The organism is Rhodococcus sp. AZ1, from assembly GCF_054979605.1.
Genome location: NZ_JBUEQF010000001.1, coordinates 225,054 through 282,724, shown reverse-complemented (window position 1 = coordinate 282,724; position 57,671 = coordinate 225,054). Strand labels below are relative to the sequence as shown.

17 protein-coding genes (2 of these 17 cut by a window edge) are annotated in these 57,671 nt (G+C 71.1%); 9 read left to right on the top strand and 8 right to left on the bottom strand.

All coding sequences use genetic code 11. From position 1 onward, the window contains the following. Positions 1–1,033, bottom strand: the 5' portion of a protein-coding gene (locus tag ACY48E_RS01245) for an alpha/beta hydrolase (RefSeq protein WP_462870227.1). 14 nt of this gene lie to the left of the window's left edge; 1,033 of the gene's 1,047 nt are visible here — the first part of the coding sequence; the start codon lies at positions 1,031–1,033; its stop codon lies off the left edge, out of view. 171 nt (positions 1,034–1,204) lie between these two features. Here ACY48E_RS01245 and ACY48E_RS01240 point away from each other — a divergent pair, with 171 nt between their 5' ends. From ACY48E_RS01240 to ACY48E_RS01210, 7 genes are all read left to right on the top strand, one after another. Continuing rightward, positions 1,205–2,224: an ATP-binding cassette domain-containing protein gene (locus ACY48E_RS01240; protein ID WP_462870226.1), complete on the top strand. Its 1,020-nt coding sequence runs from the start codon at positions 1,205–1,207 to the stop codon at positions 2,222–2,224. Next, entirely contained in the window at positions 2,221–3,066 is an 846-nt protein-coding gene (locus tag ACY48E_RS01235; RefSeq protein WP_462870225.1) for an ABC transporter permease, read from the top strand. The genes ACY48E_RS01240 and ACY48E_RS01235 overlap by 4 nt, the downstream gene beginning before the upstream one ends. Positions 3,067–3,632: 566 nt before the next feature. After that, on the top strand, positions 3,633–4,493 hold the full coding sequence (locus ACY48E_RS01230; protein ID WP_462870496.1) for an ABC transporter permease: 861 nt from the start codon (positions 3,633–3,635) through the stop codon (positions 4,491–4,493). 123 nt (positions 4,494–4,616) lie between these two features. Further along, positions 4,617–4,934: a chorismate mutase gene (locus tag ACY48E_RS01225; RefSeq protein ID WP_462870224.1), complete on the top strand. Its 318-nt coding sequence runs from the start codon at positions 4,617–4,619 to the stop codon at positions 4,932–4,934. Further along, complete coding sequence (pabB, locus tag ACY48E_RS01220) at positions 4,931–7,090, top strand: aminodeoxychorismate synthase component I (RefSeq protein ID WP_462870223.1); 2,160 nt, start codon at positions 4,931–4,933, stop codon at positions 7,088–7,090. Before ACY48E_RS01225 ends, pabB begins: the two co-directional genes overlap by 4 nt. Further along, positions 7,087–8,001, top strand: a complete 915-nt coding sequence (locus ACY48E_RS01215; protein WP_462870222.1) for a prephenate dehydrogenase/arogenate dehydrogenase family protein — start codon at positions 7,087–7,089, stop codon at positions 7,999–8,001. The genes pabB and ACY48E_RS01215 overlap by 4 nt, the downstream gene beginning before the upstream one ends. Further along, positions 7,998–8,927 carry a diiron oxygenase gene (locus tag ACY48E_RS01210; protein WP_462870221.1) on the top strand — a complete coding sequence of 310 codons (930 nt, stop codon included), beginning with the start codon at positions 7,998–8,000 and terminating at the stop codon, positions 8,925–8,927. Before ACY48E_RS01215 ends, ACY48E_RS01210 begins: the two co-directional genes overlap by 4 nt. 28 nt (positions 8,928–8,955) lie before the next feature. Here ACY48E_RS01210 and ACY48E_RS01205 read toward each other — a convergent pair whose 3' ends face one another. Further along, a complete protein-coding gene (locus ACY48E_RS01205) occupies positions 8,956–16,089 on the bottom strand; it encodes an amino acid adenylation domain-containing protein (RefSeq protein ID WP_462870220.1) in 7,134 nt (2,377 codons plus the stop codon). Positions 16,090–16,469: 380 nt separating this feature from the next. Here ACY48E_RS01205 and ACY48E_RS01200 point away from each other — a divergent pair, with 380 nt between their 5' ends. Both ACY48E_RS01200 and ACY48E_RS01195 read left to right on the top strand, forming a co-directional pair. After that, positions 16,470–17,372 (top strand): glycosyltransferase family 2 protein, encoded by a 903-nt coding sequence (locus ACY48E_RS01200; protein ID WP_462870219.1) that lies wholly within the window; start codon positions 16,470–16,472, stop codon positions 17,370–17,372. A 118-nt stretch (positions 17,373–17,490) separates the two neighbouring features. Then, positions 17,491–18,360 carry a glycosyltransferase family 2 protein gene (locus ACY48E_RS01195; protein ID WP_462870218.1) on the top strand — a complete coding sequence of 290 codons (870 nt, stop codon included), beginning with the start codon at positions 17,491–17,493 and terminating at the stop codon, positions 18,358–18,360. Between the two features lie 30 nt (positions 18,361–18,390). Here ACY48E_RS01195 and ACY48E_RS01190 read toward each other — a convergent pair whose 3' ends face one another. The 6 genes from ACY48E_RS01190 to exaC all read right to left on the bottom strand — a co-directional run. After that, entirely contained in the window at positions 18,391–52,866 is a 34,476-nt protein-coding gene (locus tag ACY48E_RS01190) for a non-ribosomal peptide synthase/polyketide synthase (RefSeq protein WP_462870217.1), read from the bottom strand. 503 nt (positions 52,867–53,369) lie between these two features. Further along, positions 53,370–54,107, bottom strand: coding sequence for an ethanolamine ammonia-lyase subunit EutC (eutC, locus tag ACY48E_RS01185; RefSeq protein ID WP_462870216.1), 738 nt, complete (start codon positions 54,105–54,107; stop codon positions 53,370–53,372). Further along, entirely contained in the window at positions 54,104–55,516 is a 1,413-nt protein-coding gene (locus ACY48E_RS01180) for an ethanolamine ammonia-lyase subunit EutB (RefSeq protein WP_462870215.1), read from the bottom strand. Before ACY48E_RS01180 ends, eutC begins: the two co-directional genes overlap by 4 nt. Positions 55,517–55,580: 64 nt before the next feature. Then, complete coding sequence (locus ACY48E_RS01175; protein WP_462870214.1) at positions 55,581–56,432, bottom strand: type IV toxin-antitoxin system AbiEi family antitoxin domain-containing protein; 852 nt, start codon at positions 56,430–56,432, stop codon at positions 55,581–55,583. A gap of 109 nt (positions 56,433–56,541) precedes the next feature. After that, on the bottom strand, positions 56,542–57,057 hold the full coding sequence (locus ACY48E_RS01170; RefSeq protein ID WP_462870213.1) for a DUF779 domain-containing protein: 516 nt from the start codon (positions 57,055–57,057) through the stop codon (positions 56,542–56,544). Further along, positions 57,057–57,671: the end of an acetaldehyde dehydrogenase ExaC gene (exaC, locus tag ACY48E_RS01165; protein ID WP_462870212.1), read on the bottom strand. 909 nt of this gene lie beyond the right edge of the window; the window shows 615 of its 1,524 coding nt (coding positions 910–1,524); its start codon lies off the right edge, out of view; the stop codon is at positions 57,057–57,059. Before exaC ends, ACY48E_RS01170 begins: the two co-directional genes overlap by 1 nt.

Genomic DNA, 57,671 nt, shown 5'->3' with positions numbered 1-57,671 from the left:
ACGGCCCGATCACGCGCCACGAGTCACGCAGATCGTCCTCCCAGTACTGCCACGAGTGGGTGCCCGTCTGACGGAAGTTCACCGTGGCCGGGATGGACAGATCGTGCAGACGGCCGGCGAAATCGCGGGTGCAGGAGTTGACGATGGCCTCGATCGCGCCACCGATGACCACGCGGTCCACCAGGCCGGTGCCGTTGCCCTGCAGGCGCGGCGAGTTGGGGTTGTCGTCGTAGCCGGGCAGGCCCGAGCCGGTGGAGAGGTAGATCGCGGTGCCGCGCAGCTTCTCCGCCTGCAGGTAGGCGTCGTTGTAGGCCCACAGCGGATCGTCCGGCTCGCCCCACATGTTCACGGTCTTGCCGCCACCGCGCGCCTCGACGACGGCGCGCACGTACTCCTGGCCGAAGGGATCCGCGGTGCGTGCGCACCCGCTGTAGGACGCCACGGAGGAGAACAGGCCCGGATTGTGCGCGGCCAGGGTCAGCACCGACGACCCCGACATCGACACCCCACCAATGGATCGGACACCGTTGGAGCCGAGGGACTTCTCGATCAGCGGCGGCAATTCCTTGGTCAGGAACGTTTCCCACTGGTTGCGACCGAGAACCGGGTCGTCGGCCTTCCAGTCGGTGTAGTAGCTGAACGCGCCACCCACCGGGATCACGACGTCGACGTTCTTGTCGCCGAAGAACTGCTCGGTGTTGGTCTGATCGAGCCAGTTGCTGGCGTAGTCCTCACCGCCGCTGGCACCGTTGAGCAGGTAGAACACCGGCCGCGGCACCGAGGTGTCCGGGGCGCGAAGGATCTCGAGCTCGATGTCGCGATCCATCGCCGCCGAGCGCACCGTGACGGTGAACCGGCGCGGATCGACCTGCGCGACCGAGACGATGCTGGACTTGCCGCCGTTCGGCGCACCGACCACGGCGGGGGCGGACACCGTCGGGGCCGCCGATGCCGCGGTGGGCACCGCGAGCGACACGCCCAGGACGAGGCCGGTGATCAGGGCTACCCCACGCAGGGAAGACTTACCGCGCATACGCACAGGGATATGGTCCGTTTCTCACAGGGAGCCCGACACTCCGTTGGCCGGGCCCGTCGGCGCGAGCTCACCCTAGCGGTCGCAGGGCCTGCGCCGCCATCGATCGAGGCGATCCGCAGCCACCTCGGCTCCCCGTCCCTCGGTACCGGCCGTGACATACTCGATTCCATGCCACCGCGCGAAATGGCCGTTCACGTCGACGGAATCCGGAAATCGTTCGGATCCGTCGAGGCCCTTCGCGGGGTGAGCTTCTCCGTACCCGTGGGAACCGTTCTCGGCGTTCTCGGTCCCAATGGCGCGGGCAAGACCACCACCGTCAACGTGCTCTCCACCCTGTTGACCCCGGACAGCGGCACCGCCATGGTCGCGGGCTTCGACGTGGTGCGCAACGCCCGCGAGGTGCGGCGCCGCATCATGATGACGGGCCAGTACGCCGCGCTCGATCAGGGGCTCTCCGGCAAGGAGAACCTCGAACTCTTCGGCCGACTGATGGGCCTGAGCCGCAAATCGGCGCGCGCGAGGGCGCAGGAGTTGCTCACCCAGTTCGACCTCGAGGCCGCCGCGGATCGCAAGGTGGCCGGCTACTCCGGCGGTATGCGGCGGCGCATCGACATCGCCTGCGGCCTGGTGACCCGACCGGACGTGGTGTTCCTGGACGAGCCCACCACCGGCCTGGACCCCCGCAGTCGGCAGGGTGTGTGGTCGCTGGTGGACGGGCTCAAGGCCGCGGGGATCACGATCCTGCTCACCACCCAGTACCTCGAGGAAGCAGACCTGCTCAGCGACAACATCGTGGTCATCGACAAGGGCACGGTGATCGCCGAGGGCACGGCCGACCAACTCAAGTCCCGCACCGGCGCCAGCTTCTGCGAGGTGGTTCCCGTCCACGTCGCAGACCTGCCGCGGGTGCACGAGATCCTCGCGGGCATCGCCGGGAGCGCGTCGGCCGTCGTCGAGGCCGGCTCGGACGGGCTCTCCGTGCCCGCCCCCGACGGCCCGGCCACCCTCACCGAGGTGATCAGGCGCGTGGACATGGCCGGCATCGCCCTCGCCGACGTGGGCCTGCGCCGCCCATCGCTCGACGACGTGTTCCTCTCCCTCACCGGCCAGCAGCCCAACCCGGACACCGAGGCGACCGACGACGGACGGCATCAGATCGCACCGGCAACCACCGGGCCCACTCCGTGAGCACGGCCAGCCCCGCCCGCAACGCCGCGGGTGAGCGCGCGATCAGCTCGGCTGTTCCCGGTGTCAGCGGCCGTCACCGGCGACTCGAGGTGTCCTCCTTCGGACAGTGGGTGGCGCTCTCGGGTCGGGTGATCAAGTCCCAGATCCGCATGCACGAGCTCACCATCGCCGTCATCGCCCCGGCGATCTTCGCTCTCGGGTTCTACCTACCGCTGCGCTTCGTCATGCGGCTGCAGGGGATCGACTACGGGCAGTTCGTCATGCCGATCATCGTGCTGCAGGCCATGGCGTTCACGGCCATCTCCGCGGCCGGTCGCGGCGCGTACGAGGAACTGCACGGCATCAACTCCCGCTTCAAGACCATGCCCATCGGCCCGGCGGTACCCCTGATGGCCCGCATGTCCGGGGCGACGACGCGATCGGTGATCTCGCTCGCCGCCGCCGTCGGCTACGGCCACCTCATCGGGTTCGGCTTCTCGGACAATCTGGCCGCCACCGGGATGTTCCTGCTGATCGCACTGCTGGTGGGCACGGCGTTCGCCTTCGCCGGTGATGCGTTCGGTGTGCTCTCACGCAGCCCCGAGGCCACCTCGCAGGCGCTGACCCTGCCCCAGCTGATCCTGGGCATGCTCTCCACCGGGTTCGTCCCCGAGTCGGGATTCCCGGAGTGGGTACGCCCGTTCGCCCGCAACCAGCCGATCTCGCAGTTCGCCGCCGCCATGCGGGACATGGCCGAGGGCAACATCAACTCCCCCGCTCTGCTGCCCGCCATGCTGTGGGTGGGGGCGTTCGTGGTGATCTTCGCGCCGCTGTCGATCTGGGCGAACGTGAGGCGACCCTGATGAGCAACGAGACCGATCACAACCGCGCAGACCCGCCGCGGGCGCGCCCGTTCGACCCCGAGCCCACGGCTCCGCACACCGTGTTCACCCGGCGACCGCCCACCCCGGCCCCGCAGCCGCGCCGGCAACCGCCGCCACCGAACCACCCCGACGAGCAGGACGACGTCGTCTTCGGACCCGGCCGCCCGCCGCACGCCCGGGTGCGGCCCTACCGACACGAGAAGTCCGCGCACCCGGTCGCCGACGCCGTCACCGACGTCTTCGCCGCCATCCCGCCGCTGCTCCCCGGCACCCCGCGACGGCGACGGCCCGGTGCGCCCCCCGAGGCCCGCATCCCCATCGCCCCACCGGGAACCACCCGTCGACGCGGCACGTGGTCCGCGCCCCACCCGGTGTACGACCCGGTACCGATCGCGCCACCGCGACCGCAGCGGCGGCCCGTCGTCGCACCGCCCGTGGGTGCACCGCCCGTCGTCCGGCCTGTGGGCGCACCGATCCCGGGCACACCGCCACTCGTCCGGCCGCCGGTCGAGCCGCCGCGACCGGAGCTGCCGACGCCCGGCCCGCTGCCTGCCAGCGGGTGGACCCCGCGGCAGACCGACACCTCGCTCGGCACCAGCTTCCCGACGCCGAACCGTTCGCAGTCGGAGATCAGCGCCGTCACCTTCGTTCGGCACAGCGTGATCCAGGCACGACGACTGATGATGAACTGGGGACGCGACCCGCTGACGATGTTCCAGTCGACCGTCTACCCCGCGCTGACGCTGCTGATGTTCTCGGTGGTGCTCGGCAAATCGATCAGCGGCGCCACCGGGCAGCCCGCGGTGTACGGCCAGGTGCCGATGATCACACTCGTCGGCGCCATCTTCGGCTCGCTCGCCAGCGGGGTCTCCCTCAAGGGTGAGGCCACCAGCGGGCTCCTCACCCGGTTCTGGGTCATGCCCACCCATCGCGCGTCAGGACTGGCCGGGCGGTTGATCGCCGAGAGCGTGCGCGTGGTGGTCACCAGTGCCTTCATTGCCCTGGTGGGGCTGGCCATCGGGTTCCGATTCGAGCAGGGGTGGCTGGCAGCCCTCGCGTTCTTCGGCGTCCCGCTGCTGCTCGGGACGGGTTTCGCCACGTTCGTCACCGCACTGGCGGTGTCGGCCCCCAAGCTGCCGCTGGTGGAACTGCTCTCACTCGTGTGCACCCTGCTGATGTTCTTCAACTCCGGTTTCGTGCCCACGCGGGCCTACCCGCCGTGGCTGCAGGGGTTCGTGGAGAACCAGCCCATGTCGACCGCGATCGACACCATGAAGGCCCTCGCCGTGGGTGGCGACGTGCAGCAACCGCTCCTGCACACCACCTACTGGGCCGTAGGAATGATCGTCTTGTTCGCGTACCCCGCCATCCGCGGATACCGTAAGGCGGCAATGAGTCGGGACTGAGGTTGATCACATCCGCGCAAAACCTGCGTTTTCCCGGTATTTTTGGATACCGTGGGAAACGAATCCGAGGGCGCGAGCGATACACCACCGACAGCACAGACAACCGAGCGAGGTGGCGCGCACGTGAATACCCCGGATATCCGGTTGCACGGCCTGCGCGCCGAGCTCGATGCCATCGACACCACGTTGCGTCAGACGCTTCTCGCACGCATGTCGGTGTGTCACCGCATCGGCGAGGTCAAGCGCGAGCACGGCATCGATGTCATGCAACCCGGACGCGTCCAGGAGGTCATCGCCGGGGCGCGCGCGTACGCCCTGGCCCACGGTCTCTCGCCCGACTACCTCGCGGCGCTGTACGAGCTGATCATCGACGAGACGTGCAAGGTGGAGAACGAGCTCGTCGCGCGCGGTGGGAACTCCGTCGGAGCTGGTGGCACGTGACCCGCACGCTGCTCATCGACAACTACGACTCGTTCACCTACAACCTGTTCGAGTTGTTGACGGCCGTGAACGGTCGTAGCCCGATCGTGGTGCGCAACGACGTCGCATGGGACTCGCTGCCCCTCGACGAGGTGGACAACATCGTCATCTCACCCGGCCCCGGGCGCCCGGACCGCCCGGGTGACTTCGGGGTCTGTGAACGCATCCTCGCCGAGTCGACCCTGCCGATCCTCGGCGTCTGCCTGGGCCATCAGGGCTTGTCGGCGAGCCACGGAGCTCGCGTGGTGCGCGCCCCCGAGCCGATGCACGGACGCATCAGCGCCATCGAGCACACCGGCACCGACCTCTTCGAGGGTCTGCCGTCGCCGCTGTCGGTGGTGCGCTACCACTCGCTGGCGGTGGTGGACCTGCCGGACGATCTCGAGGCAACCGCCTGGACCGACGACGGCGTACTGATGGCGGTGCGGCACCGCACACTTCCGCGCTGGGGGGTGCAGTTCCACCCCGAGTCGATCGGCTCCGACGGTGGGCACCGGCTGCTCGCGAACTTCCGCGACGCCACCGCCGCCCCGGCGCGCGCCGTCCCTCCGGCACCGACACCGCCGCCGACCCCGCCCGCTCGCTACACCGTCGAGCACCTGGTTCTCGATCGTGACCTCGACCCCACCGCGGTCTACGAGAGCATGGCGGCTCGATCGACGGCCGGGGCGGCCGGACGATTCTGGATCGACGGCAGCGCGCGTACCGATCCGGCGTCGCGCTTCTCGGTGATCGGCGACTGCACCGGCCCGCGCGCGCAGTACGTCACCTACGACGTGAGCACCGGCACCGTCCGCATACGCGACGCCCACGGGGAACGGTCGATTCGGACGCCGTTCTTCGACTACCTCGACCGGGCTCTGCGCGAGGCGAGCGTGACCGCGGACGAGCAGCCGCTCCCCTTCGACTTCCGTCTCGGGTTCGTGGGCTACCTCGGCTACGAGCTCAAGGCCGAAACCGGTGGCGCGGCAGCACATTCCTCCCCCGACCCCGACGCAGCGCTGGTGTTCGCCGATCGGGCCGTCGTGCTCGACCACGCCGGCGGGCAGGCGTACGCGCTGTGCCTGACCGAGGCCGACGGCGAGGCCGACCTCGTGGCCCACCAGTGGCTCACCGAGATCATCGCGATGCTGAGCGATCTGCCCAGCGCGGTTCCCGACTCCGGTGGACGGCCCGCAGCCATCTCCACCCGACCGTGCGAGAGCACGCTCGAGATGCGGCACTCGCACGATCAGTACGTGGCCCGCATCGAGGACAGCCTCGAGCTGATCCGGGCCGGGGAGACCTACGAGGTGTGCCTGACCAACGCCATCTCCGTGCAGGCGCGCATCGATCCGCTCGCGACGTTCGATCGCCTGCGCACCATCAGCCCCGTGCCCTACGCGGCGCTGCTCGAGTTCGACGACGTCTCGGTGGTGAGCACCTCTCCCGAGCGCTTCCTGCGGATCTTCGCCGACGGCGGCGTCGAGTCCAAGCCCATCAAGGGCACGCGCCCGCGCGGGCAGTCCGCGGACGCCGACCTGCAGATGCGCTCGAGCCTGATCACCAGCGAGAAGGACCGCGCCGAGAATCTGATGATCGTGGACCTGGTGCGCAACGACCTCTCACGCGTGTGCACGCCGGGATCGGTGCACGTGCCCACCCTGTTCGGCATCGAGACCTACGCCAGCGTGCACCAGATGGTCTCGACCGTGCGCGGCGACCTCGCGCCGGGAGCCGGAGCGGTGGACTGCATTCGCGCCACCTTCCCCGGCGGATCGATGACCGGGGCGCCGAAGATCCGCACGATGGAGATCATCGACCGACTCGAGGGTGGTGCGCGCGGGCTGTACTCGGGCAGCATCGGCTACCTCTCGCTCAACGGGGCCGCCGACCTGTCGATCGTGATCCGAACACTGGTCGTGGAGGACGACCGCGTGCGCTTCGGGACCGGAGGCGCCATCACCGCTCTCTCGGACCCCGAGGAGGAGTTCCAGGAGACCCTGGTGAAGGCCTCGACGCTGCAGCGGGTCCTCGAACTCGCACCCGCACCGGTCACCTCGCACCGACCCGCAGCGCGCGCGACATCCCTGCACACGGGCACTCGACGCCCGCCCGTCGCCGGGTCACGACGGTGACGCCGCGCTCCACGGTGGTGGTCGGTGGCCGTGGAGCAGTGGGGAGCATGTACGCGCGGGCATTCGCCGATCTCGGCCACCCCGTGCGCACACTCGACCTCTCCACCGGGGACGACGTGCGCGACCCCGACTCGGACGCCCTGGTCGCCGTCGCGCGCGCGGACGTGGTGGTCCTGGCCGTTCCCGAGGTGGTGGCCCTCGAAGCCCTGGGAACGGTGGCCGAGGTGATGGGCGAGGACGCCGTGCTGGTGGAGACGCTGTCGGTGAAGACGGCCGTCGCCGCAGCGCTCGAGGTGGTCGGTGGACGATTTGCCGCCGTCGGTGTGAACCCGATGTTCGCGCCGTCGCTGGGGATGGCCGGGCGCGTGACCGCGCTCGTTCCTCATCGACCGGGGCCGGCGACCACGGTGGTCACCGACATGCTCACCGCCCACGGATCACGTGTGGTCACGGTGAGCGCAGCCGAGCACGACCGCACCGTCGCCATCACTCAGGCCCTCACCCACGCCGCGGTGCTGGCCTTCGGGCTGGCGGCGGTGGAACTCGGTGTCGATCCGGTGATGGCCGCCGCCCTCGGGCCGCCACCGCATGCGACGCTCTCCGCGCTGCTGGCCAGGGTCAGCACCGGTACCCCGGCGGTCTACCACGACGTCCAACACGGCAACCCCCTGGCGCGGCCGGCTCGAGCCGCACTGTCCGAAGCACTGCGTACGATCGAGGATGCGGCCGATTCCGAGAGCGCCTTCGCCGAGGTGATGGTCCGCGCCGGGCAGGCACTCGGCACCGACACGCAGCGTTACCTTGCGCACTGCATTGCACTGTTCGGCGTCCCGATGCCCGGCAGCACCGAATCGCTGAGGGGGGCGGAGCAGGCAGGTCGGGGGACACAGGACGGAGATTCGACGGCATGACCCTCATCGACGCTGCTCCCGGTCTGACCCCGCGTACCCCGGTGGAGAGTGCCGTCGTGGACCGTCTTGCCCGCAACTGGACGCGTCGGGCGACGGTGAAGAAGGCCGACGCACCGTGGCAGGAGTTGTTCGACCACAGCAAGCACGACTACCCCGACGACCTGATCCCGTTCTCGACGCACCCGGTGTACGCGGGCCTCGACGACGACGCCAAGCACCGCATCCGCGCGCTCGCGTGGATCGCGTTCAACAAGAACGTGATGGACGTCGAGCAGCACGTGGTCAACCCCGGTTTCGCGCTGCTCGCGCAGGACGTGTTCGCCACCGGTCTCGGCGACTCCCTCGCCGTCGCCGTCACCCAGGCGATGGTCGACGAGCAGTACCACACGCTCATGCACCTCGAGGCGAGCGCGCTCACCCGCCGCGAGCGCGGTATCACCGTCCGCGAGGCCGACCTCCCGGCTCCGGCCACGGTGCGCGCACTGCGCGAGCGGCTGGGCAGCACCAGCGACGAGCGGGAAGCAGCGCTGGCGCAGTTGGCCTACACCGCCGTCGCGGAGATCTCGATCACCGGCTATCTGTCGCTGATCGAGGACGGCCCCTCCGTCCAACCCGTCAACCGCGCCACCGTGGCACTGCACGAGCGCGACGAGCACTGCCACGCCTCGATCGCCGCGGAGATGGCGGTGGTGGTGTACGGCGGCCTCTCGGCGGACGAGCGGGCGTTCTTCCAGAGCATGCTCGACGAGGCGATGGACGCGTTCTCGAGCAACGACATGACCACGTGGTCGGCCATCCTCACCCTCGAGGGCGTGGAAGGGTGGGAGGGCATGCTCGCCGACGTCGCCGCCGACACCGCACGCGAACCACTGGTCCAGGACTACTCGGGAATCGAGAAACTGCGCGACGCCCTCTCTGCGGCCTGAGGTCAGCCGGCGACCCGGCGGTTCACAATCAGCCGGCGACCCGGCGGTGGGTGATGCTGACCGCCGCCTCGGTGGGGCCGTAGAGGTTGTGTACCTGCACGTGCGGCGCGACCGCGCGCAGGGTCCGAACCAGCGACGCGGGCAGCGCCTCCCCGATGCACAGCACGCGCTGCACCCCGGCCAGAGCACTGCGGGCACCGCTGAACGCCAGGAACGCGGCGAGCAGCGACGGCACGAACGTCACCGTGCTCACCTTCTGCTCGATCAGCACCGTCGCGAGAATCGCCGGATCACGCTCGGTGTCGGGCGGACCGATCACCAGGCGCGCCCCGGCCACCATCGGCCACCACAGCTCCCACACCGACAGGTCGAACGATGCCGACGTGCGCCACAGCACCGCGTCGTCGTCGCCGAGAGGCATCTCGTCCTGCAACCAGCGCAACTGGTTGGCCACCGCCGCGTGCGAGAGCACCACGCCCTTGGGTCGACCCGTCGAACCGGAGGTGAAGATGACGTAGACCGGCGAATCACCGGTCACCACACCCGCGCCCGTCGGCACCGACGTGGCGGCGCCCCGGATGGCGGCCCGTCGCTCGGCCGGTGCGGTGGGATCGACCGGCAGGTACGCCGCACCGGCCAGCACCACCGCCTGCAGTTCGACCAGCATGTCCAAAGACCGCGGCTTCTCCACGGGGACAACGGTTTCGGGCCCGACGCCCGCAGCGATCAACTCGTCGGCTCGGCGCCGGACCCTCGAGCCGAGTTCGCGGTAGGTCAGACGGGCGCCCTCGGCGTCGACGGCAAAGCGGTCGGCGTACTCGACGTACGAGCGCGTCAGGAGCTGGGCGACGGTGAGCGGGGCCAACTCACGCCGCACGCCCATACCCGGCAGCGCACGAACGTCGTCGGCGGTCATCAGCGGCACGTCGCCCACCGGCCGGTCTGGCTCGCGCACCAGGCCGGCCAGCAGAACCCCGAGCGCCCTGGCCATCGCGGTGGCGGTGGCCTCGGTGAACAGATCGGTGGCGAAGGTCAGTCGCGCCCCCAGGCCGGTGGCCGCGCCGTGATCGTCGAGGATCTCGGCCACCGTCAGATGCAGGTCGTACTGCGACGAACCGGGGTCGGTGTCGATCGGTTCGAGCCGCACCCCCGCGACGTCCAGGACGGGCCGCTCGATGTTCTGGAAGGAGAGCATCACCTGGAAGATCGGGTGGTGCGCGGGCGAGCGGGCGGGGGCGAGCGCGTCGACCACCTGCTCGAAGGCGGTGTCGGAGTGGGAGAACGCGTCCAGATCCGCGGCCCGCACCGCACGCAGCAGCTCCCGGAACGAGCGGGCCGGATCCACCACGGTGCGCAGGGCCAGGGTGCCGACGAACATGCCCACCAGATCGTCGAGTTCCGGTTCGCCGCGCCCGGCGATGGGGGTGCCGACGACGATGTCGCGGGTGGCGCTCCACCGGGCGAGGAACGCCGCGAAGGCTGCGTGGACCACCATGAACGGCGTCGACCCGGTCTCGGCGGCAAGCGCCTGGAATTGCGCGTACACCGAGTTGTCGACGGGAACGTCGGTGGCCCGGGCGCGCAGGCTCGCTGTCGGCGGGCGCCGGTGATCGGTGGGCAGAACCGGTGCGTCCGGGACGCCGGCCAACGTCCGCAGCCAGAAGTCCCGATGCCGCGCTGCCGCCGACTCGGGATCGTCGACGTCGCCGAGTCGGTTGCGCTGCCACACCGCGAAGTCCGCGTACTGCACCGGCAGCGGTGAGAACGACGGAGCGGTCCCGCTGCTGCGGGCCGCGTAGGCCACGACGAGGTCTCGCACCAGCGGGCGCAACGAGGCACCGTCGGATGCCACGTGGTGGGTCACCAGCGCGAACACCCACGTCGGGGCCTCGCGTGTGGGCTCGCCGCCGCCGATCCGCCACAGCGCCGCGGTGATCGGCGGGGCCGCCGTGACGTCGAAACGCGTGGTCACCAGGTCGAGCACGCGACCGAACATCTCGGGGCTGTCGGGGCTGTCGGTGGGAGTCAGGTCGGTGGGAGTCAGATCGATGGGAGTCAGGTCGAGCGACACCGCCGACGCCGGGAGTACCTCCTGGTACGGGCCCGAATCGGAATCGGGGTAGCGGGTGCGCAGAATCTCGTGGCGAGCGATCACGTCGCCGACGGCGGCGTCGAGCGCGGCCACGTTCAAGTCTCCGGTGATGCGCACCACCAGCGGGATGTTGTAGGCCGTCGGTGACGCGGTGGCACGGGCGGAGGCGTCGAACCGGTTGGCGAACCACATGCGTGTCTGGGCGTACGACAGCGGGATGCGGTCCGGTCGAACCACGCTGCGCAGATCGGGCCCGGCGGCGTCGTCGGCCGTGGAGTCGAGGAGCTCGGCCAGGCGCGCCGCGGTGGAGTTGTCGAACACCGCCCGCACCCCGACGTGGCGGCCGGTCACCCGCGATACCCGCGCAGCGACGCGCGTCGCGATCAGCGAGTTGCCGCCCACCTCGAAGAAGTCGTCCTCGACTCCGATCGACTGGTTGCCGAGGATGTCGGTGAACACCGCCAGCACGGCCCGCTCGGTCTCCGTGGCAGCCGGACGGGAGGTACCCGCGGCCTCGAACACCGGATCGGGCAGCGCTGCCCGGTCGATCTTCCCGTTCGGGGTGAGCGGGAATCGACTCATCGCGATGAGCGCCGACGGCACCAGGTGCGTGGGCAGCAGCGCACTGAGGTGGGCCCGCAACGCCACCGACGCCACCGCGGACGACGCGCAGTAGTACGTCACCAGCACGGTCGCACCGGCGGGGCCGGGGCGAGCGAGCGTGATCGACTCGGTGACCGAGCGGTGTCGAAGCAGAGCGGCATCGACCTCGGCGGGCTCGACTCGGATGCCGCGGATCTTCGTCTGCGCATCGACGCGACCGACGTAGAGCAGCGTCGAGGTGCTCGAGTCCGGCGCCACCATCGCGCGCACCAGATCGCCCGTGCGGTACATCCGGGTGCCCGGCTCGCCGACGGGGCACGCGACGAACCGCTCCGACGTCAGGGCGTGCCGGTGCAGGTAGCCGCGGGCGAGTCCGCGCCCGTAGAGGTACAGCTCACCGATCGACCCCGCGGGTACCGGATGCAGCCGGGCATCGAGCACCAGGCATCCCATGCCCGGGATGGCCCGACCGATGTCGACGCTCGCACCCACGGCCAAGGGCTCGCTCAGGTGCGAGGCCACGGTGGCCTCGGTGGGGCCGTAGGCATTGACCAGGTTCACCCGCGGGGCCCACAGATCGCGCAGCGTGGGCGGTAGAGGTTCGCCGCCGACGGCGATCATCTGCGGTGTCGGCAGCTGCTCGGCGTCCATGCTGCCCACCACGCCCGGGGTGGTGGACATGTGGGTGACGCCGTATCGGTGCAGGTAGGCCGCCATCTCCGCACCGCCGACGATCTCCGGGGGAACCACCACCAGTTCGGCGCCGGGGAGGTGGGCGATGAGCAGGTCCATCACGAACGGGTCGAAGCTGGGCGAGGCGGTCTGAGCGGGTCGGGACCGTGCCTCGGTGGCGAACCGGGCGCGGGTGGCGGCCCCGAGACCCTCGATGCCCGCGTGGGTGACCACCACTCCCTTCGGCATCCCCGTCGACCCCGAGGTGTAGACCATGTACGCCGCCGCGGTGACCGGCACCGCCTCGGCGCGCACCGCGGCGGTGGTGTCCACCGGCCGCTCCCACTCGTCGTCGATCTCGATCCACGTCACCGTGTCGGGTAGCTCGCCGATACGCTCGCGCGCCGCCAGGCCGATGCGGGCCCCCGAGTCCGCCAGCATGTACTGCAGGCGAGCGGTGGGATAGCCGGTGTCGAGCGGGACGTAGGCCGCACCCGTCAGCGCGACCGCCCATACCGCCAGCACCATGTCCAGCGACCGCGGGAACGAGATCGCCACGAACGTTCCCGGACCGGCCCCCGCACCGCGGAGCACGTCGGCCAGCCGCGCCGCGCGGTGGCCGAGTTCGCGATAGGTGAGCGTGCGTTCGCCCAGGCGCACCGCCGTCGCATCCGGGTAGCGATGCACCGACGTCGCCAGCACGGCGCCCAGGGTGACGGGTCCGTCGGTGAACGAGCCCGGCGGCGGCAGGTCGGGTCCGCGCAACGCATCGAGCAGTCGACGGCGTTGCTCACCGCCGAGCACGTCGAGATCGCGCACCGGGGTGGTGTCGGCGCCGAGAACGGCCGAGAGGGTCGAGACCACCAGGTCGGCGAACGCGGCCGCCGTGGACTGCTCGAACAGGCGCACCGAGTACACCACCGACAGGTCGATCCCGGCGGGCACGCCGTCGTCGTCCACCCGGGCCTGTGCGCCGAGCAGCAGATCATCCTTGCCCGTCGCGATGTGTGGCTCGAGCACCGTGGCGGTGAGCCCGGCCAGGTCGAGGGTGATCTCCGACCGCGCGGGGCGATAGGCGAACCCGATCCGATACAGCGACGCCCCCGGCCTGCCGACGCGGTCGAGAACCCGGTCGTAGGGCACGTCCGCGGTGTCGTACGCCATCAGCGCGACGCGCCGCACGTGCTCCACCAACTCGCGCACGGTGTCGCTCTCGCCGATCCGCATCCGCAGGGCCAGGGTGCCGACGAACGTGCCGATGGCCGAGTCCAGCGCCGGGTCGGTGCGCCCCGCCGTCGCCACACCGATGGCGAAATCGCTGACGCCGGTCCATCGCGCCACGGCGAGCGCGTAGGCCGCGAGCAGGATCATGTGCTCGCTGACCTCGTGGCGGGCGGCCATCCGGTCCACCGCGCGGTGAAGTTCGGGGCCGAGGTGGCAGGCGATCTCGGCGACCGCGGAGGTATCGCGTGCCGTGTGGTCGACGGGAAGCTCGAGCAGCGGGGGCAGACCGTCGAGTTGCTCGGCCCACCGATCGAGCTGACCTGCGGCCGCGGGCGAGGGCGCTCCCGGTTCTCCGAGAAGCTCGTGCTGCCAGAGTGCGTAGTCGGCGTACTGCGTCGCCGAGGACGACCACTGGGGGCGCTCCCCGCGACGCCGCGCGGCGTGGGCGGTGGCGAGATCGGCCGCCAACGGGATCAGCGACTCGCCGTCCATCACCAGGTGATGCACACACACCACCAGGACGTGATCCTCGGCGGACGAACGCACCAGGGCGGCACGCACCGGTGGCGCGGCCCTGACGTCGAAGGGTTGCGACGCGAGTCGAGTCAGCACCTCGACCTCCTCCTGCGGGGAGGAGGCCGCGATCACGGGCAGCGGCACCGGCAGCGCCGAGGCCACCGGCAGGATCTGCTGGTGAGGTCCGTCGTCGCTGTCGGGGAACGCGGTGCGCAGCACCTCGTGGCGTTCGACCACGTCGTCGATCGCCGCGGACAGCGCCGCCACGTCCAACTCCCCCCGCAACCGTAGGACCAGCGGGACGTTGTAGGCCGACGAGGTGGGCTCGAGCTGCGCGAGTACCCACAGCCGCAGTTGTGCGGGGGCCAAGGGGAGCACGGGCGGGCGCGTGCGCGCAGCCACCGCGGCCAACGACGCACCGCCGCCGGAGCTGCCGCCGCCGTCGGCCTCCTCGCGAACCTGATCGAGACGCCGAGCCAGAGCGCGTGGGGTGGGGGCGTCGAAGATGTCGGCCACCCGCAGACCCGACTGCACACTGCCCGGATCGGCGTTGATGGCGGCGTTGAGCCGGGCGATCACCTTGGCCGCCGAGAGTGAGGATCCGCCAAGGTCGAACCATGATTGATCGGCGCCAACGGTGGCAGTGCCGAGCAGATCGACGTACACCGAGCGCACCAGTTCCAGCGTCGACGACTGCTCACCAGGTGCACCCTCCGGCGCGGGCGACTGCCCGCCGAGCGTGGGCACCGGCAGCCGATCGGCATCGACCAGACCGTCGGCGCCGAGAGGCAGTTCGTCGACCACCACGACGGCGTCGGGTACGGCGTAATCGGGGAGCACGGCAGCCAACTCGTCGCGCGGTGCGCCCTCGCTGACCGCCCCCCCGCTCACGTAGGCCACCAGCATCGTGCCCGCATCGGGGTCGTCGACCGCGACCACGTGGGCCTCGGAGTAGGGCGACTGCTCGCGCACGGTGGCGGCAATGTCGAGGGTGTTCACTCGCACGCCTCGGCGGGTGTGGTCCGCGCCCGAGTCGCGCAGGCCGGTGATCGCCCCGGAGGTGTCGGCCACCCCGATCCATCCCGTGTCCACGGTGGCCGGGCCCGTCTCGCCGTCGGGGCTGTCGGGGCCGTCGGGGCTGTCGGCGGGTCGGTCGATGCGCAGATGCACGGCGCCGAGGACCCCCGAGGGCACCGCCCGGCCGCGGGCGTCGAGAAGCACGGCGTCCTCGACCTCGAGCGCACCGAACACCAACGGCGAGAGCCGCGGCACCGCCACGGTGACATCCGCGGCCGCGGGCTCGCGCAGGAGCTGGGCGCGTCTGTGTTCGGTGGTGATCACCGAGGTGGCCCCCGCGGCGACGGCGTCGGCGAGGTTCGGTGCGATCACCAGGGGCCGACCATCGAGGAGCGTGGCCCAGAACTCCGGCGCCGACAGCAGGCGGTGGTGGGCGTGGCGCCACCACACCCCACCCTCGGGCGCGAGCATGCGCGCAGTGGCCGCGCATCCGGAGAGCACGTCGGTGGGTTCCGGGTGCGGGAGAAGGGTGCCGCCGACACGGACACCGCACCCGCTGAGCAACGCCGCCACCAGGTCGACGGCCAGATCGAACGACTCCGGCCCGGTGATCTCGAGGACGTCGTCGGCGGTGCGGTCGCGCGCCCTCTCGGCTGCAGCGCGGCCGACATCGGCGAGGGTGTGGGTGGCGTCGGGGGTGACCACGGCGGGGCGGGCGGGGAACTCGGCACACAGCGCCGCCCACCGCCCGGAGACGGTGTCGGCAACGGCGGCGCGGGCTGCGGCTCGAACTTCGGCGGCCAGATCAGCGCCGTGGGCCGCCAGGGCCGCCGGGGCCAGCGTGGCGACCGCGGCGAGAGCGGCGGCGTCCGGGTCTGCGCGCAGGGTGGGAACGGCCGCGCCGAGCCCCGACGCCGACGCGGCCAGGGCGGCGAAGGTGACCGCCCGGCCGACCGGGGACGACCGCAGCAGGATCGGGTGGTGGGGGCGGTGACGACCGCACCAGCTGACCAGCTCGGCCATCGTCGGTGAGCTCACGTCCCCCTGTCCCTCCTGAGTACAGCCCCGCCGCAGCACGTGCGACTGTCGGTGCCACGTGCGTCGATGACGTTACCCGGTGTCACATCTCATGAATCCCTGTCACATCTCACGGGCCTCTGTCACACCCCGCCCGTTCTGTCGGCACGGCGCTGTCGGTTGTTCGAATGCACAATCGCAGCTCTGGCGACGCACAGCTGATCAGTTCCCGTACAACGCCGGAATTCGACCCGGAAAGCAAACCGCAGAGCTGCAGTTGTCAGCGATAAACATCACATAACCAGTACATTTCGTCGAATGTTCATCTCCGGTCGAGAACAGAGGCGTGCTAGGTACTTCCCAGTGGAAATGAGTTCGAATCCGGTGTTTACTTACCAACCATGACCTCAACCTTGTCCGTGGTCGTGCCTGCGCACAACGAGGCCGCTCACATTCGGGAATGCGTCGAGCGCCTGCTCGATCAGGTCGAGGATCTGCACGAGATCATCGTCGTCGACAACAACTGCACCGACGACACCGTCGACATCGTTCGGGACGTGGCCGCCGGCGATCGCCGAGTCCGCGTCATCACCGAGCCGCGCCCGGGTGTCGCCCACGCCCGCAACGCCGGTTTCGCCGCGGCCAGGGGATCACTGGTCGCCAGGGTCGACGCGGATACACGGGTGTGCACCACCTGGGCGCGCGCCATCCTCGACTTCTTCGACCGCACGGGAACCCGGTACGCCGGGGGCAGCGGACTGTGCCACCTGCACGACCTGCCGTTCCAGCAGCCGTTCCGCGTCATGCACCGCGCGGCGGATACTCGGCTCGCCGCGCGGGTCGATGCCGATCGGTCGGTGTCCGCCCCGGAGTTGATCGGGCTGAACATGGTGATCCGCAGGGATGTCTGGCGCGCGATCGAGCCACATCTGAGCACACGGGCCGATGTGCACGAGGACACCGATCTGTCTCTGTGCATCGGCGAGCACGGGGCAACCCTGGCCATCGTCCCGGGGATGACCGCCGAGACCTCCGGTCGGCGCTACCTCAGCGGTGCAGGCGATTTCCTGCGGTATTGCGCGGCGGGTGCGCGCACGTACTGGCTGCACGGCCGACGCGTCGCGGCCACCGCCACGCTGGCGACCTCCGTCACCGCACTGAGCTTCTACGCCGTGATGTGGGTGCCGTTCCGGGCGTGGAATCCGTCGACCGCGCGATTCGAGCCGAGCCGAGTGCTCTCCTGCCCGGGCCGTGACACCGGACGGGTGAGCTTCACCGCCGCCCGATCCGCCGTCAGCGCCTGAACGTCTCACCGCCGCTGTCGTTCGATCGGTGGGTTTCGTACCGCACCACCAGGCCGTCACGAACCGACCAGGCAGAACGAGGTGCTCGCCGATCACCGCAGATCCCTACAATGCCGTCATGCCACTTCCCACCCTGTCCCTGGTCGTTCCCGCGTACAACGAGGAAGCGACCATCGGGGCCCTGCTCGAATCGATCCGCGACCAGCAGGAGCAGTTCGTCGAGATCCTGGTGGTGAACAACAACTCGACCGACGGAACGGCGCGGGTCCTGGCAGAGCTGGCACCGGGGTTCCCCGCCCTGCGGGTGATCGACGAACCGTCGCCCGGAGTGATCTGCGCGCGCAACGCCGGGTTCGACCAGGCGGTCGGTGATCTGATCGGCAGGCTCGACGCCGACGCTCGGGCCAAGCCGGGATGGGCGCTGGCAGTGCGCACCTTCTTCGCCACCGCGGACGAGTCCATCGGCGCGGCCAGCGGCCTGTTCGATCAGTACGACATGCCCATGCAGTGGTTGCACAAGGCCATCCTGCAGTCGGGTCTGCGCGGCGGCGGCGACGGTCCGCGGGAGATACCGGCTCTCTTCGGCGCCAACATGGTGATCCGGCGATCGGTGTGGAAGGACATCCGCCCGAATCTGCTCGACACCAACGGCATCCTCGACGACCTCGACATCACCCTGTGCGTCACCGACGCCGGCCGCAAGAACGTGCTGGTCGAGGGCATGGAGATCAGCGCATCCGGCCGTCGCATGCTCAGCAGCATCAGCAATTACCGAACCTTCACCGAGTACCTCCCCGCCACCTTCGACGCCCGCGGGCGTACCGAGGAGGCCGCCCGAGCGCGCCGGGGTATCACCCTCATGCGGGCCCTGCACGTGGTGCTGTACGTACCGGTCCGCGCCTGGGACCCCACCGCGCACCGCTACTCGGTGCGTCGACTCTTCGGCCACCACACCGAACGGGTGCTCCCCTACTCGTCCACCAGCTGATCGGGACCGCCTGAGCGGCGCCCGCCCCGATCAGGACCTGCGTACCGCCGCCAGAACCGACAGTGCCCGCAGCCACAGCTCGGTGAGGACGGCGACTTCCTCGTCGGTGACGATCTCCGGCACGTAGGACAGGAACGCGGTGATGCGGGACCCGCGCTCGTCCGTCTCGGCCATCGACTGGATGTCGAGTTCGGCCTGCGCGGGCATGCGGTTGCCGCCCGGGTCGGTGATCTCCGGAGTCTGGAAATCCGGGAGCCACGGTGCACCGCGCAGTTCCACCGGAACCGTCGTCTCGGACACGCGTCCGATGTAGTTGAACACCACCTGCGGCTCACCGAACTCGCGCAGCACGGCCGCGGACTCGGGGTGCACGTAGCGCAGCAACCCGTAGCCGATACCCCGATCGGGGGTGGCCGCCATCGCCGACCGCACCCGCGCCACGATCTCGTCGGCGGCACCGTCGACACCGGTCAGGGCATGGTCGAGGTCGATTCCGGCCAGGTCGATCCGTGCCGGATACATGGTGGTGAACCAGCCCACCGTGGTCGCCAGGTCCGACCCGGCCACCGCCGACTCCTCACGTCCGTGACCTTCGAGAGTGAGCAGCGCCGACGGCGCGTCGACGCCACGATCGCGTCGCCACGTCGCCAGCGCCAGCGACAACGCGCCCACCAGCAGGTCCGTCGTGCTCGCCGCATCGTCGGACGAGGGAGCCAGGAGCACCTCGGACACCTCCGCGGGAACCCGCACGATCGCGCGCTGACGGCGATCGGCGGTGTCGACGGCGGTATCGAGGCGCCGACGACCCAGCGGCGGATCCGCCGGGGCCAGCACCGAACGCCAGTGGTCGAGTTCGGCCACCCGCTGCGGCGCCGCGCTCTCGAGGCCCAGCGCCCACGCCCGCCACGATGTGGCCTCGGCGGCCACCGTGGGCTGCTCACCGGCAGCGACCTGCGCGCCCGCGGTGGCCAGATCGGTGACGAGGATGCGCCACGACACCGAATCGACCACCAGGTGGTGGGGCATGAGCAGCAGACGACCCGGTGTATCGGCCGACCGGGGGTCGAACCACAGCACCTCGAGCATCGGCCCGGCCACGGGATCGATCCGGTCCATCGCGGCGCGGAACTGCGCCCGCACCATCTCGTCGTACGCGTCCGTGCCCGGCAGTGTGTGCTCGTCGAGCTCGATGCGCTGCACCAGCGGCTCGATCTCGAACGCGTCGGCCGCGGGGATCTCGAGGGCCGCCGCGCCGTCGCCCAGCAGCAGCGACGAGCGCAGCACGTCGTGGGTGTCGATCACGCTGCGCAGCACCGCGAGCAGATCAGCACGGGCCAGTCCGGCCGGCAGCACCAGCATCATCGGCATGACGAAGCCCGAGTAGTCACCGCCCCGCTCGATCATCTTGCGAGCAACCGGCGACAGCGGAGCACCGCCCACCGCATCGGGAGTGGCCCGGGCGCCCGTGCGGAGGTCGGCCGGGCCGGCACCCGCCCGCTCGTCCACTGCGGCGGCGAGCGCCGCCACGGTGCGCCGCTCGAACACCTCCCGCGCGGTGAAGTCCAGGCCCGCTGCGCGGGCGCGGGCGACCAGCTGCATCGAGACGATGCTGTCGCCGCCGAGCTCGAAGAACGAATCGTCCGCACCCACCCGATCGACACCGAGAACTTCGGCGATCACCGCGGCGACGGCGATCTCGGTGGGCGTCCTCGGCTCACGGTACGACGACGCCGTCGACGGGTCCGGCACCGGCAGCGCGCGACGATCGATCTTGCCGCTCGGGGTGGCCGGGAACTCGTCGAGGATCAGCACCGCCTCCGGCACCATGTATGCGGGCAGCGCCCGACGGGCCGCGGCGATCAGGTCGGCCGGATCCAACACCACACCCGGACGCGGGACGACGTAGCCGAACAGGCGCCCACCGGACTCGCGCGCACCCCGCTCGGCCGCCCCGGAGCCGTGCACCGCTGCCGCCGCGTTGGACACACCCGCAGCGGTGGCCAGCACCGCCTCGATCTCCTCGAGCTCGATGCGCAGACCCCGCAACTTCACCTGGAAGTCCACGCGGCCGACGAACTCGAGTTCGCCGTCCGCGGTCCAGCGCACGAGGTCGCCCGTGCGGTACATGCGCTCACCGGCGTCGCCGTAGGGATCGGGCACGAAGCGTTCGGCGGTCAGATCCGCGCGCCCGGCGTACCCGCGCGCCAGCTGGTCGCCGGCGAGGTACAGCTCGCCCGCGGCGCCGATCGACACCGGCCGCAGCCGGGCATCGAGCACCCGGGCGCGGGTGTTCCACACCGGGGACCCGATGGGAACGGTGGGATCGCGGCGGGCGATCACACCCGCGGCGTCGCGCACGTCGTACGAGGTGGCGTCGACGGTGACCTCGGTGGGTCCATAGAGATTGACCACGCGAGCTCCGGCGACGTCGCCGAGCCGCTGGGCGACGGCCGGGGAGAGCGCCTCACCACCGGAGAACACCACGCGCAACGAGCGCAGCTCGCCCTCCGCGGCGGCATCGGCGAACAGCGTGAGCACCGACGGCACGAACTGCGCCACGGTCACCGAGTGCTCGGCCACGGTGCGCGCCAGGTACACCGGGTCGCGGTGGCCGTCGGGGGACGCCACGACCGTCCGCGCGCCGACCGTCGACGGGGCGAACAACTCCCACACCGAGGCGTCGAAGGTGACCGGGGTCTTGAGCAACACCACGTCGTCCGCGTCGATCCCGAAGGTCTCCGTGATCCACATCAGCTGGTTCACCAGCGAGCGACGTGTGATCTCGACACCCTTGGGCACCCCGGTCGATCCCGAGGTGAACAGCACGTACGCCAGGTGGTCGCCGTGCGGCGCGCCGAGCAGGTCGGCGTCGGTGAGCGGGGCGTCGGAGATCTGCGGGTCGGCGAGCGCGGGCAGGGTCGCCGCGTCGATGACCAGCGCCGGGCGCGCGGCCTCGATCACCGCGCGGGTGCGCTCGGCCGGGTTGTCCGGATCCAGTGGCACGTACGCCCCGCCCGCGGCGGAGACCGCCAGCACGGTCAGCAGCAGATCCACCGACCTCGCCAGAGAGACCCCGACACGCACGTCCGGTCCCACGCCGCGACCGATCAGCACCCGCGCCGCGCGCGCGACACGGGCCGCGAGGTCGGCGTAGGTGAGCGCGATCTCGGTGCCGTCGTCGGCGTGGCCGAGCACCGCGACGGCGTCCGGTGTGCGAGCGCACTGCGCCCGGATCAGGTCCCACACGCCGGTGTCGGGAACGGTGCGGCCGGTGTCGCTCCACTGGTGCAGCACCGCGCGACGCTCGTCGTCGGGCAGCAGATCGAGATCGCCGACGGTGGTCGAGGTGCGCAGAGCGAGGGCCTCGAGGATGCGGGTGAACCGCGCCGCGAGCACCGCCACCTGGTCGGCGTCGAAGACCGAGGGCAGGTACTCGAGGGTCACCTTCAACGACGAGTCGATCTGGGCGAGCACCGTCATCGGGTAGTGCGAGGCATCGGAGACGGCGGCACCGGCGAACCGCATGCCGTCGATGTCGGTGGTCTCGTCGATCCCGGCGCTCTCGACGGGGTAGGACTCGAACACCGTCAGGGTGTCGAACAGCCCACCGATGCCGGCGACCTGCTGGATGCGCGGCAGACCGAGGTAGTGGTGCTCGATCAGATCGGCCTGCTCGGACTGGATGCGCTCGAGCAACGTCAGCAGCGACTCGGACGGATCGAGGCGCACCCGCACCGGGATGGTGGTGATGAACAGCCCGAGCATCGACTCGATACCGCCGATCTCCGGCGGGCGACCGGAGACGGTGGCGCCGAAGACGATGTCGTCGGAGGCGACGGTGTGCGAGAGCAGGATGCCCCACGCGGCCTGCACGATCGTGTTCATCGTGACCCCGCGATCACGGGCCACGTGCGCCAGGGCGTCACCCACCCGGTCGGTGATCAGCACGTCGACCGTGTGCGGCACGAGATCGGCCTCGGCGGCGTCACCGGCCGACGCCGCCACCGGCGCGGGAGCCAGCACGGTCGGCTCGTCGAGCCCGCTGAGGGCGTGCGCCCACGCCAACCGCGCGGAGTCGACATCGCGGGTGGACAGCCACGTCAGGAAGTCCTTGTACGGGCGCACACGCGGCAGCACCGAGCCGTCCCCGCGCGCGGCGTAGAGCATGATCAGGTCCTTGAGCATCAGCGGCATGGACCAGCCGTCGAGCAGGATGTGATGGTTGCTCACCGCGAACACGTACGACGACGGACCGGTGACGATCATCAGGAACCGCATCAGCGGCGGGGTGTCCATCGCGAAGCGCGCCGTGCGGTGATCGAGAAGCAGCGCCGCGACCTTCTCCTCGCGTTCGGCGTCGCCGAGGTGCGTCAGGTCGACGGTGCGGAAGTCGACGTCCGGGTTCTCCACCACCACCTGCACGGCCAGGCCGGTGGGATCGGTGACGAAGCCGGTGCGCAGGTGCGCGTGCCGATCCACGAGGGCGCGGGCGGCGGCGCGCATCCGCGCGATGTCGACCACCCCGCGCAACTGCAACGCCACCTGCGCGGTGTACACGTCGGCGGACGGCCCGCCGTCACCGTCGGCGCCCTGCAGGGTGTTCGCGAGCACCGAGTGGAAGAGCATGCCTTCCTGCAGCGGCGCGAGCGACCACACGTCCGACAGGGTCGGGTACAGACCCGTCAGGCGGTCCAGGCCGGCCTGGGTGAGCGGCACCAGCGGGACGTCCGACGGAGTGAGCCCGCCGGCATCCGGTTCGGCCGCGTGCGCGGCCAGGGTGCCCGCCGCATCGACGAAGGCCTGTGCGATCGCGCGCGCATCGGCCGCCGGCAGCACGTCGCCGGCGTGGGCGAACGAGAGTGTGAGCACTTCACCGGAGTCCGAGCCGATCGTCGCGGCGTTGATCGAGAGCACGGCGGGGGCAACCATCCCGGGATCGGACGCCCCACCCAGGCTCCCGCCGTCGGCGACGGGTTGCCAGCCGAACTCGGCGAACTCGGCGGCGTTCTCCGACCCGGCGGTGCGGCCGAGATAGTTGAACCCGATCTCGGGGCTGCGCAGCCCGGCGAGCACCGGCGCGGACTCCCGGTCGAGGTACCGCAGGATGCCGTAGCCGATCCCGCGGTCGGGAACCGCCCGCAGCTGCTCCTTCACCGCCTTGACGGCCGACCCGGGGTGGCCGCCGGGGCCGATGTCGAGACGCACGGGGTAGAGGGTGGTGAACCACCCGACGGTGCGGCCGAGGTCGGCCACGTCCCCGAGTGCCTCCTCCTCACGACCATGACCCTCGAGGTCGATGGTGAGCGTCGAGTCGGGTAGGCCCCGCTCGCGCCGGTAGGACGCCACCGCGAGCGCGAGGGCGGTCAGCAAGGAGTCGTTGGCACCGGCGCGGTACTTCTCCGGCAGCGTGATCAGCAGCGCCTCGGTGACCGCGGGGTCGAGCTGGACGTCGAAGCGTTCGACGGTGCTCTGCACGTCGACCCCGGGGTCGAGCGCACGGACACCGAGCGGCGGCTCCGTTCCGTCCAGCGCGGCGCTCCAGTGGCCCAGTTCGCTGCGGCGATCGCGTACCGATGCGCCGAGCGCGTGCGCCCAGGCCCGCATCGACGTACCCACCGACGCCAGCTCCACCGCTCCGGCGCCCAGTTGGGCCCACGCGGTGGCGAGATCGGGGACCAGCACGCGCCAGGAGACCCCGTCGACCACGAGATGGTGGATCAGCACCAGCAGGCGTCCGGTCGTGGTGCCCGGCGCCGCGGGGGCAGTGGAGTCGATCCAGACTGCGCGGATCATCCGGCCCTCGCGCGGGGACAGCCACGCGGCCGCGGCCTCCTGCTGGGCCTCGGCGAACGAGATGTACTCGTCGCTGCCGGGGGCGGCATCGGTGGACACGCGGGTCAGCACGTCCTCGGGCGCGACGGCGCCGCGCGGCAGCACCTCGAGCAGGTGTTCGCCGTCCCGCTCGATCAGGCGGGAACGCAGCTGATCGTGGTGATCGACGACGGCGGCGACCGTGCCGAGCAGTCGCTGCTGCGCGTCGGCGGTGTCGCCGAGATCTGCCGGGAGCGAGAGGAAGACCGCCTGCGAGAAGCGGTCGAACTCGCCGCGGGTGTCCACCAACCACCGCATGATCGGGGTCAGGGGCAGGGTTCCGACGCCGTCGCCGTCGAGCTCGGCCAGCGCGGCGGCAGTGGCGGCGTCCTCGGCGCGCGTGGCCACCGACGCCAGACCCGCGACGGTGCGCTGTTCGAACACGTCCCGGGCGCGGAAGACGATTCCGGCGTTCTTGGCGCGGGTGACCAGCTGGATCGAGACGATGCTGTCGCCGCCGAGCCCGAAGAACGAGTCGTCCACACCGACACGGTCCACACCGAGCACCTCGGCGAAGAGCGCCGCGATGGCCTCCTCCATCGCGTTGGCCGGCGCTCGGTAGGAGCCACCGACGCTGGTGAACTGCGGCTCGGGCAGTGCGCGGCGGTCGAGTTTGCCCGCGGGGGTCAGCGGGATCTCGTCGAGAACGACGATCGCCGACGGCACCATGTAGCCGGGCAGGGTCCGTCCGACGTGTGCGGAGAGCTCCGCCGGGTCGACGGTGCGCCCGCGCACGGGCAGCACGTACGACACCAGCACCGTCTGTCCGGTCTGCTCGCGGTCGAGACCGACGGTGACGGCGAAGTCCACGTCGCTGTGGCGGCCGAGCACCGAGTCGATCTCGCCGAGCTCGATACGGAAGCCACGCACCTTCACCTGGAAGTCGGTGCGACCCACGTACTCGAGGTCGGGGGCACCACCGGGGCGGTCCACCCAGCGCACCACGTCACCGGTCCGGTACATCCGCGAGCCGGGCTCACCGAACGGTGCCGCGACGAACCGCCCGGCTGTGAGGGTGAAACGTTCGTGGTAGCCGCGGGCCAGTGCGGGGCCGGCCACGTACAGCTCACCGGGCACCCCGCGCGGGACCGGTTGGAGCCGCTCGTCGAGCACGGCGAGGGCGACACCGCGGGTGGGCCCACCGATGGTCACCGGGCGATCGGGCGACATCGGGATGCTCGAGGTGCTCCAGATGGTGGCCTCCGACGGGCCGTACAGGTTGAACATCCGCCGACCCGGCGCCCAGCGGCGCATGGTCTCGGGCGGGCACGCCTCACCGGCGACGGCGAGTACGGCGAGCTCGTCCAGACCGGACGGGTCCACGGTGGTCAGGGCTGCCGGGGTGACGAAGGCGTGGGTGACGTGGTTGCCGCGCAGCAGGTGCGCCAGTTCGTCGCCGCCGATGATCGAGGTGGGTGCGATCACCATCGTCGACGCCGCCGCGACGGCCATGAGGATCTCGAACACCGAGGCATCGAACGACGGCGAGGCGAAGTGCAGCACTCGCGACTGCGGGGTCAGCCCCAGCCGCTCCCGCTGATCGGCCACCACGTTGGTGAGCCCGGTGTGGGTGACCACCACTCCCTTGGGCTTGCCGGTGGAGCCGGAGGTGTAGATCACATACGCGGCCTGGTCGTAGACAGCGGCGTCCGAACGGTCGGGGGAACGCACCGGCTCGGCGGCGGCCACGGCGGCCACCACCTCGGGTGCGTCGAGGGCGATCCACTCGGTGGGGCCGGGCAGGTCGGCGATGCTGGCCGCGACGGTCAGGCCGATCGGCGCCCGCGTATCGGTGACCATGTGGGCGATGCGGTCGGCCGGGTACGTCGGGTCCACCGGCACCACCGCGGCGCCGGCCTTGGCGATGGCCCAGAAGGTCAGCACCGATTCCGCCGAACGGCGCAACGCCGAGGCGACGATGGTCTCCGGTCCCACACCGCGATCGACCAGCAGCCGGGCCAGGCGACCGGCTCGGTCGTCGAGTTCGCGATACGTCATCTCGGTGCTGCCGATGCGCACGGCCACCCCGTCCGGGTTGGCGGCCACCGCTGCGTCGAGGATCCCGGCCAGCGTGGTCGGATGCTCGCTCGGTGCACCCGAGACCGGCATCAGGGACGCACGTTCGGCGGCATCGAGCAGGTCGATGTCGCCGATCGCCACCGTGGGGTCGGCGGCCACGGCGCGGGCGATGGTGGTCCACCGCTCCGCGAAGCGCGCGACGGTCGACGCGTCGAACAGGTCGGTCGCGTAGCTGAAGACGGCGTCGATGCCGGCGGGGGCGCGCGAGTCGTCGAAGTTCTCCGAGAGGGTCAGCTGCAGATCGAACTTGGCCGTGCCGCCCACCGGGTCCAGGCCCTGGACCGTCAGGTCGGGCAGCTCGAGGTGCGCCGGTGCGTTGTTCGCCAGCGACAGTGCCACCTGGAACAGCGGGGAGAAGGCGGTGGAGCGCTCCGGCGCGAGCACCTCGACGAGCCGCTCGAAGGGGATGTCGGTGTGGGTGAACGCCGCGAGGTCCGTGGCGCGGGTTCGTGCGAGCAGATCCACGAACGAATCGGCCGCGGCAACCGGGGTTCGCAGCACCAGGGTGTTGACGAACATGCCGACCACGTCGTCGAGCTTGCCGTCGGGGCGCCCGGCGATGGCCGTGCCGATGGCGATGTCGTCGGTGGTCGACGAGCGAGCCAGCAGCGCTGCCAGCACCGCGTGCACCACCATGAACAGCGAGGCGTTGTGTTCGCGGGCGAGGGCGTCGAGAGCGCCCTGGAGCTGCGCGTCGATGCTGAACCGGTGATCGGCTCCGCGCAGCGACTGCACCGGCGGACGGGGACGGTCGGTGGGCAGGTCGATCACCGCGGGCAGATCCGACAGCTCCGCCGCCCAGTGCGCGATCTGGCGAGCGGCCAGCGACTGCGGGTCCGACTCGTCGCCGAGTACCTCACGCTGCCACATCGAGTAATCCGCGTACTGCACCGCCAGCGGCGACCAGTGCGGTTCGTCGCCGCCGACGCGGGAGCCGTAGGCGATCATCACGTCGCGGGCGAGCGGGGCGATGGAGGCACCGTCCGCGGACACATGGTGCACCACCAGCACCAACACGTGCTCGTCGGCACCGGCGGAATCGCTGGGGCCCACCCGCAGCAACGCCGAGCGCACCGGCACGGCCGTGGCCACGTCGAAGCCGGTGGTGACGAGGGTACGCACGCGCTCGAGAACGGCCGCCTCGTCGGCGAGCTCGACCACGCTCACACTGTCGAGCACCTGCTGGAAGACCTCGCTCGCGGGCAGGATGCGCTGGTGCGGACCGTGCCCGTCGTCGGGGTAGAAGGTCCGCAGGATCTCGTGGCGTTCGACCACGTCCAGCACCGCGGTGCGCAGCGCGTCCTCGTCGAGACGGCCGGTGAGGCGGATGACCATCGGGATGTTGTAGGCCGCCGACTCGGGGTCGTACTGGTTGATGAACCACATCCGCGACTGAGCTGTCGAGAGCGGGATGCGCTCGGGTCGCGGGCGCGCCACCAGCGGCGGCCGCGGCGTGCGATCGGAGTCGGCGTGCTCGGCGCGCGAGGCCAGGCCCGCCACCGTGGGAGCCTCGAACAGCTCCCGCACACCCAGGCTCACGCCGAGGGCCTCGTTGATGCGCGCGACCACGCGGGTGGCGCTCAACGAGTTGCCGCCGAGGGTGAAGAAGCTGTCGGTGGTGCTCACCCGCTCGGTGCCGAGCACGTCCGCGAACACCGCCGCCACCACTTCCTCGATGGGTCCGCGGGGAGCGTGGTACTCGGTGTCCGACGCTTCGAAGGCGGGCTGCGGCAACGCTTTCCGGTCGAGCTTGCCGTTGATGTTCAGCGGCATGCTCTCGAGGAACATCACGGCGGCGGGCACCATGTACGTGGGCACCGACCGGGCCACGAACTCGGTCAGCTCGGCGGCCGTCGGCACACCACCGGCCACCGGCACCACGTAGGCGACGAGTTGATCGCCGGTGTGCTCGTCGCCGCGCACGGCGACAGCCGCGGCGTCCACCTGCGGGTGCGCGAGCAGGGCACGCTCGATCTCCTCGAGCTCGATGCGGAAACCACGCACCTTCACCTGGAAGTCGCTGCGCCCGACGTACACCAGCTCGGACCCGGTGGTGCCGCCATCGGGTGTCGCCGCCGGCCGCGACCACCGCACCAGGTCGCCGGTGCGATACATCCGCGAGCCGGCGGCGGCGCCGGTGGTGGCGGCGAACGGATCGGCCACGAAGCGCTCGGAGGTCAGATCCGGCCGGTCGACGTAGCCGCGGGCCAGCTGATCACCGGCCAGGTACAGCTCGCCGGTAACGCCGACGGGCACCGGGTGCAGGCGCTCGTCGAGCACGTAGACGCGGCTGTTCCACTCCGGCCGCCCGATGGGCACCACCGAGCCCACGGTCTCCGGCACCTCGAATTCAGTGATGGACACCGCGGCCTCCGTCGGTCCGTACAGGTTGTGCAGTTCCACCCCGGCACCGCCGAACGCCTCGCGGACTCGCGCGACGGTGTCCGGTGTCAGCGCCTCACCGATGGCCAGGATGCGGCGCAGCGAGGTCAGCGCCGACGGGTCGGCGACGGCGAGGAACGACGCCAGCAGCGACGGCACGAAGTGCACGGTGGTGATCGCCCGCTCGCGTACCAGCTCCGACAGGTACACCGGGTCGCGGTGGCCGTCGGGGCGGGCCACCACGAGGGTTGCGCCCACGGTGGGGGCCCACCAGAACTCCCACACGGACAGGTCGAACGTCGCAGGGGTGCGCTGGAGCACCGCGTCGTCCGTGCCCAGGGGGTATCGGTGCTGCTTCCACCGCAGCTGATTGGCGATGGCGCCGTGCGAGACCGCCACGCCCTTGGGTTTGCCGGTGGAGCCGGAGGTGTAGATCAGGTAGGCGGTGTTCTCCGGGCGCAGGGGGCGGATCGGCACCGGCCGGGCAGTGTCGGCTGTCGTGTCGGCGAGCGGATCGATGTCGAGCACGTCCACCCCGAGCTCGCCGAGGTCGGCCGGCAACGCCAGGCCCTGGACACCGGAGACCAGCAGCACCGCAGGGCGAGCACTCTCGAGCACGTAGGCGGTGCGCTCGGCGGGGTGATCGGGGTCGATGGGCAGGTACGCAGCACCGGACCGGGCCACGGCGTACATCCCCACCAGCAGTTCCACCGACCGGGCCATCGCGAGGCCGACGATGTCCTCGGTGCCCAGTCCACGCTCGATCAGCGCGGCGGCGACGGCGTCGACCCGGCGGGAGAACTCGGTGTACGTGAGCTCGGTGCCCTCGAACACCACGGCAACCTCGTTCGGGTGAGCCGCCACCGCGGCGTCGAAGAGGTCCGCCAACGTCGCCGGGGGCAGATCGACGTCGGTGTCGTTGCGCCCGGCGAGGAGCTCAAGTTCCTCGGCCGGGGTCACCATCGGCAGATCACCCACCGGGACGTTCGGCTGCTCGACGAGGTTGTCGATCAGTGTCACCAACCGCGCGGCGATGTCTTCCACGGTGTGGGTCTCGAACAGGTCCGTGGCGTAGGTGATGGTGCCGGCCATCCCCGCGGCGCCCCCGTCGGCGTCGTAGAGGTCGGAGAGGATCAGGTGCAGGTCGAACTGGGCGTTGTCACCGTCGACGTCGAGCGGCTCGATGCGCAGATCCGGCAGGACCAGTTCCCCACGCTCGATGTTCTGGAACGACAGGCCCACCTGGAAGAAGGGGTGTCGGGCCGTCGAGCGCACGGGGTTGAGCACCTCCACCAGGCGCTCGAACGGAACGTCCGCATGGGAGAAGGCGGCGAGATCGCTGTCGCGAACAGCGGCGAGCACCGTGGCGAAGTCCGCTGTGGGATCGATTCGAGTGCGCAGGGCGAGGGTGTTGACGAACATGCCCACCAGGCCCTCGAGAGCGGCGTCGCCGCGCCCGGAGATCGGAGTGCCCACGCAGATGTCGTCGGTACCCGACAGGCGCGCGAGCGCGATCGCGAACGCGGCGTGGGTGGCCATGAACGTGCTCGCGCCGTGACGGCGAGCGATGGCCTCGAGGCCGCGGTGCGCGGACGCGGAGATGGGGAACTCGATGCGCTTGCCCGTCAGCGACTGAACCGGCGGCCGAGGATGGTCGGTGGGCAGCTCGAGCTGGTCGGGTACGCCCGCCAGCGCGTCACGCCAGAACCGAACCTGGGCACTGACCAGGCTCGACGGGTCGCTCTCGTCGCCGAGCGCGGCGCGCTGCCACACCGCGTAGTCGGCGTACTGCACGCTCAGGGGCGCGAACTGCGGTGCGGTGCCCGCCGCGCGCGCGACGTAGGCGGTGGCGACGTCGCGGATGAACGGCGCCATCGACTCGCCGTCCGCCGAGACATGGTGCACCACGAGAGCCAGCACGTAGGTTTGCTCGTCGTCCGCCGGTGACCCGGGCGCGTGCTGGTCGGGGTCCTGCTGGTCGGGGTCCTGCTGGTTCGGGACGCGGAAGAGCGCCACGCGCACGGGGACGGCGGCGGTGACGTCGAACCCACCGGTGGCCAGTTCCCACAGACGTTCGGCGAGCTCGCTCTCGGTCACCGCCACCGCCGTCAGGTCCGGCGCCACCTCCGCGGTGGGCAGCACCACCTGGACCGGGCCGTCGGCGGTGTCGGGGTAGATCGTGCGCAGGCTCTCGTGGCGCTCGAGCACGTCCCGCACCGCCGCCGCCAGGGCCGCGGTGTCGAGCGTGCCCACCATCTTCACCGCGAGCGGGATGTTGTACGCCGCCGAGTCGGGGTCGAAACGGTTGAGGAACCACATGCGGGACTGGGCCAGCGACAGCGGTGGATTCTCCGGTCGCGGCAGCGAACCCAGCACGGGGCGGGCGGCCTCCACGGAGTCGCCGCTGACGTCGCGCTCGGTCAGCAGCTCGGTCAGTCGCGCCGCCAGCGCGCTCGCGGTGGGGGCGGCGAACAGCTCGCGAACCCCGACACGGATTCCCACGGTGGCGCCCACACGCGAGACGACGCGGGTCGCGCTCAGCGAGTTGCCGCCGAGGTCGAAGAAGGAGTCGTCGGCGCCCACCTCGGGGAGCCCGAGCACCTCGGCGAACACCGCGACGATCGCGGCCTCGAGTTCACCCTCGGCCGCCCGGAAGTCGGCGATGTCGGCGGGGAACTCGGGAGTCGGCAGGGCTCCGAGGTCGAGAAGACCACCGTCGGTGACGGGCACGTCGACCAGGGCGGTCAGGACGGCGGGAATCTCGTGCGAGGGCAGCTCGCGGGTGAGCCTCTCGCGCAGGTCCGACAGGCTGTCCGCTCCGGGTGCGTCTCCGGGCGCGGGCACTGCGGGCACCAGGTAGGAGACCAGGGCGGCCCGCCCGTCGGGTCGGTCGGCGACGAGCGTGCGCGAGTACGCCACCCGCGGATCGGCGGTGAGCACCTGGTCCACCCGGCCGACGTCGACGGCGAACCCGCCCACCCGCGCGTCGGCGCGCCCGATGATGTCCAGACGACGGTCGGGGTCGGTACCGATCGATGGTTCCTGCGAGTCGGTGCTCGCGCGGGCACTGTCACCGGTGCGGAACATGCGCGAACCCGGTTCGCCATAGGGGTCGGCGACGAACCGCGCGGCGGTGTCGGCGGGCCCGGAGAGGTACCCACGGCCCAGTCCAGCGCCGGCGATGTAGAGCTCGCCGCGCACCCCGTCGGGCACCGGGCGCAGGCGGGCATCGAGAACCCTGGTGGTGGTCCCGCGCAGAGGTCGACCGTCGATGACCGCGAGGTCGGTGACCTCGGCCGCACCGAATCCCCGCGAGACGCGGCCGTTCCACCCGGTGAGCAGAGCGTCGGGGCACGGCTCGCCGGCAACCAGGACGGTGCGCAGCTCGAGGTGACGCGTCGGGTCGAGCGTGCGCAGCACCGTGGGGGTGATGGTCGCGGCGGTGACCTGCCCGCGCGACACGGCGTCGGCCACCTCCGCTCCGGGCCCGGCGATCACCAGCGTCGCACCCGCCGACGCCGCGGCGAGGATCTCCGCCAGGGCGGTCGGCGACGCGGGTGCGGCGGCGTGCAGCACACGATCCGCCGCGCCGGTCACGAGATGTTCGCGCACGTCCGCCGCCAGGTTGCTCAGACCTGCTCCGGTGAGAACCACCACCGAGGCCTCGCCGGTTACCCCCGCGGTGCGCACGACGGCGGCAGCGTTGTCCGCTCGCGGGGCCACGGGAAGTTCACCGAGGGTGAGCGAGGGGAGTCCGTCGGGGGTCACCGTGTCGAGACGGACCTGCGGCGGGCTCGCCGCGTCGGGTCGGTGTCCGTTGCCGGATGCGTGACCGTTGCTCGCCGCATGTCCGTTGCTCGCGGCGTGGCCGTTGCTCGCGGCATGGCCGTTGCTCGCCGCGTGACCGTTGCTCGCGGCATGGCCGTTCACGCGGGGATCCGGGCCGTGCTGCTCGGAGCTCACGATCTCGGCGACCACCGGCAGGGACGCCGAGCGTCCCGGCGCGGACAGCAGGTCCGCCGCCGACTGCCCCGCCGCGAGCGGCACGGCCGCGGCGCCGGTGCGCGCGATGGCCCACGTGCCCACCACCGAGTCCACCGAACGCGCCGCGCGCAGCACCACCGCGGTCTCCGGTCCGGCGCCGTGACCGATGAGCGCGCGCGCCACGGTCGAGGACAGCGCGTCGATGTCACGGTAGGTCAGCGACCGCGTTCCGTCCGTGACCGCGACGGCGTCGAGATCGATCGCCATCCCGGCGGTGAGCAGATCCGCCAGGGGACGCGGCTGCACGCCGGGGGGTCCGGTGAGGGCACCGCCCTCGTCGTGACCGAGAACGTCGATCCGGCCCACGCGGGTGCGCGGGTCGGTGGTGACGGCGCCGAGGATGCGCACGAGGCGTGCGGCGAACCCGGCCACCGTGCGCTCGTCGAACAGGTCGGTGGCGTAGTCGAAGGCCACGGCCAACCCGGCCGGGGCGCCGGCGTCGTCCACCGTCTCCCCCACCGACAGTTGCAGATCGAACTTCGCCGCCTCGAGTGAGGTCTCGATCGGCGCGATGTCCAGACCCGGCACCGTCGAGACGGGCCGCGTGGTGTCGTTGAATGCCAACGCCACCTGGAACAGCGGCTGGTGAGCGGTCGAGCGGGGTACGTCGAGCAGCTCGACCAGTCGCTCGAAGGGGATGTCGGTGTTCTCGAACGCACCGAGGTCAACGTCCCGGATGCGCGCGAGCAGGTCGAGGAACGTGCCGTCCTGGTCGACGTGCGTGCGCAGCACGACCGTGTTGACGAACATCCCGATCAGCGGGTCCAGGGCGGCGTCGCCGCGACCGGCCACCGGCGTACCCACGCTGATGTCGGTGCTGCCCGACACGCGCTCGAGCAGCACCGCGAGAGCTGCGTGCACCACCATGAACAGCGACACCCCGTGCGCGGCGGCGAGGTCGACCAGCGCTGCGTGGGTGGCGGCGTCGACCTCGAAGGGCAGCGCCGCGCCGCGCATCGACTGCACGGCCGGGCGCGGACGGTCGGTGGGCAGATCCAGCGCGGCCGGGGCACCTGCGAGCGTGGCCCGCCAGAACTCGCTCTGCCGGGCGGCGACGGAGGTGGGGTCGGTGTCCTCGCCCAGCCATGCGCGCTGCCAGATCGCGAAGTCCGCGTACTGCACCGGCAGCGGCTGCCACTGCGGGGCCTGCCCTGCCGAGCGCGCGAGGTACGCGGTGAACACGTCGGTGAACAGCGGCGCCATGGATGCGCCGTCAGCGCTGATGTGGTGCGCCACCACCATGAGCACGTGCTCGCGGTCGCGGCCGTCGATGCGCAGCAGCGCCACCCGCAGCGGCACCGACTCGGTGACGTCGAATCCGGCCAGGGCCAGCTCGCGCATCCGTGCGAGCAGCGCGTCCTCGTCGGCGACGGTCTCGACCTCGAGCGTCGGGGCCGACTCCGCGGTGGAACGGATCAGCTGCGTCGGGCCGTCGTCGGATTCGGGGAAGACCGTGCGCAGCGACTCGTGCCGATCGGTGACGTCGACGATCGCCGCCGCCATAGCGGCAACGTCGAGGTCACCGCCGATCCGCACGGCCAGCGGCAGGTTGTAGGCCGCCGAGTCCGGATCGAACCGGTTGATGAACCACATGCGCTGCTGGGCGAGCGAGAGCGGGATGCGTTCACCGCGGTCGGCCGGCACCAGCGCCGGTCGGGCACTGCTCGACGGACCGCGCGAGGCGAGCAGCTCGGCGATCGCGCCGACGGTGGGCCGATCGAAGATCTCCCGAACGGTGATCTCGGCCCCGAGCTCGGCCTGCAGGCGGGCCGCCAGGCGCGTGGCACCGAGCGACGTGCCACCGAGGGCGAAGAAGGAATCCGCCACGCCGACCGCAGTGTCGTCGTCCAGGGCGAGAGTGTCGGTGACGACGCGGGCCACCACGCGCTCGGTCTCGGTGCGCGGAGCGACGTACTCGACGGTGGAGCCGGCGAACTCCGGGGTGGGCAGCGCGCGGCGATCCAACTTTCCGTTGGAGGTCAGCGGCAGCTCGTCCAGCACCACGATCACGTCGGGAACCATGTACTCCGGCAGGCGCTCCGCGAGGGCTGCGTTCACCTCGTCGGTGTCGACGCCGCCACCGGCGGTGGGCACCACGTAGGAGACCAGGTGCTGATCCGCTGCGGCCTGGACCACCAGGGTCACGGCCTCGGCGATCCCCGGGCGATCGGTGAGCGCGGCGTCGATCTCGGGCAGTTCGATGCGCAGGCCCCGCAGCTTGACCTGGAAATCGGTGCGGCCGATGTACTCGAGTTCACCATCGGCGCGGCGGCGCACCAGGTCGCCGGTGCGGTACATCCGCCCGCTCACCCCGTCGGTGGACCCGTACGGGTCCGCGACGAAGCGGTCGGCAGTGAGGTCTGCGCGCCCGACGTACCCGCGCGCCAACTGCACACCGGTGAGGTACAGCTCTCCCGCCACGTTCACCGGCACGGGCCGCAGCCGCTGGTCGAGCACTCGAACACCGGTGTTCGCCACCGGCACACCGATGGGAACCGTCTCGGTGTCGGCCGCGGTGTAGCGGTGGTAGGTCACGTCCACCGCGGCCTCGGTGGGCCCGTACAGGTTGTGCAGCCCCGCGGTCTCGGGCATCAGCGCGACCAGTCGGGCGGACGACGCCGGTGCCAACGCCTCACCGGAGGCGAACACCAGCCGCAGCGACGCCAGCCGCGCGTCCGGCCCGGCCCCGGCGAACGAGCCCACGAACACCGACAGCATCGACGGCACGAAGTGCAGCGTGGTGACACCCTCGGACTCGATCACCCCGGTGAGGTAGGCGGTGTCCCGGTGCCCATCCGGCTCGGCGACCACCAGCCGCGCGCCGATCTGCAACGGCCAGAAGAACTCCCACACCGACACGTCGAAGGTCGCCGGTGTCTTCTGCAACACCACGTCCGACGGCGTGAGCCGGTACTCGTCCTGCATCCAGCGCAACCGGTTGACGATCGAGCGATGCGAGACCGCGACGCCCTTGGGGCGGCCGGTCGAGCCCGAGGTGTAGATCACGTAGGCCGTGTGGTCGGGGTGCAGTGCCGCCACGCGCTCGGTGTCGTCGACGGGCACGCCGGCCGACGTCGCCGCCGCGTTCTCCTCCGAGGTGGGACCGTCGATCTCGAGCACCTCGAGGCCGTCCGGCACCGCCGGGTTCGCGGCGAAGCCGACGGCCGAGGTCGACAGGATCAACGCCGGGCGGGCGCTGGTGAGCACGTAGGACAGGCGATCGACCGGGTGCTCGAGGTCGAGCGGAACGTAGGCACCGCCGGCGGCCACCACGGCGTACATGCCGACCACGAGTTCGATCGAGCGCGGCATCGCCAACGCCACGTGCACATCGGGTCCCACCCCGCGCGCGATCAACTCCCGTGCCAGACGGCTCACGCGCGCACTGAGATCGGCGTAGGTGACCTCGGTGCCGGCGAATGTCAGGGCCACCGAATCCGGTTGCGCAGCAGCAGCATCGGCGAACAGCGAGGCCAGGGTGGCCCCGTCCGATCCAACCCCGTCCGATCCGCCCGCATGCGATCCGCCCGCATCCGCTGCCGCGGAGTCCGCACGGGCGATGGCCTCGGCGAGCATGCCCGAGAAGCGGTCGGCGAAGCCCTCGGCGGCATCGCCGTCGAGCACACCGGGCAGCAGGGTGGACAGCGCCACGGTGACGGCGGCCTCCGGACCGACGCCCACGGCGGCGAGGGTCACCGCGAGCTCGGCGCTCTTGCTCTGCAGCGCGCCGTAGGTGACGTCGGTGCCGTCGTGCGAGAGCGCGACGGCGTCCGGATCGATCCGTGCGGCGGTCTCGAGCAGCTCGGCCAGGGACTTGCCCTCCAACTCGGCGAGCGCCGAGCCCAGTTCGGGGCCCGGCAAGTCGTCGGCCGAACTCGGCGCCGCCACACCCTTCTCGACGTCGGTGAGGATGTCGATGTCGCCGACCACCACGGCGGGATCGGCAGCCACGGCGTGCACCACGGCCGCGAACCGCTCGGCCAGCACCTGCACCGACGCGCGGTCGAGAATGTCGGCGGCGTAGGTGAACACACCCGAGATCCCCGCCGGGGAACCGTCGCCGTCGGTCTCCTCGTGCAGAGCCAGGCCCAGGTCGAACTTGGCGTCACGGAGCCCACCGTCGATCGCGGCGACGGTCAGGCCCGGCAGCTCGATCGTGGGGTACTCGATGTTCTGGAAGGTGAGCATCACCTGCACCAACGGCGAGAACGACTTCGACCGCACCGGGGCCAGGATCTCGACCACCCGCTCGAACGGCAGGTCCGCGTGCCCGAAGGCCTCGAGGTCGCTCTCGCGGGCGGCGGCCAGCACGTCGGTGAACGGGGCGTCGGCGTCGACACGGGTGCGCAGGGCGAGGGTGTTGACGAACATCCCGACGAGACCGTCGAGCGCCTGCTCGCCGCGCCCGGCCGTGGGGGTGCCGACGGCAATGTCGTCGGTGCCGCTCAGCCGAGCCAGCAGCACCGCGAACGCGGCGTGCATCACCATGAAGAGGGTGGCGTCGCTGCGGCGGGCGAGGGCGTTCAGCGCCGACTGCGTGTCGGCGTCGAGCGTGAACTCCACGGACCCGCCTTCGAGCGATCGCACCGCCGGGCGCGGACGGTCGACGGGGAACTCGAGCAACTCCGGCAGCCCGGCGAGCTGGGTGCGCCAGTACCGGGCCTGTGCGGCGCTGACCGATTCGCCGTCCTCCTCCACCCCGAGGACCCCGCGCTGCCAGATCGCGAAGTCGGCGTACTGCACCGGCAGCGGCTCCCAGCCCGGGGGCGACCCGGCCACCCTCGACGCGTAGGCCTGAACCAGGTCCGTCGCCAGCGGAGCCATGGACGAGCCGTCTGCGCAGATGTGGTGCACAACCAGCAACAGCACGTACTCGTCGGTGCCCGCCAGACGCAGCAGCGTCAACCGGATCGGCGGGGCGACGGTGACGTCGAAGGGCGCCGTCGCCTCGGTGAGTATCCGAGAGGTCAGATCCGCCTCGTCGGCGGCCTCGACCACCGCGAGATTCACCGGGACGTCCTCGGCGGACTCGATCACCTGGTACGGCCCGGCCACCGAATCGGGGTAGCGGGTGCGTAGCGACTCGTGACGGACGAGGACGTCGGTGAGCGCGGCACGCAGGGCCGCGACGTCGAGCGCGCCGGTCAGGCGCAGCCCGAGGGGGATGTTGTAGACGGCCGACTCCGGGTCGAGCCGGTTGACGAACCACATGCGCTGCTGGGCGAGCGAGAGCGGGATGCGCTCGGGACGCGGTCCGGCCACCAGCGGCGGACGGGGCGCGGAACCGCCGGCGTCGGCGAAGCGCCGAGCCAGGGCGCTCACGGTCGGGTGCTCGAAGATCTCGCGCACCGCCACGGACGTCCCCAGCGCGGCGTTGAGCCGCGACATCACCCGGGTGGCACCGAGGGAGTTGCCGCCGATGTCGAAGAAGGAGTCGTCCGCGGACACCTCGTCGGTTCCCAGAACCTCACCGAACACCGACGCCACCGTCGCCTCGATGTCGTTGCTGGTGGCCCGGACCGTGCGCTGACCGCCGCCGAGGTCGGGCTCGGGCAGCGCGCGAGTGTCGAGCTTGCCCACCGGTGTCATGGGCACCTCGTCGATCACCACGATCGCCGACGGCACCATGTACGCGGTCAGGAAGGACCGGGCGTGCTCGAGCAGCGCGTCGACGTCGACCGTGCGCCCGGGGGCGGCGGTGACGTAGCCGACCAGCAGGGTGTCGCCGGACGGGCCGGTGCGGCCCAGGGTCGCGGCGAACCCGACATCCTCGTGGGAGCCGAGCACCGAGTCGATCTCGCCGAGCTCGATCCGCAGTCCGCGGATCTTGACCTGCGAGTCCGACCGTCCCTCGTACGCGGCCTGCAGAACGCCGTCGCGCTCGACCCAGCGCACGACGTCCCCGGTGCGGTACATCCGCTGCCCCGACCCCGACGGGTCGGCCACGAACCGCGACGCCGTCAGCCCGCGGCGATCGTGGTATCCGCGGGTCAGACCCGGTCCCATGATGTACAGATCACCGGGCACCCCGACGGGCACCGGGCGCAGCCGGTGATCGAGAACCAGAGCCGACATCCCGTGCAGGGGACCACCGATGGTGATGGGGTCGCCCGGGCGGGTGAGCGAGGAGGTGACGATCACCGTGGTCTCGGTGGGGCCGTAGACGTTGTAGAAGTTGCGACCGGGGGCCCACGCGTCGATCACCTCGCGCGGCACCGCCTCGCCGCCGATGAGCGGGTGGGTGAGGCAGTCGAGCCCCGCCGGATCCATCGACCCGAGCACCGTCGGGGTGAGGAAGGTGTGGGTGACGGCGCGCTCGATCATGAACTCGCGCAGTTCGTCTCCACCCACCACGTCCGGCGGGGCCACCACCAGGGTCGCGGCCGCCCCGAAGGTCATCAGGAACTCGGGGATCGAGGCGTCGAAGCTCGGCGACGCGAACTGCAGCACCCTCGTCCGCTGGTCCGTGGCGTACTCCGCGCGCATGTACGCCGCGAGGTTGGCCAGACCCGTGTGGGTGACCACCACACCCTTGGGCAGGCCGGTGGTGCCGGAGGTGTAGATGACGTAGGCGTTGCCCGTCATGCGAATCGCACCGAGGCGCTCGGCGTTGCGGACCGGCGCACCCGACGCCGCGCGTGCCTCGGGCGGGTCGGACGCCTCGCCGTTCGGCCCGGACCCGATGATCATCCAGTCGATGCCGTCGACGTGCGGGAGATCGGCGGCGCGGTCGGCGACCGTGAGCCCGAGCACCGCGTCGGAATCGGTGAGCATGTGCTCGATGCGATCGGCCGGGTAGTTCGGGTCCACCGGCACGAAGGCCCCACCCGCGCGGGTGACTGCCCACTCGGCCAGCACGCACTCGTAGGACCGTCGAATGGCCACGGCGACACGTACTTCCGGCCCCACACCGCGGGCGATGAGGGCGCGGGCGAGCCGGTTGGAGCGAGCGTCGAGTTCGGCGTAGGTGACATCGCCGTCGACAGAGGACACCGCCACCCCGTGCGGGTTGCGGGCGACGGCGGCGTCCAGCAGATCGGCATAGGTGGTAGTGGCGGCCGACGGGTCGGTCACCGGGGCCGAGCGCACCGGCAGCAGGGCCGAGACCTCCGCCGGCTCCAACACCTCGATGTCACCGACCGCACGGTCCGGTCCCGCACCGTCGCCGGTCGCGACGAACCCGTCGACGATCCGCCGCAGCCGCTCGCCGATGGTGACCACCGTGGACCGGTCGAAGATGTCGGCGGCGTAGCCGATGAACACGTCGATGCCGGCGAGATCGCCCACCGCGGAGGCGGTTTCGGTGAACTCGGTTTCGGTGAACTCGGTTTCGGTGAACTCGGTTTCGGTGAACTCGAAGGCCAGATCGAACTTCGCCACGGCGACGTCCACGCCTCCGGGAGTGACGTCCAGACCGGGTAGGGCGATGGTGGGCGCACCCTGACCGTCGTAGGCCACCACGGTCTGGAAGAGCGGCGAGTGGGTGGTGGCGCGACTGGGTTGGACGTGCTCGACCAGCGCCTCGAAGGGGATGTCGGCGTGGGCGAACGCCGCGAGGTCGGCCTCGCGCACGGACCGCAGGACCTCGGCCACGGTGTCGGACGGGCGGATCGGGGTGCGCAGCGCGAGCGTGTTGACGAACATGCCCACGATCGGCTCGAGTTCGGGCGCGCCGCGCCCGGCCACGGGGGTTCCCACCACGATGTCCTCGTCGCCGCCGAGGCGCGCGAGCAGCACCGCGACGGCGGCGTGCACCACCATGAACCGCGAGAGTCCGTGTCGGCGTGCGAGATCGGCGATCGCCGCCCCGGTGCGGGCGTCCAGCGTCAGGCGCACCGAACCGCCCACCCCGGTGCGGATGGGCGGGCGTGGACGGTCCAGGGGCAGGCGCCCCACCTCGGGGATCCCGGCGAGGGCTCCGGCCCAGTACGCGGTCTGCGCGTTCCACCGCGAGGACGGGTCGTCGGCAGAGCCGAGCAGCGCGTTCTGCCACGCCGCGTAGTCCACGTAGGTGATGTCGAGATCGGCGAACCGGGGCGGCGAACCGGCGATGCGTGCGGTGTAGGCGGTGACCAGGTCGCTCACCAGCGGCACCAGCGACGCGCCGTCCGCGGCAATGTGGTGGGCGACGAACACCAGCAGGTGATCGGTCGGTGAGGTGCGCAGCACCGCGGCGCGCACCGGCAGATCGGTGGTGACGTCGAACGGGCGGGCGGCCACGCTCAACGCCAGTTCCGCCGGGCTGGAATCGGATTCGACGTCGAGCAGGTCGATCGGCAGGTCCACCTCGGCCATCGCGAGGATGCGCTGCTCGGGACCGTCGGGGCCCTCGGGGAAGAGGGTGCGCAGCGCCTCCTGCCGCTGCACCACATCGCGCAGCGCCGCACGCAGCGCGTCGACATCGAGGTCGCCGGTCAGGGAAAGGGTGAGCGGGATGTTGTAGCCGAGCGAGGTCGGGTCGACGCGGTTGATGATCCACATCCGCTGCTGTGCGGGTGAGAGCGGCAGCGGGCGTCCGTCGCCGCGGTCGATCCGAACCAGCGACGGCCTCGGCGCGCGGTCGGGATGCGCGGCGGCAACGGTGTCGATGTGCGCCGCGAGGTCCCGCACGGTGGGTGTGGCGAAGATGTCGGCCATGGTGATCTCGACCCCGAGCTGCGTGGCCAGCCGGGCGACCACCCGGGTGGCCAGCAGGGAGTCGCCGCCGAGGTCGAAGAAGGAATCCAGCGCACCGACCCGCTCGACCGGCAGCACCCCGGCGAACACCGCGGCCACGGCCTCCTCGGTTCCACCGGCGGGCGCGACGTACTCGCCGCTGCCCTCGCCCACCGGGACTTCGGGCAGTGCCTTGCGGTCGAGCTTGCCGCTGTTGTTGAGCGGCAACTCCCGCAGAACCGCGGCGGCCACGGGAACCATGTAGTCGGGCAGGGCCGTGCGCGCCGCGGTCAGCACCGCGTCCACATCCAGAGAGTCGGGGCCGAGAGAGTCGGGGTCGAGAGAGTCGGATCCGAGGCCCGGCGCCGGAACGAGGTGGGCCACCAGGTGTTCGACCAGTGCACCGCTGTCGGCGCTGCGCTGGGTCTGCACCGCGACCACGGCCTGGGCGACGCTCGGGTGCGCGGCCAGGGCCGCCTCGATCTCGCCGAGTTCGACTCGCAGTCCGCGGATCTTGACCTGCAGATCGGCGCGACCGACGAACAGCAGGTTGCCGTCACCGCGATCGCGCACCAGGTCGCCGGTGCGGTATAGCCGCGTCCCCGTGCCGGCAGGGTCGGCCACGAATCGGGTCACCGTCTGCTCGCCGAGCCCGGCGTAGCCGCGCCCGACGGCGACACCACCGACGTACAACTCCCCGACCACACCGACGGGCGCGGGCCGAAGACGCGCGTCCAGTACGTGGTACTCGACGCCGTCGATGGCGGTACCGATGGGCATCCGGGCCGCGTCGAGAGGCTCGGGACCGGCGGTGTCCACCACGAACGCCGACGTCACGTCGGACGCCTCGGTGGGGCCGTAGCTGTTGAGCACCGTGGTGGCCGAGCCCATGAGGGTGCGGTACACCGAGGGCCGCAACGCCTCGCCGCCGAGCACCGCCGCGCCCAACCCCGGCAGCACACCGTCGTCGTCGAGATCGACGAGGGTCTCGAAGGCGCTCGGTGCTGCGTTGATCACCGCACCCGGGTGCTCGGCGACGGCGGCGAGGATGCGTGCGGGATCGAAGCCCTCGTCCACCACGCGCACCACACCGCCGGCGGCGAGGGTGGCCCACACGTTCTTCTGCGTCAGGTCGAATCGAGGCGAGGCCACGATCACCGCCACGGACCCCTCGCGCAGATCGACCGCACCCCGGTACCAGGCGTAGGTGTTCACCGCACCGGCCATCGGCACCAGGGTCGGCTTGGGCACTCCGGTGGACCCGGAGGTGGTGATCACGTACGCCAGAGCCGATCCGGCGTGCGGAGCGGTCCAGGGATCGTCGAGGGGCAGGGGATCAGCGGTCTCGGTCCCGGTCGGGACGGCGACGACCGGCAGGTCCACCCCGCCCGAGCCCACGCCCGTCCACCCCGGCTGCGCGAGAACGGCGACCGCGCCGACGGCCTCGAGCACGCTCGCGGTGCGCTCGGGCGGACCCTGGGGGTCGACGGGCAGGTACGCGGACCCGGCCTTCCAACAGGCCAGCAGCGCGACCACCCAGTCGATCGAGCGCGGCAGGGCCAGCGCCACCACCCGGTCCAGCCCCGCGCCGTGCGCGATGAGGGTGTGGGCGAGCGCGGTGGCGCGACGATCGAGGTCGGCGCGGGTGAGCACAGTGTGGTCGTCCCGCACGGCCGGGGCGTCGCCGTCGCGGGCGACGGCGGCGTTCCACTGGCCGATCACCGTGGTGGGCGCGTGGCCGTCCCCGACCAGCGCATGCGCGTCGGCGATCACCGCGTCGACAACGGCACCGAACGCATCGGAGCCGTCCGCCGCGGGCGGCGCCGCCATGAGGGTGGGCAGCAGACCGGTCAGGGCCACCGAGACGATGGCGTCGGGGCTCATCCCGCGAGCGGTCATGGGCCCGGTGAGCATGCTCAGGCGTTCGTCGAACTGGCCGTAGGTGACCTCGATGCCGTCGAACGTTGCGGCCACCCGATCGGGGGCCACGGCCGCTGCGGCGGCGAGCAGGCGAGGCAGGTCCGCGACGGTGAGTGCGGCGTCCGCGACGTGCTCGCTCTCGGACACTGCGCCCACGGAAACCGCGCCCTCGGGAACCCCGCCCTCGGAACCACCGCTGCGGTTGTTGCCGGTGATGTCGATGTCCCCCACGGTAGCAGCGGGGTCCGACGCCAACGCTTCGACGACGGCGACGAACCAGTCGGCGAATCGTGCGGCGGTGGGCCGGTCGAACAGGTCGGTGGAGAAGGTCAGACGACCGTCCAGCACGGCGCCACCATCGGCGTCGGCGACGGGCCCGAGATCGAACTGCAGATCGAACTTGGCCTGGTAGGACAGCTCGTCGAGCACGGTCACCGTCAGCTGCGGCAGCTCGAAGGTGATCGGTTCGATGTTCTGGAAGGCGAGCATCACCTGGAACAGCGGGGTGTGCGAGGTCGACCGGGGTATCCCGAGATCGCGGACCACGGATTCGAAAGGGATGTCGGCGTTGGCGAAGGCCGCGAGATCGGCGGAGCGCACGTCGTCGAACAGGTCCGCCACGCTCGCCGCGGGATCGACCTCGGTGCGCAGCACCACGGTGTTGACGAACATGCCCACCAGGTCGTCCACGCGCCCGCCGCCGCGACCGGCGAACGGCGTGCCGATCGCGATGTCGCTGGTGCCGGAGATCCGCGCGAGCAGCACCGCGAGCGCGGTGTGCACGACCATGAACATCGATCCGCGGTGCGCGCGGGCCAGAGCATCGAGGCGCTCGACGACATCGGTGCCGATCCTGATCGGGACGAAGTCGGCGGCCGAGGATCGCCGCGGCGGACGCGGACGGTCGGTGGGCAGCTCGAGTACCTCCGGCGCCCCGGCCAGCGCGGTGCGCCAGAAGTCGAGTTGGCGACCGGCGGGCGAGGTGGCGTCGGTGGGATCTCCGAGGGCGCGACGCTGCCACAGCGCGACGTCGGCGTACTGCAGCTCCAGCGGCTCGAACGTCGGGGCCGCACCGTCGGCGCGTGCGCCGTACGCGAGCATCACGTCGCGGGCCAGGGCGAGCATCGAGGCACCGTCGGCGGCAATGTGGTGCACCACCACGAGCAGCACGTGGGCGGTCGGGGCCGTGCGCAACACCCGCACCCGCACGGGCGCGGCGGCGGTCACATCGAACCCGTCGGTGACGAACGCGGCCACCGCGGCCCCCTCGTCGGCCGGGGCCACCGTCACCGGTACGGAGTCCAGCTCGGGAGAGTTCAGCACCTGCTCCGGGTCCAGAATCTGCTGGTACGGGCCGTCGTCGCTGTCGGGGTAGCGGGTGCGCAGCACCTCGTGACGGGTGATCACGTCGGCGATCGACGCGCCCAGCGCGGCGGTGTCCAGCTCACCCGTCAGGCGCACCGGCAGCACGATGTTGTAGGCCGGGGAGGCCGGGTCGAATCGATTGAGCAGCCACATCGACTGCTGCGCCAACGAGAGCGGCAGCCGCTCCGGGCGCGGTCCGGCCACGAGGGGCGGCAGCTCGACACCGGACTCGGCGGCGGTCACCGTGGTGCCGGTGGCCAACTCTGCGACAGCGGCCACCGTCGGGTTCTCGAACACCTCGCGCACTCCGATGGACCTGCCGAGGCCCAGCGCGTTGACCCGCGCGACCAGCCGGGTGGCCACCAGCGAGTTGCCGCCGAGATCGAAGAAGGAGTCCTCCACGCCCACCTGGTCGAGCCCGAGCACCTCGGCGAAGACGGCGGCGATGGCGCGTTCGGTGTCGGTGCGCGCCGGTGCCGAGACCGAGAGCACCGTGAAGTCGGGTTCGGGGAGAGCGCGGCGGTCCAGCTTGCCCGCGGGGGTGATGGGGATGTCGTCGAGCACCATCACCGCGGCCGGCACCATGTGCGCGGGCAGCACCTCGGCCACGTGGGCCCGCACGTCCGCCGCGTCGAGCTCGGCGCCGGGCACGGGCAGCACGTAGGTCACCAGTGCGGTGGCACCCGAGGGCATACGGGCGCCGATCGTGGCCGCGAACTCGACGTGCGCGTGGGTGGTCACCACCGTGTCGATCTCGGACAGCTCGACGCGGAATCCGCGGATCTTCACCTGGAAGTCACTGCGGCCCAGGTACTCCACCACCGGGCCGGTGCTCGCGCCGGTGGGGTCCTCGACCCAGCGCACCACGTCCCCGGTGCGGTACATCCGCGTTCCGGGCGGGCCGGCGGGATCGGCGACGAACCGTTCGGCGGTCAGCGCCGAGCGGCGGTGGTACCCGCGGGCGACACCCTCGCCGGCGAGGTAGAGCTCACCGGGAACCCCCACGGGGACCGGGCGCAGACGCCCGTCGAGAACGAGTTGGCGTCCACCGTGGATCGGGCCACCGATGGTCACCGGCCGGTCGGGCAGCAGTTCGATCCCGTTGGTGAGCACTGTGGTCTCGGTGGGGCCGTAGCCGTTGATCATCCGGCGCGGCACCTCGGCGTCGGGCCCGCACCACCGCTGCACCAGCTCGGCCGGAACGGCCTCACCGCCCACGATCAGGGTGCGCAGGGTGTGCAGACCCGCCGGGTCCACCGTGGCCAGTGCGGCCGGGGTGATGATCGCGTGGGTCACCTGGTGATCGGCGATGAACCGCGCCAACTCGTCGCCACCGAAGATCGAGGCCGGCACCACCACCATGGTGGCTCCGGACCCGAGCGTGGTGAGCAGCTCGAGGATCGAGGCGTCGAAGCTCGGTGAGACGAACGAGAGCACCCGCGCGCCCGGGGCCATACCGCCGAACTCGGTGAAGGCGCGGCCCAGGTTGGCCAGTCCGCGGTGCGGGACGGTGATGCCCTTGGGCAGTCCGGTGGTGCCCGAGGTGTAGATCATGTACGCCGTGGACTCCACCGTCGGCGAGGCAGCCATCTCGTCGGCCTCGATGGGGCGGCCATCGTGCGCGCTGGGCGGCGGGTCGGCGAGTACGGGCGCCAACTCGATCCACGTCAGGTCGGCCGGGCCGATGCGCTCGGAACCGGCGACGGCCAGCGCGATCTCCGCTCCGGAGTCGGTGAGCATGTGGTCGATGCGATCCGCCGGGTAGCGCGTGTCGATCGGCAGGAACGCAGCCCCGGTGCGGGTGACCGCGCGCAGCGCCACCTGGTACTCGATGGATCGCGGAATCGGAAGCGCCACCACGGTTTCCGCTCGCGCGCCGTGCGCGATGAGGGTGCGCGCGAGCGCGTTAGCGCGGGCCTCGAGCTCCCCATAGGTGATCTCGCCGTCCACGGTCACCATCGCGGTGGCGTCGGGGTCGATGCTCGCTCCGGCCACCAGTAGATCGCTCAGAATCTTCGGCGGCAGAGCGGGCGCACCGGCGATGTTCCCCAGCGCCGCGATCTCGCCCGCGTCGAGAATCTCGAGGTCGTCGACCAGTCGGGCATCGGGTCCGCGGCCGGTGGCCGTGGCGGCCAACTCGGCCAGCATGGAGGCGAACCCGTCGAGCATGCGTCGAGCGGAGTCGGCGTCGATCGCGGCGGGCGAGAACTTGGCCACCAGGCGCAGCCCCGGGTCGGCGACCGCCATCACCGACAGCGGGTAGTGGGTGGCGTCGTTGGAGCGCACGCCCCGCACGCGCAGGCCGTCGAAGTCGGCCTCGCGGGTCAGCGCCTCCTGATCGAGGGGGTACGACTCGTACACCATCAGGGTGTCGAAGAGCGCACCCAGACCCAGTTCCTGCTGGATCTGCGTCAACCCCACGTGGTGGTGATCGAGCAGCGCGGTCTGCTCACTCTGCACCCGATCGAGCAGGGCGGCCACGGTGTCGCCGCGGCGCATGCGCACGCGCACCGGAAGGGTGTTGATGAACAACCCGACCATGGTCTCGATGCCGTCGAGCTGCGGCGGGCGACCGGAGACGGTGGTGCCGAACACCACGTCGTCGCGGCCGGTCACGCGCGCGAGCACCAGCCCCCAGGCCACCTGCAGCAGCGTGTTCACGGTGACGCCCCGCTCGCGAGCGAGGGCGTGCAGGTCCCGGTCGACATCGGCGTCGACGGCGAGCGAGTACTCGCCCGGCGTGGTCGTGGCCGCGTCCTCGGGGGCGCCGGGCGCGATCAGCGTCGGCTCGTCGAGATCGCCGAGCGCGCCGATCCACGCCGCCATCGAGGCGACGTCGTCCTGCTGTGCCAACCACGCGAGGTAGTCGCGGTAGGGCCGCGCGGGGGGCAGTGCGGACCGGTCGCCGGTGACGTAGAGGGTGAGCAGTTCCTGCACGATCACCGGGAGCGACCACCCGTCGAGCAGGATGTGGTGGTTGGTCATCACGAACGAGTACCGATCCGACCCGAGGTCGACCAGGGTGAACCGGACCAGCGGCGCGGCGCCCATGTCGAATCGCGTCGACCGGTCGTCGATCTCGATGCTCGTGGCCGCGGCGACCGGGTCGGCGTCGCCGGTGACGTCGCGCTCGGCCCACGGCGCGGCAGCGGCCGAGTGCACCACCTGCAGTGCGGTGCCGGAGGGGTCGATCACGAAGGCAGCCCGCAGGTTCGCGTGGCGCGCGAGCACGCCGTCGGCAGCTGCCCGTAGCCGGGCCGGATCGACGCGACCTTCGAGCTCGAACACCACCTGCGAGGCGTAGACGTCGATTCCGTCGCCGGCCAGCGCGGAGTGGAACAGCAGACCCGACTGCAGCGGCGCGAGCGGCCATATGTCCTCGACCGTCGCACCGGCATCGGTACGGGCGGCTGCTTCGAGCCGATCGATCTCGGCCTGCGACACCGTCACCAGCGCAACGTCGGACGGTGTCAGACCCCCTGCCTGCCCGGCGCCGATGTGCGCGGCGAACCCGGCGAGCGCCGACGCCCACAGGTGAGCGAGGGAGTCGACGGCGGTGTCGGGCCCGTCCGTGCTCGCGCCGTCCAGGGCGCGCGCGAAGATGCCCGGCGGAGAGTCGAAGGTTGCGGTGAGCACCGGCCCACCCTCACCGTCGACCACCATCGCGGTGATCTCGAGGGCCCGCGCGACGGGTACGTCATCGCCTCGAAGACCCTGCAGGACTGCATGTTCGACCGGGGGGAACCAGCCGCCCGCGCGCACCGCATCCGGGATGTCGCCCGTGCCCACCCGGCCGAGGTAGTTCAGCACGATCTCCGGCTCCGGCAGCGGGCGCTGCGCCTGGATCTGCTCGCGCGCCACACCGTACGTCAGCCCGCCGAAGCTGAACTCGCCGCCGCGAACCGCCACCAGCAGTTCCTTGGCCGCCTTGATCGCAGCTCCCGCCTCGGGGCCGCCGCGCAGAGCCGAATCGAGATCGCCGATCGGCGCATCGAGCAGCACCGGATACATGGTGGTGAACCAGCCGACGGTGCGAGCGAGGTCGGCACCCGGCACCGCCGACTCCTCGCGTCCGTGCCCCTCGAGCTCGACGAGGGTGGGCGCGGGGGGCATCGCGCGCTCACGACGCCAGTGCGCGATCGCCAGCGACAGCCCGGCCAGCAGTACGGCGTCGACGCCGCCGCGGTACGCGGTGGGCACCGATGTCAGCAGCGCGGCGGTGACATCGGCGGGAACGGTGACGGTGGTCGAGACCAGCGATCCCACTGTGTCCGTCGACGGGTCCAGCGCACGTGCGGCCAACGGTGCGGGCGCGTGCTCGGGCAGCACCGCGAGCCAGTGCCGGGCGTAGTCGGCGCCGTGTGCGGCGCGCAGGTCCGCGAGCGCGTGCGCCCACCGCCGATACGACGTGCCCACCGGCGACAGGGCGGGGGCGGCACCCGCGGAGATCGACGCCCAGGCAGCGGCGAGGTCCGGCAGCAGGATGCGCCAGGACACCCCGTCCACGACGAGGTGGTGGAGCACGATCAGCAGGGTGTCGCGGCGCGGCCCCTCCAGCCGCACGAAGGCCGCGTTCACTCCGGCGAAGGGATCCAGCCGGGTGAGGGCAGCGGTCGAGATCGTCCGAACAGCATCGGCATACGCGGCGGTTCCCGGGTCGGCGTCGACCACCGCCGAGGAGAAGAGCGCACCGGGATCCACCGACCCCGGCTCGGCCGTCCGCAGGCTCACCTGCCCGTCGGGGCCTCGTCCGAGCACCGAGCGCAGCGCGTCGTGATGGTCGATCACTGCTGCCAGGGTGGCGATCACACGGTCGTGGTCGACGCCCTCGCGTGCGATCGAGGGAGGCAGGTCCACCACGATGGCCTGGGCGAACGACGCAGTGAGGGCGTCGTCGCGCACCATCGACTCCACCACCGGCGGCAGCGGCAACGGCCCGACACCGCCGCCCGGCAACTCCGCCAGATCGTCGGCGGCGGCGGCGGTGAGCACCAGCTGGGCCAGGCGCGAGACCGTCTTCGCCTCGAACACCTCGCGCGCGGTGATGGCCAGACCGAGCGCCTTCGCTCGCGCCACGAGCTGGATGGACATGATCGAGTCGCCACCGAGCGCGAAGAACGAGTCGTCGGCGCCGATCGGGTCGCTCACCGCGGACCCGAGGACATCGGCGAACAGATCGGCGATGCGTCGTTCCATCTCCGTCGCCGGTGCACGGTAGGACGATGCGCTCGACGTGAAGACGGGCGCGGGCAGCGCCGCACGGTCGACCTTGCCGCTCGAGTTCAGCGGCATCCGGTCGAGCACGATCACGGCGTCGGGAACCATGTATGCGGCGAGGGTGGACTCGGCCACCTCGCGCAACGCGTCCTCCGACGGGGTTCGACCGCGCGCGCCCACCACGTACGCCACCAGGCGCGGGCCGAGGTCGCTCTCGACGGTGGTCACCACGGCTTCGCGCACCGACTCGTCGGCGAGCAGAACCGCCTCGATCTCCCCCAGCTCGATGCGCTGACCGCGGATCTTGACCTGGAAGTCGGTGCGGCCCAGGTAGTCCAGCTGCCCGTCGGCGGTCCAGCGCACCAGATCGCCCGTGCGGTACATCCGCTCGCCGGTGGTCGAGTACGGGTTGGCCACGAAGCGTTCGGCCGTCAGGTCGGCGCGGCCGGTGTACTCGCGCGCCAGCTGGGCACCGGCGAGGTAGAGCTCGCCGGCCGCGCCAATCGGCCGGGGCCGCAGGGCGCGATCGAGAACATAGGCGCGTGCATTCGCCACGGGCGCCCCGATGGGCACCGACACGCGCGGGACGTCGGTGACCGCGGCGGCGGTGGCGTGCACCGTGAACTCGGTGGGCCCGTAGAGGTTGTGCAGTACGTCCGGCCGGGCCACCGCGGCCCACCGCGCCACCAATCGGGGGGAGAACGCCTCACCGGCCACCAGCACCGCACGCAGCGTCGAGCACCGCGACGGTCCCGGCGCCGCGGCCACCGGATCCGATGCGCGCGAGCCACTCTCGCCGAAGACGGTGTCGACGAAGACTGCCAGCATCGACGGGACGAACGAGGTGGCGGTGACGCAGGTCCGCTCGATGAGCTCGGCCAGGTAGGTGGGGTCGCGGTGTCCGTCCGGGGCGGCGAGCACGAGGGTGGAGCCGAAGGCGGGCGCGAAGAGCTCCCATACCGAGACGTCGAAGGTGATCGGCGTCTTCTGCAACACCACGTCCGTGGAGCCGAACCCGTACCGATCGGCCACCCAGAACACCTGGTTGACGACGGCCGAGTGGGCGACCGCGACGCCCTTGGGGCGACCGGTGGAGCCCGATGTGTAGATCACGTACGCGGTGTTGTCCGGACGCACGGCCGTGACGGGGCCCACCTCGTGGTCATCTGGGCCCGGGTCGACGGTGTCGGGGCCCGGGTCGACGGTGTCGATGGTGACGACCGTGGTGGCCGTCCCGTCGGGGATCGGGAAGGGGTCCGCGGTCGTGGTGAGCACGCACAGGGGCTGGGCACTGGCGAGCACGTGCGCGGTGCGGGCTGCGGGATGATCGTGGTCGAGCGGAACGTACGCCCCACCGGCCTCGAGCACCGCATAGATGCCCACCATCATCTCCACCGAGCGACGCAGCCCGATGCCCACCCGCACCTCGGGACCGACCCCCAGGGAGGTCAGGTGGGCGGCCAGGGCGCGGACCCGCCGACCGAACTGGGCGTAGGTCAGCGTGCTGCCCTCGAACTCGAGGGCCACGGCGTCCGGGGTCGCGGCGACCCGCGCGGCGAACGCCTCGATCACCGTGGCCGGTGCCTGGAGGTCGCGCTCGGTGGCGTTGAACTCGTCGGTGATGCGGGTGATCTCGTCGGGATCGGCGAGGGCGATGTCGACGACGGCGGTGTCGGGCGAGGCCGAGACGAAGGCATCGAGGAACGCCATGAACCGGTCGTGGTGACGCTGCAGTTCCTCGGCGCCGTACAGGTTGGGGTTGGCCTCGAAATCGACGTTGATGGCCGAGTCCTTGGCCCCGGCGTAGATGTTGAGCGCCAGGTCCTCCACGGGACCGGTGGTCAGGATGTGGTTGTACGCCGACGCCTCACCCATGCGCACCACGGGGTGGAACATCATGATGTTCACCGCCGGGCCGAACAGCCCGCGGTCGCCGGTGCCGCCACCGGAGTCGCGGCGAATGTCCTCGTGCCGGTACCGCTGACGACGCAATGCGCCGGTGAGTTCGAGCTGGGCGCTGCGCACCAACTCGGCGAGGGTGAGCGTCGGCGGCAGCTGCAGGCGCAGCGGGACCACGTTGGAGACCATGCCGCCGGAGTTGCGCAGCGCCGCGGTGGTGCGCGCGGACACCGGCAGCGACAGCACCACCTCGTCGGCGTCGGTCATCCCGGCGAGGTACGCGGCGAACGCGGCGACGAGCACCGGTGCCTGCGCGGTCTCCCACTCGGCGACCACACCGTCGAGACGGCCGATCACATCGTCGTCCAGGGCGGTACCGACCACCCGCGAGCGCACAGCGACCGGCGCCTCGCGGCCGGCCAGCGTCGCCGGTGCGGGCAGACCCGCGGTGCGCTCGGCCCAGTACTCGCGGTCCTTGTCGAACCGTTCGGACGCGCGGTACGACCGCTCCTCCTCGACCACGTCGGCGATGGCGATCGCCCGGCTCCGCGGGATGTCGTCGCCGGTCAGCATCGCCGTGTAGACGTCGGCGATGCGCGTGATCATGGCCATCGCGCCGTAACCGTCGAGGGCGATGTGGTGGGTTCGCGCGTACAGGTAGTGGTGGTCCTCGCCGATACGCAGCAGCGTCATCACCGACAGGTGGTCGTTCATCAGGTCGATGGGGGCGCTGTAGTCGGCGCGCATCCAGTCCATCGCCGCGGCATGAGGATCGGGCTCACCGGAGAAGTCGCGGCGACCGAGATCGTCGTCGACGTCCACGACGGTCTGGAACGGGACCCCGCCGACGTCGACGAGGTCGAGATAGACGGATTGGAACTCGCGGGCGCCCACCTGAGCGGCCTTCTCGAGCACGTCGACGTCGAGCGGACCGGTGACGTCGAAGTACTGGGCGATGGTGACCGGGACGTCGCCGAGAGCCTGCTGCGCGAACCACATACCCCGCTGTGCTGCGGACAGCGGGAACACGCCGTCCGGAACACCGTCGAAGGGATCCGTGTTCCCAGCAGTCAAGTCCTGCACCATCCTCGTCGATCGTCTCTATCGCCGCGCCGGACACCGCTTGTGCAGTATCCGCCATCGACCCACGCGCATTTGTCGAAAGTCACAAAAGCCGTCGGACCGATCCGGGGTTCGTCAACGATGACGTGCAGGCTGATTCGGCGGCTGCGTCAACGGAAGTGTGTCGCCCGTCGACTCTGATTCGTTACATGTGAGGTCTCGATGACCGAGCCGTCCCCGGTCCCCCGACCTGCAGGTTCTATGCACCTTCCAGTGAATTTACGCAAGTAGTTCGTTGCCGCTACGAGTGATGATGGCTCCCGGTTCCCGCCGCGGCACCACAGAAGGGTAACCGAGGAGACCCACACCACTGACGCGACCGTGGAGCCGGTTCCGACCCGACACAGCGTCGAAAGCGACCTGCGATCGGGTTCGTGGCGATTGTCCGGAAAAGGGTGTGATTCCGGGGCCGAATCAGCGAATCACAGGCGCTTCGGACCGCCGAATCCGATCGGTCATGAGGGCAACTGGCGCGAATCATCCTTCAGGTCCACACCCGAACGGCCGAGCAGCCGGGCACCCGCGACCAACGAGGCCACCGTACGCGCGGCCTGCTCGTACCCCAGCCCGTCCGGGGGATGGATGTTGGATACGCAGTTGCGCTCGGAATCGGCCCGACCCGGCTGCGGCCCGTGCGTGAGATAGATCCCCAGCGAATCCGCCACCGACAGACCGGGGCGCTCCCCGATCACCACCAACACCGTGGCCACCCCCAACGACCGACCGACGTGATCGCCGAGCGCCACCCGCGCACCCGTCGCGATCACCGGTGGTGCGATGGTGAAGGTCTTCAGCGCCCGCGCCAGCGCCGCGAGCAGACCCGGCCCGTGATCGGTCAGCGCCCGCGCCGACAGCCCGTCGCACAGCACGACGCCGATATCGGCCTCCGTGCGCGGTACCGCCGACAGGTCCGCGGGCACCCGACCCAGGTCGGGCCGACGCAGGTACTCGCTGCGCGAGGCGGCACGCGAGGAAACCGCCACCGGATCCCCGAGCCCCACGGCTGACACCGCGGCGGTGAACGCGGACAGGTCCAGTTCGGTATGGACGGCGTCGCGCGCCGCCGCATGCGCCGCCCGGAACTCGAGCACCCGCGAGGTGGGCAGCCCGTCGCCCGCCCGCCCCAACCCGATCCGCGCCTGCGTCGACCGACGCAGGCCGGTCCAGAAGTCGTCCGGCGCGGGTGTGGTCACGGCGCACCCGTCAGTGCCCGCAGCGGCGAGGTGCGGGCGTCGATGGGCAGTACTCGACCGGAGTCGTCGGTCATCCCCAGCGATCGCATCCACGCCGCGAACTCCGGAGCGGGCCGCAGCCCCAAGACCTGACGCACGTACAGCGCATCGTGGAAGGACAGGCTCTGGTAACCCAGCATCACGTCGTCGGCCCCCGGCACGGCGATCACGAATGCGGCACCCGCCGCACCCAACAGGGTCAGCAGCGTGTCCATGTCGTCCTGGTCCGCCTCGGCGTGGTTGGTGTAGCAGACGTCCACCCCCATCGGCAGGCCCAGGAGCTTGCCGCAGAAGTGGTCCTCGAGCCCCGCGCGGACGATCTGCTTGCCGTCGTAGAGGTACTCCGGACCGATGAAGCCGACGACGGTGTTGATCAACAGCGGGTCCAACGCGCGGGCCACCGCATAGGCCCGTGCCTCGAGCGTCTGCTGGTCCACCGGCCGCCCGCCCGTGCCGATGTGCGCGTTCGCCGACAGCGCCGAGCCCTGCCCGGTCTCGAGGTACATCACGTTCTGGCCCACGGTGCCCCGGTTCAACGACCGGCCGGCGTCGTTGGCCTCACGCAGCATCGACAGGTTCACCCCGAACCCCCGGTTGCCGCCCTCGGTACCGGCCACCGACTGGAACACCAGATCCACCGGCACACCTCGGGCGATCAGGTCGATCGTGGTGCTCACGTGCGAGAGCACACACGACTGCACCGGGATCTCGAAGCGTTGCCGAATCTCGTCGAGGAGATACAGCAGATCGGCCGCCGCCTCCGGCGAATCCGACGCCGGATTGATCCCGATCACCGCATCCCCCGAACCCAGCAGCAACCCGTCGAGCGTCGCGGCCGCGATGCCGTGGGGGTCGTCGGTGGGGTGGTTGGGCTGCAGACGGGTGGCCAGAGTGCCGGGCAGGCCGATGGTGGTGCGGAACGCGGTGACCACTCGCACGGCGCGGGCGACGGCGATCAGATCCTGATTGCGCATGAGCTTCGAGGTCGCCGCCACCATCTCCGGAGTGAGCCCCGGCGCGAGGGCCGCGAGGGTGCCGGCCGCGTCGGGTTCGGCGGCGGTGGCGAGAAGCCAGTCCCGGAACCCCCCGACGGTCAGGTGCCGCACGGGGGCGAACGCGGCGCCGTCGTGGGTGTCCACGATGAGCCGGGTGACCTCGTCGCTCTCGTACGGCACCACCTGCTCCTCGAGGAACGCCGTCAACGGCACGTCCGCCAGCGCCCATGCTGCGGCGGCGCGTTCGGCATCGGAATGTGCTGCGCACCCGGCCAATTGATCACCGGAGCGCAGCGGCGTGGCCTTCGCCAACAGATCCACCAGGGAGTCGAACGAGTACGAGGTACCCGCCACCGACTGCGTACGCACCGTCATCGCTCCACGGTATGCCGGTGTGCGCAACTTCGCTGCGTGTGCAGTAATCCGTGCTGTACACGGATTACTGCACAGAACGGACGAAGGCCCGGATCTCGGCGACCACCTCCGCCGGCCGCTCGGTCAGATCACGCCACGTGTAGCGCAGCACCGTCCACGATGCGGCGAGGGTGTTCTGCCGAACGCGGTCGCGCTGGAATGCCGAGGCGTCGCTGTGGAAAGCCCAGCCGTCGATCTCGATGGCCACACGGGCGGCCGGGAACGCGATGTCCACGACGTACCGCCCCACGCGGTGGTTCACGACCCACCCGGTGAGCCCGGCGTCGGTGATCAGTCGGACGGCGAGGCGCTCGGCCTCGCTGCGAGCACCGCCCTCCGCGGCACGCAGCAGCTTCTCGGCGGCGGCGAATCCGCGCCTGCCACGATTGCGATCCTGCGCCCGACGCAGCGCGGCCAGGGTGAGGGAGCGCTGCAGTTGGCGATCCATGATCTGCGCACCGAGCACCGCCGATGCCTCCAGCACCGTCAGCGCCCGACCGGAAACCTGAACGCGCCGCACCTGCACCACGTCGTCGGGGTCGAGAGCGCGGCGACGAATCCGCACCCCCGGCGCTGCCCGCCCGGAGGCCGACGGCGGCACCGTCACCTCCACCAGCGGCGGCAGATGCTCGGTGATGCCGAGCCAGAACGCCGCGCCCGTTCCGGTCAGTACCCCGTCGGAGGTGGACCACACTGCGCATCGCGCCCGTGCCGCGTCGGTGAACGGTCGGTCCAGGGCCACGTGTACACCTCGACTGACCCGTCGCCACCTACCCGAGCGCACACGCCACTCGATCGCCTCGTCGCTCAAACCTGCGGCGCGCGCCTGTGCGGAGGTGACCACGCCGTCCTGCGCCGCCAGCAGTCGATCGATCATGCCGAGTTGGACGCACCCGGGCGCGCCGCGGTTCCCCTGGCTCCGACGAATCGTGTGCAGTAATCCGTGCTGTACACGGATTACTGCACACTATTGCTCCTGCAGAGGACTACTGCGGGATGGGGCAGGCCTCGACCGCCTCGGCCACCACCATCGCCTCGGTGGGCACCGGCGGACGCGCACCCTCCTCGAACGCCGCGCCGGTCACCACGGTCTCCGCGGCGAGTTCCACGTTCTCCTCCTCGGTGAACGCGCGCCCCCGGCTCAGGAACCGCATACCCTCGGGCGTCTCGAGGGAGAACCCGCTGCCGCGACCGGGCACCACATCGAGCACCAGCTGGGTGTGCTTCCACGCCTCGAACTGCGACCCCGAGATCCACACGGGCACAGCATCGTTCCCGGTGGCGATCGCGGTGGGAACCTGCCCCACCTCGGCCCGCAGATCGAGCACGCCGAGCAGCACGTCGCGGTCACCGACGATGAACTCCCCCGCCGGGTAGCACATCGGCGAGGACCCGTCGCAACACCCGCCGGACTGGTGCATCATCAACCCGCCGTGCGCGGCGCCGAGGCGACGGAGAAGATCCATCGCCCCGGCGGTCGCGCGCAGCCGCGCAGGGGGCATCAGAAGAATCCCTGAGCCTTCGACGCGTAGCTCACCAGCAGGTTCTTGGTCTGCTGGTAGTGGTCGAGCATCATGCGGTGGTTCTCCCGACCGATGCCCGACTGCTTGTAGCCGCCGAAGGCCGCGTGCGCGGGGTACTGGTGGTAGGTGTTGGTCCACACCCGTCCGGCCTGGATGTCGCGGCCGGCCCGGTACGCCACACTGCCGTCGCGGGACCACACGCCGGCGCCGAGGCCGTAGAGGGTGTCGTTGGCAATGGAGATGGCGTCGTCGTAGTCGGTGAAGGACGTCACCGACACCACCGGGCCGAAGATCTCCTCCTGGAAGATCCGCATGTTGTTCTGGCCGGTGAAGATCGTGGGCTGGACGTAGTAGCCGCCGTTGAGGTCGCCGCCGAGTTGAGCTCGCTCGCCACCGGTGACGATCTGCGCGCCCTCACCCTTGCCGATCTCGATGTAGGAGAGGATCTTCTCGAGCTGGTCGTTGGAGGCCTGCGCGCCGATCATGGTCTCGGTGTCGAGCGGGTCACCCTGCCGGACGGCCTTGGTGCGGATCGCGGCCAGGGCCAGGAACTCGTCGTAGATGTCGGACTGGATGATCGAGCGCGACGGACA

Coding starts and splice junctions, on each gene's coding strand:
- ACY48E_RS01240 (WP_462870226.1), top strand. CDS start 1,205: ATGCCACCGCGCGAAATGGCCGTTCACGTCGACGGAATCCGGAAATCG.
- ACY48E_RS01210 (WP_462870221.1), top strand. CDS start 7,998: ATGACCCTCATCGACGCTGCTCCCGGTCTGACCCCGCGTACCCCGGTG.
- ACY48E_RS01200 (WP_462870219.1), top strand. CDS start 16,470: ATGACCTCAACCTTGTCCGTGGTCGTGCCTGCGCACAACGAGGCCGCT.
- ACY48E_RS01195 (WP_462870218.1), top strand. CDS start 17,491: ATGCCACTTCCCACCCTGTCCCTGGTCGTTCCCGCGTACAACGAGGAA.
- ACY48E_RS01180 (WP_462870215.1), bottom strand. CDS start 55,516: ATGACGGTGCGTACGCAGTCGGTGGCGGGTACCTCGTACTCGTTCGAC.
- ACY48E_RS01175 (WP_462870214.1), bottom strand. CDS start 56,432: ATGATCGATCGACTGCTGGCGGCGCAGGACGGCGTGGTCACCTCCGCA.
- ACY48E_RS01170 (WP_462870213.1), bottom strand. CDS start 57,057: ATGCCCCCTGCGCGGCTGCGCGCGACCGCCGGGGCGATGGATCTTCTC.